Source organism: Nonomuraea sp. NBC_00507, from assembly GCF_036013525.1.
In the GTDB taxonomy this organism is placed as follows: domain Bacteria; phylum Actinomycetota; class Actinomycetes; order Streptosporangiales; family Streptosporangiaceae; genus Nonomuraea.
Map to the genome: position 1 here is coordinate 3880975 of NZ_CP107853.1, position 57671 is coordinate 3938645.

Below are 57671 nucleotides of genomic sequence, written 5' to 3' on the forward strand. Positions count from 1 at the left end.
GACCGGTTGCGTGAAGACGCCCGCCAGGGCCGCTTGCTACCATGATCGCTGGGAAGCGGAAACCGGCATCGACCAGCTGAAGACGCACCTGCGCGGGCCGGGCCGGGCTCTACGGTCCCGCACTCCCGACCTGGCGCGCCAGGAGACCTGGGCCTACCTCCTCACCCACTGGGCCTTAGCCACCCTGATCTGCGTCGCGGCCACCACCGCAGGGGTCGTACCCCGACGGGATCAAGTTCCTGGCCACCCTGCGCATCGTGCGCCGCTCAGTCACCGACCGGGCGGTCTTTCCGCCTGCACCCCACGGCACCCTCTGGACGCGCACCGTCCACCAGGCCGGCCGGCCTCGCAATCGCAACCCCTCCCGCCGGCACCGCAGCTACCCCCTAGCCGTCAAAGGCACCCGGCGAAGCAGCTACAGAGAACGCCGGCCCCTCCGACAAGGGCATCCGACACGCAGGACCGCCCACCGTCGCGCTCTTGCCGCGGCAACCTCGGACCAGAGCATGATCGTTAACTAAACGGCATTGGACCCGGTCGAGCACTCATTATGGCGTGATTAGTTGAAGTAAGGCACAGCCATACGACTATCGACATTCCAGTGCCGGGGGGCGCAATAATTTCCCGCAGCCCTTGTCCATCATGACCCAGGAACAATCCAGACAATTCGTCCCATTTCACCTGCAAGCCTCGAGAAGGGGCAATAAAGCGCTAGGGTAGAGTAAACTACTACAAAGTTTGTTTACGTGACAATCGTCCTGGCAATAAACCGTACGGATGGTGCATTAGCCATCATGTGCGATGTTTTCCAACCAGTCCGGAAAATATCGAGAAACTGGAGCAACTGAACCCTGGGGGAAACTCAATGCCCACGTTCAAGAGTGTCATCGCGGCTCTCGCCGCTAGCACCGCTATGACCGGCGCCGTCGTTGCGCTGGCCGACTCCACTGCCCACGCCGCGCCCAGCAGCGGTTACACCATGGGCAAGAACCAGTTCCTGAACCAGTTCCCGAACCGGCCCCTGATCGAGCCACCGGAGAACGGAGGCGACGGCAACGCGGCCGCAGCCGCCGCCGCGTGCGGAGGTTCAGCCGCAGCCGCAGCCGCCGCGAGCTCCGCGTGCGAAGGCGACGACGACGGCGACGCGGCCGCGGCCGCCGCCGCGGGCAACGCGGCCGCAGCCGCCGCCGCGTGCGGAGATTCGGCCGCAGCCGCCGCCGCGTGCGGAGATTCGGACGCAGCCGCCGCCGCCGCCGCGGGCAGAGGTTCGGACGCAGCCGCCGCGAGCGGAGACGACGAGTAGCCCAGTCCATCCTGTCTGCGTCGATCCACCGCGGAGCGGCAGCGGGCCGGCGACGGAGGTGCAAGCCCGGCTTGATGTGTCCCTGCGCCTCGGCAGGCTCCACGATGATTGGACGCCGAGGGTCACAGCCGGGCTCTCCTGGATCGATGATCATCTGCACTTTGTATGCGTGCAGGACCGGAGAGAAAGACGGACGCCCATCCTGGAGAGATCCCGCACGCCGACCACGCAGAAAGGCCGCCCCTGGTGAGCGGGGCGGCCTTTCAAGATCTCTCATCACGGAGATGGGGGAGATGGTACCCCGGGCTCCTGAGGTTCCTTCGGCCGAGGGATTCCTAAGTCGTCGAAGTAGTCGTTCAGTGCATCCGAGATGAACGGCCGGCCGCCCAGGTCCTCCCGCAGGCATCCCTCGACGAGACGCGCTCGTGTGTTCCGAGTCAGCCGCACCATGGTCAGCTTGCCACCGCCCATGTTGTTCTTCTTCGGCGCGGGGATCTTCAGTTCGGCGTCCTCGGGCATCTCCTTCGGGATGCCGAGCTTGTCGCAGTAGGAGTTGATGGCGTCTTCCCGGATGTCCCTGACGCCCTTGCCGGTGCGGTCGTGTGCCTTCGTCATGCGGTTATCGGTGGCTTGATCCACGCGGGTGCCCGTGCGACGCGCCCCCGGACGGGAGTGGCGGTGCGTCGAGGCGTTGGCGGTTCCGCTGACGTTCCTTCGTCTGGCTCAGTGGAAGCGGCGTTGCGAGGGTCGGGCCTCTTGCGGGGCGGCATGATTGCGTGCTCCGTGGCGTGTGGCTGAATGGTGTTGACCCCAATGCCGTTTAGTTAACGATCATGCTCTGGTTCGAGGTTGCCGCGGCAAGAGCGTCCCAGCAGCCCGACACATCCGCCGCGACGATCGCGTGACGGCTCTGCACGCGGCGCGAAGTCGCTGGTGGCCGAGTCCATTCCCACCGCCCGGCAAGCAGGCTGCACCGGCACCCTGATCCTGCGCGGCGACTCGGCGTTCTACAGCGCTGAGGTCGCCGCCGCCTGCCGCGCCCAGGAGACGCGGTTCTCATGTCCAGAACGGAGGAACTTCCTCAGCAGCTCCTGCTTTGCCGGTGCTGTTCCGGATCAGCGGCCCCCTGACCAACTGCACTCCATGGGCGGCTGCCCAACCATGAGGCACTATCAGGGCGGGCGGTTCTCGTATCGTCGATATCGAGAACCGCCCGCCCTTGTTGAGCTGGATTCCCATCACGGGATCGTATGGTCGCCCACATCAGATAACCAGCTCGCATAATCAACGACGGCGCCGACCAGGTGCATGACCGGCCCTGGCGCATGATAAAGCCGAGGTACCTGTGTTTCGTTCCGGTATCGCCTCGCCGGAGCGTGTGGCATGTCTGCCGACACAGGCACCTCGGCCGCGGTTCATGCCGACCGGGATCCGGTGGCATGATCCGCCCTGCAGTCGCTCAGCACGCTACTGCTGAGCGTTGCTGGATTACTTCTCCACCTCAGTCATTGAAGAAGGAGTCGAGGAAGGACGACTGGCCTTCGCTCTGGTGGTGCTTCTGCTTCTGGTACGCGTGCTGCTTCTGGTTCTGCTGGTTGTTGTTGTGGATCCAGATGCGTACCTTCTGCCTGTTGTGGTGGCGGTTATGGTCGCCCCAGCCGTGGCCCGTGACGAAGCCGCCCGCCGCCGAGGTGACTGCGGAGCCCGTGGCGGCGTTGGCGGTCGAGGAGCCGGTCAGCGCGGCAATGGCGCCGGACACTGCGGTGACGACGGCGAGAGTCGCGGCGGTCTTGAACTTGGGCATTTTTTCCCCCCAAAGGTTCTGTTGCCCCTGTTCTCCGTATTTTCCGGACTACATGGAAAATATCGGTGGATGATGGCTAATGTGCCATCTGTCCAATTTGTTTCCCGGGCGGCCTGCGCTAAACGGACCTCGCGGCAATTTACCGTTCTTCAACGCTCTCATCGCCTTCTTTGGGCGTTTCGCGGAGTTGGATGACTGGTCCGTATCGCTTTCCCCTTGTGAAGTGAAACGGAGACCTGTAAACACACAAAAGCGCTCTCGACAGTGAAATGTCGAGAGCGCGGGTGTGTGATATGGCTGCTTGTGGAGAAGCGTCCTCTAGCGTCTAGGTGGCGGCGTAAAAAAGGAGTGCCTGCGTTCCACATCGGGTCATCGCTTCGGTGAAGCGGATGACGCCACTGCGGGACGCAGGCACTCTGGTGCGGCTCCGGCGGACCAGGATGCGGTCGCCTGACCGCCACTCGACGGTTCAATGCGCTCATGCAGGGCGCTTCTTGCTAGGGGATTATCGCGTCAGGCTTCCCCTCAGAGGCTACGGCGCCGGCGGGTAAGCTGCGGCTGCGGCCGCGGCCGCAGCGTCGGCGTCGGCGTCGGCCTTGTTCTTGGCCTTCTGCAGCTGGGCCTGGAGCTCAGCCTGCTTCTGGTCCTGCCTTTCGGCCTGGTTCTGGGTCTGGTGGTTGTTGTTATGGATCCAGATGCGGACCTTCTGCTTGTTCCTGTGGCGGTGCTTGCCGTGGCCGCCGCCCCAGCCCCAGCCCCCGCCGCCGGCGACGAAGCCCTCGCCCGGCGTGGCGTTGGCAGGTGAGGAGGTGGTCAGCGCGGCAGCGCCGGTCATGGCTGCGCTGGCTGCGAAAAGAGCCGCGATGGCAGTCTTGAACTTGGGCATTGAATTTCCCCCCAAAGGTTCTGTTGCCCCTGTTCTAAATATTTTCCGGACTGCGTGGAAAATATCGCGGATAGTGGCGATTGCACCATCCGTTGCATTTCATATTTCCCGGGCGACTGTCAGGTAAACGGGCTTCGTGGCGTTTTGCTCTACTCTGACGTTCTCATTGCTCTCATTAAGCATTTATGAAATGAGTTGATGCGATTTGTCCGAATTGCTCTTAATGTGGCGAAGCGATCTGCCGTTGATGCGGGTAAATGCGCTCTCGCTGGCCAATGCGGCGAGGGTGCGCCTCGCTGGGTCCCGCGATTGGTTGTATTGCTGGCAAGCTGGACTTATCGATCTTGGACTGCTGTTGCGGGTGCGTCCGGTTAGGGGTGGCTTGGCCGGAGTTGTTGCCGGCGGGCCCAGGCGTCCAGTCGTTTGATTGCTTCGTGATCGGGGCTGCCGTATGGGGCGGTGAGCAGCACGATGGCTTGTTCCTGATCGTCGATGCTGGTCAGGGCCTGCCAGTCCAGGCTGAACTCCCCGACGACGGGATGGCGGAGGAGGCTGCGGCCGGAGGTATGAACGGTCACCAGGTGGTCGGCCCACCAGGTGCGGAAGTCCTCGTCCCGTACCGACAGCTCGCCCACGAGTTCTTGCAGCCGGGGCTGATCGGGGTAGGCTCCCGCGGCCATGCGCAAGCTCGAGACCGCCTCTTGCGCGCGGGCGCGCCAATCGGCTTGCAGAGACCGGACGTGATCGTCGAGGAAGATCAGGCGCACGTAGTTGCGGTGGGCCGGATTCATGGCGGTCAGGTCGCCCAGCAGAGCGGTGCCCAGCAGGTTCCAGGCCAGGATGTCCAGGTAGCGGCCGAGTACGAGGGCGGGGGTGTCGACGAGGTTGGCCAGTAGCCGGGCCGTTTGCGGGGTGATGCGCTGCTCGGCCTCACCGGACTGCTCCTGCGCCTCGGGGTAGGCCAGCTGGAACAGATGCCGTTGTTGATCGTCGTTGAGACGCAGCGCGCGGCCGATGGCGTTCAGGACCGACCGGGAGGCGGTGCGTACCCGGCCCTGCTCGATGCGGGTGTAGTAGTCGGTGCTGATCCCGGCCAGTTGGGCCACCTCTTCCCGGCGCAGGCCTGGAACCCGTCGGGGGTATGGCGGTTCGGGTAGGCCATGCTCGGCTGCGGTGACGGCGGCGCGTCGGGCGGTGAGGAAATCGGCCAGCGGTCCCCTGGAGGAGGCAACCTCAATGCTGTCCATATCCATCGATGATTGCACCGGTGCGGAGAAATTTCCTTGGAAGAGTCTTCCTAGGAATAACCGATCCCTGCAGCTCAGCGGCGTGATATGTGAGGGTGGATTCTGGAGGGAAGAGTCGGCCTTGCGGTGCCGGAGGGGGGTTGTGAGGCCGCCTTCCCTCTCTTGCGCCTGGAGCCGGAGCGGCTGTGAACGGCGGTCGGCCTCGCAAGCGGCCCCAGGCTCTCGTCGAGAGCCTGGGGATCCGGATGACGGCGAATGTGTGCTGCCTGATCGCAGTAAGTGAAGCAGAGTGCCAACGTCGCTCATGGGTGACACGGGCACTCGGTTACGGGCTTCACGTCACTCGGGACACGGTCGCGAGAGCCCCGCTTGGACCGTTCGGCGCACTGTGCGCTCGCCTCAAGGGCTGCCGGTCGCCGTGTTGTCGGCCGTGCTGTCCGCGGTGCTGTCCGCAGTGTCGCTGGCCGTGCTGTCCGCCGTGTTGTCGGCTGTATTGTCCGCCGTGTTGTGCAGGGACTGATTCTGATTCTGGGTTTCGTCCTCGCGGGGCTTCTGGCTCTGGCTCTGCTGGTTCTTGTTGTGGATATGGATGTAGATCTTCAGCCGGTAGCGGCCGTGGCGAATCCATCCGCTCCATCCACAGCGCTTGCGGCAGCCGGCCAAATAGCCGGCCGCGGTGGTGGTGGCGGCGGAGGCGGTGATCGCGCCGGCAGAAGTGGTGGTGGTCAGCGCGTCCAGGCCTGCGACGGTGCCGGCCATGGCGGCGCTGAGGCCGAGGCCTGCGACGACACTCTTGAACTTGGGCATTGGAATCCCCCCAAAGGTTCGGTTGCCCTGTTCTTGACGTTTCCCGATTGATCGACAAACACCGTGGATGGCTGGCTAATGCGTCATCCGTGTTCATTCTTGTTTCCGGGTACTAATGTCGCGTAACGGGCCTCATGATGTTTTGCTCCTCACTAACGCTCTCGTTGCTATTATTCGGCAACTTTCGCGTAAATTGAGATGCTTTGTCCTTTTTGGTGCGATGGCCATCCGTTCGGCTCCGTGGAGCGCGGGAACGCATGAATGCGCCCTCGGCAGTGAATTGCCGAGGGCGCATGTGGTGCGATCCGGTGGCCTGAGCGTTCGGTGGGCCTCTTTCCTGGTCTGGCTCTTGAGTCAGTGCCGGTGCTCCGTGTCGGCTCGTCGCTTCGATGCTGCGCGATCACGCTTACGGACTTCGGTCACGGCTCACGTCGACCGGGATGCCTTCGCAGGGCCGCTTTCCGATCGCTCAGGACCTTCCCGTCGATCGCTCCAGGGTCACTGCCTGGAGCTGTCAGTCATCCTCGAGGAAGCTGAACGGGAACTGGTTCTGGCCCTGCTCGTGCTTCTGGGCCTGTCGCGAGCCCTGGTTCTGGCTCTGCTGGTTGTTGTTGTGGATGTGGATCTTGATCTTCTGCTTGTGGCGGTTGTGGTGGCGGCCCCATCCGCCGCCGCCCCATCCGCCGCCGCCCCAGCCCCAGCCGCAGCGCTTGCGGCAGCCGGCGAGGAAGCCGGTCGTGGTGGTGGCGCCGGAGGCGGCGGAGGCGGTCGTCGCGCTGGCGGCCGAGGCTGTGGTCACCGAGCCCATGCTGATGGCGCCGCCGGTCGCTGCTGTGCTGATCGCCAGCCCTGCGACGATTGTCTTGAACGTGGGCATTGAGTTCCCCCCCAAAGGATCGATTGCCCTGGTTCCCGACATTTTCTAGTTGATCGGAAAATGTCGTGGATGGCGACAATGCGTCATCTGTCCCTTTGATGTCCGATGCGAAGGTTCCACAAACGAGCATCGAACGGTTTTGCTATACACGAACACTCTCATTGCCCCCATTAAACTTAAATCAAATGAATTGAGATGATTTGTCCGACTTCCTCGACGGGCGGCGGCGATGCGGCACTCTCCATGCCCTAATAAATGGCGATAAGTACGAAATGTCCGATATTGGGCTGTCTGGTGCTGCGGCATGGTTATCGTGGGGGTTAACGACAAGCAGCGTGGGAGTGACGACGAGGAGGAGGCATGGCAACCAAGCCGATCCCGCACTGGCCAGGACGCATGCTGGGCTCAGTGCACGTCAGGTCCACCCCCGGGGGGCCCGCCGAGCAAGCGGTGTTCGTGCACGGATTGGCCGGCTCGGCCACCAACTGGACGGACCTCATGGACGAGCTCAAGGACACGGTCACCGGCCACGCGCTCGACCTGCCCGGCGCCGGATACTCGCCTGAGCCCGACGACGGCGACTACACAGTCGCCGGGCAGTCCAGGGCCGTGATCGGCCTCATGGAGGAGACCGGCCCCGCCCACCTGTTCGGCAACTCCATGGGCGGCGCGATCGCCGTCAGGGTCGCCGCCACCCGCCCCGACCTGGTCCGCTCGCTCACGCTCATCTCGCCGGCCCTCCCGGACCTGCTCCCCAGATACGGCCCCATCCGCGTGGCCGCCGCCGCGATCCCCATGCTGGGTGAGTGGGTGGCGGGCATGATGCGCATGGTCCCGGCCGAGCAGCGGGTCCACGCCACCGTGTCCATGGTCTGGGCCGACGCGAACGCCGTCCACCCGGTACGCCTGAGCGACGCGATCAACGAGCTCCGCAGGCGCGACGACGTCCCGTACGCCGGAGCGGCGATGATCGGCGCGGCCCGGGGCATCGTGGCCGAATACTTCCGCCGCGGTGAGGACAACCTCTGGCGCCAGGCGGCCAGGGTCCAGGCGCCGACCCTGATCATGCACGGCCGGCGCGACCGCCTCGTCCGCCCGGCCATGGCCGCGAAGGCGCTGCGTACGTTCGCGAGCGCCAGGATCGTGTTGCTGCCGACCGCGGGTCATGTGGCGATGATGGAGCTGCCGCAGGTCGTGGCGGCCGAAGCACGCCGTCTGATCGGTGAGACTCGATTGGGGAATGCCCCACTCGCCAGCTAGGTTTCAAGGTGAGGACAGGGATCCCCTGGATAACGGGAGCGTAGAAAGTGTCGTTGCCACCGCTGGTCGAGCCGGCCGCAGAGCTGACCGTCGACGAAGTGCGCCGCTACTCGCGTCACCTGATCATTCCCGACGTGGGCATGGCGGGGCAGAAGCGGCTGAAGAATGCCAAGGTGCTGTGTGTGGGCGCCGGGGGCCTGGGCTCGCCCGCGCTGATGTACCTCGCGGCGGCGGGAGTCGGCACCCTCGGCGTCATCGACTTCGACGTGGTCGATGAGTCCAACCTGCAGCGGCAGATCATCCACGGCCAGTCCGACGTGGGCCGGCCGAAGGCCGAGAGCGCCGCGGCGTCGGTCCGCGAGATCAACCCGCTGGTCGACGTCGTCATTCACAACACGGCGCTGACCACGGAAAACGTCATGGAGATCTTCTCCGGCTACGACCTCATCGTCGACGGCACCGACAACTTCGCCACCCGCTACATGGTGAACGACGCCGCGGTGCTGCTCGGCAAGCCGTACGTCTGGGGCTCGATCTACCGCTTCGACGGCCAGGCCAGCGTGTTCTGGGCCGAGCACGGCCCCTGCTACCGCTGCCTCTACCCGGAGCCCCCGCCTCCCGGCATGGTGCCCTCGTGCGCCGAGGGCGGCGTGCTCGGAGTGCTCTGCGCGTCGATCGGCTCCATCCAGGTCAACGAGGCCATCAAGCTGCTGACCGGCATCGGCGACCCGCTGGTCGGGCGGCTGATGATCTACGACGCCCTGGAGATGAAGTACCGCGACGTCAAGGTCCGCAAGGACCCGGAGTGCGTCCTGTGCGGCAAGAACCCGACGGTCACCGAGCTGCTCGAGGACTACGAGGCCTTCTGCGGCGCGATCTCCGACGAGGCCGCCGAGGCCGCCAGCGGCTCCACGATCACCGCGCTGGAGCTCAAGGACATGCAGGAACGCGGCGACAACATCTTCCTCGTGGACGTGCGTGAGCCGAACGAGTACGAGATCGTCTCGATCCCCGGCGCCACGCTGATCCCCAAGGGCGAGTTCCTCAACGGCTCGGCCCTGGAGAAGCTGCCGCAGGACAAGCGCATCGTCCTGCACTGCAAGTCGGGCGCGCGCTCGGCGGAGGCCCTGGCGGTCGTGAAGAGCGCCGGGTTCTCCGACGCCGTCCACGTGGGCGGCGGCGTGCTCAGCTGGGTCAAGACCGTCGACCCCAGCCTGCCCAGCTATTAAGCATCTTCTGGCGGTGCCCTGCCGGACGCCCCGGTTAAGGTCGATGGCGTGAACCCAGCCCGCCCCTGGCCGACCCTGGTGGTGGCCTCCGCGCTGACCCTGGTCTGCGCGGTGGCCGCCGGGGTCGCGGGCAGCACGGCGGGCACCGAGCTCACCCGCGGCCCGAGCACCGCCGAGCTGCACGCGGCGGCCAAGCGGGAGGTCGCCGAGCGCTGGCGCACCTGGCCCGCGGGACGTATCTTCCCCGCCACATTGCCGTACTCCGCCGAGCAGGGCGGGCAGGAGCGGGCCAGCAGGGTCGGCATCTCCCCGCACACCGCGTGCGACTCCGTGGACGCCAAGGCGGCCAAGGCCCTGCGTAAGGCGGGTTGCCGCGGCCTGCTGCGCGCCACCTACATCGACGCGCTGCGCGGCGTGCTCGTCACCGTCGGCGTGGCGGCCCTGCGGGACGAGCTGGGTGCCGTGCGGGCCAAGTCCGCGTTCGCCGACAGCGGCAAACCCGTGCCCGGGCTGAGCCCGCTGGCCTTCGGCAACACGATCGCCCACCGCTTCACCCCTGCCGTGCGCCAGGCAGGGTCGGTCCGGCAGGCGGGACCCTACCTGGTGCTGACCACGGCCGGTGAGGTGGACGGCCGGCCGGGGAGCGCCGTCGGCGAGTCGCGCCCGGACATCTTCGCCTTCGCCACCGAGATCTCCGAGCATGTGCTGGCCGATCTCAGCACGCCCAGGATGCCCGATTGCACCGCAGAGGAATGGCAGTGCTGAGCCAGGGCACTCGAGCACCTGTGCTGAGACGGGTGGTGTCGGTGGCGGCGGCCGGGATGCTGCTGTTCGTGGCCCCGCCCGCGCGCGCCGACGATGTGCGCGGCGGGCAGCGGCAGGTGATCAAGACGCTGGAGCTGACCCAGGCATGGCGCGTCAGCAAGGGCGTCGGGGTCACCGTGGCGGTGCTCGACTCCGGCGTCGATCCACGCCATCGCGACCTCATCGGCTCGGTCCGGGTGGGCAGAGATTTCACCGCGGGCGCGAATCCGCCCGGGGTGGGTCCGCGCAGGTTGCACGGCACGTACATGGCCTCGCTGATCGCCGGGCACGGTCACGGCCGCCAAGGAAAGCTGGGGATCATCGGCGTCGCGCCCGAAGCGGACGTACTGTCAGTAAGGGTCATTCTCGAGGACGAGGAGCCGGGTTTCCGGGAGTTCAACTCGGCGGAGCGCTTCGAGAACGTCGTGGCCCGAGGCATCAGGTACGCGGTCGACGAGGGGGCGGACGTGATCAACATGTCGATCTCCAAGGAGCTGGCGACCCGGGAGGAGCGGGCGGCCATCCGCTACGCCATCTCCAGGGGCGTCGTGCTCGTCGCGGCCGCGGGCAACGACGGCGACCGGAAGATCGACCGCGATTTCGCGCCGTACTCCTACCCGGCGGCGTTCCCAGGGGTGGTCTCCGTGGGGGCGACGGACCGGCGGTTGCGGCGGGCCACGTTCTCCAACTGGAACTCCTCGGTGCAGGTGGCCGCGCCCGGCGTGGACATCATGGGCGCCGGACCAGGCGACGAGTATTGGGTCGGCAGGGGGACCTCGCAGGCGACGGCGCTCGTCTCCGGCGTCGCCGCCCTCATTAAGGCGAAATATCCGGATATGTCGCCGCCGCTCGTCGCGCAGGCCCTCACCGCCAGCGCCACCGACCGCCCGCCCGGCGGCTACGACACGGCCACCGGCTTCGGCGTCGTCAACGCCGCCCGCGCCCTGGCCGAGGCCGGCCGGCTGGCGGGGCACACCGAGACCGCGACAGGCGCCGGGGTGCAGGACCCCGCCAAGCCCGTGGCCGGCGGCGGGCAGACCGGCCCGATCAAGGTCATCGTCAGGGACGACGAGCGCGTCAGGGTCTACGCGGCCATCGCCGTCGCGGCGGCCGCAGGCGCGATCGCGTCGCTGACCGTCATATTCATCCTGGTCAGACGCGTACGCCGGGCGCACGGCTCGCAAGACGCATGATCTCTCCACTAAAGGGGACGAAATAGACAGGCCATGAACGCAGGAAGAGGCGGTGGTGAAGGCACGTAGGTCGATCTCAGGGCTGCCGCGCACCGGAGGCGAATCCGCCCCGGGACGCAGGAACCCACTCGGCGCCACCACCGGCCGCCGGTCACGCGTGCGTGCCTGGCCGGCCGCGAGCTCCCGCAGGAGCGTGGACGCCAAGCAGCGCGCCGAACTCGACGCGCTCCAGCAGGGCGTCCGCTACCGGCGCATCTTCGTGGCGCTGCTCGGCGTCATCATCACCATGTCGGCGGCCGTCGTGCTGCTCGGCACGATCGGGCTGCTCGACGAGACGCGGGCGCGCCCGCTGACCGCCTCGGAGCAAAACCAGTACAAGCAGGAGGAGATCGCCAGACGCTGGCAGGCGTGGCCGGCGACAGGCGTCTTCCCCGAAGAGGTGAAGTACCTCGGGCTCGACCGCGCCCAGCAGTACGCCAGGCGGGTCGGCATCGCCCCCGAGACCGAGTGCGGCAAGGGCGTGGACGCCTCCGTGGCCGGTGTGCTGGACAGCCACGGCTGCGTCACCATGCTGCGGGCCACCTACATCGACCAGACGGCGTCGTTCGTCTTCACGGTGGGCGTGGCCGTGCTCAAGGACGAGGCGTCCAGGGTCTCGGCCACCGAGGAGCTCACCCAGGACGACCGCGTCGGCGTGCTGCCCGTCGCCTTCCCCGGCACCGTGAGTGAGCGGTTCGGGCCCGACCAGCGGCAGCGTACGAGCTGGGTCGGCGCGGGACCGTACATCGTGTTCTCCACCGCGGGCTACGCGGACGGGCGGACCCGGGCCTCGATCCCGCCCGAGGAGATCCTGCACCCCGAGCTGTGGCCGGCGGCCAAGTCGATCGGTCACCAGATCGCCTACTTCCTCGCGGATCCCCCGAAGGTGCCGCCCTGCACGCAGGGGAACGTGTGCTGACCGCCATACGCGCGATCGCGGCCACCCTGCTGGTCTTCGCGGGACCGAGCGCCGACCCGGTCAGGGAGCAGCAGCAGTGGGTGCTCGACGCCCTCAACGTCCAGCAGGCGTGGACCGTCACCAAGGGGGCGGGCGTCACCGTCGCCGTCGTGGATAGCGGCGTGGACGCCGAGGTCAAGGAGCTGAAGGGACGTGTCAGCGCCGGCCCCGACATGACCTCGGGCTCGATCGTCCGCAACATCCCGCCCGGCAGGCACGGCACCGCCATGGCCGGCCTGATCGCCGGCTCCGGCGAGGACGACGGGCTGGTCGGCGTCGCGCCTGAGGCCCGCATCCTGTCGTTGCCCATGGTCACGGACGACGAACCGGATATGGAGTTCGGCGTCCCGCCCATGGAGGACCAGGAGATGGCCGCCGAGAGCCCGCTCGCCCGCGCCCTGCGGTACGCGGCCAACCACGGCGCCAAGGTCGTCAGCATGTCGATCGGGTCCTACGGGCCGAACAAGTCCGAGCGCGAGGCCGTCTCGTACGCGCTGAGCAAGGGCGTCGTGCTGGTCGCCGCCGTGGGCAACGACGGCCAGACCGGCTACGCCAGGGACAAGGGCACCTCCTACTGGAGTTTCCCGGCCGGCTACCCCGGCGTGATCGGCGTGGCGGCCACCGACAAGCAGGGCAGGAAGGCCACGTTCAGCAGCGACAATCTGTCGGTGCTCGTGGCCGCGCCCGGCGTGGAGGTGCCCGTGGTCAAGCGCAAGAGCGGCTACGAGCTGTCGGAGGGCACCAGCTCGGCCGCCGCGCTCGTGGCCGGGGTGGCCGCGCTCATCAAGTCCCGCTACCCGAGCCTGCCGCCCGAGCAGGTCGCCCAGGCGCTGTCCATGAGCGCGCGAGGCCGGCCCGCCGCCGGATACGACGACCAGACCGGGTTCGGCGTGGTCGACGCCGCCGCCGCGCTCAACGCCGCCGAGCGGCTGACCGGCGTGCAACGCAGCGCGGGGGAGTCCGGCAAGGAACACTTCGGCCAGGGCGAGGACTCGCCCGTGCCGACCCGGCCGGGACCCGACCCCTGGCACCTGTGGGTGTACGGGGGCGGGGTGCTGCTGGCGCTCATCACGTTCTGCGGCGCGATCATCGTGCTCAACCAGCGAAAGGAACCGTGAGAAGGGCCTGGACCAGGCACTACGGCGGGTTTCTCGTTGGCAAAGAGATCCGCTAGGGTCCCCCGTCATGGGATACGAGCTGCGAGTGGTGCGCGAGTCGCCGCTCGCCTTCGCGGAGTTGGCGAGGGCCATCGCGCCGGCCGGTTTCGAGCTGCGCGGGTCTGACGAGATCGTGATCGGCCACGCGGGCGGCAGGCACCCGGTGGCGCGCTGGGCGGGCCAGGTGGTCGGCGAGCCCGATTCCGACTGGCAGGTGGCACAACTCCTGAGGTTGTCGACCGCGCTCGGCGCCCGGCTCGTGGGCGAGGACGGCGAGGTCTACAAGCTCCGCGACGGTGTCATCGAGGTCGAGACGGGCGGCGGCGTCGTGGAGGTCGGCAAGCTCGAGCAGATCATCGACGCCGGCCCGGCGGCATGGAGCCCCTGACTCCCTTCGCCGAGCGGGTGCTCGACCTCGTCGAGCGCATCCCGCCCGGCAAGGTCATGGCGTACGGGGACATCGCCGAATATCTGGGTGAAGGCGGCCCGCGACAGGTCGGCAAGGTGATGTCCACGTGGGGTGGTGGCGTGCCCTGGTGGCGCGTCGTCCACGCCGACGGCAGCGGCGCCGCCCCTGACCACCTGCAACGCTGCCTGGCCCACTGGCGCGAGGAAGGCACTCCGCTGCGAGGCGAACGCGTCGACATGCGCCTGGCGCGCTGGGACGGGCGTTCAGGGGATTTTCAGTAAGCGCATTGACCTGCGGTTTTGCCGAACGGGCGATTCTGTGACATGTGACTCGCATTACCATGGGCAAAACACTGATGGCGGCCCGAAAGGCGGTGCCTCCCCAATGGCCACCGGCGTCACAGCCCAGAGCCAGGGCGGTAATTCGCTTGCCGACCGCCTGAAGGCTGTCCAGGATCTCTGCGATCGTGGCGAGCCTCTCGAAGCGGTCATGCGAGCGGTCGGCCCCGGCGGACGCGACGCGGCGTTCGACACCGAGGTGCTCAGCGGTCCCCTCGGGGGCCGCATCGACCTCGCGGTCAAACGCGGCGCCGCGCGGCGCCGCGAGATGCTCGCGCTCGTGCGCCCCTACCTCGCGGGCGTGGAGGCGGGGGTCAAACGTGACCTGCCGGTCGCCAGACGGGTCATCGTGCACCTGATCGAGCACCGCCCCGACGAGGAGCTCATCGACGGCGACACCCTCACCAAGGTTGTGACCGCGGCGGCCGAGCCGTCCAAGCGCATCCGCAAGGGCCTCAGCTGGTATGCCGATCTGCCCTTCCGTGACGAGCTGCCGCCCGGCCTCTACCGGCTGCGCAGGGCCGACATGGTGCCGGTGACCCACATCGACGACATCAACTGGGTCGACGGCAAGCTGCGCGTCACCGGCTTCGCCTACCTGGCCGGACTGTCGGTCCGCAGCCGCAGGTTCAACTGGGCGACCGTGGTGCTGCGCGGGCCGCGCTGGTTGCCGCCCATCCGCATGCGCACCCGCCGCGTGCTGGAGCCCGAGGCCACGCATGGGGCCCGCGAGCCCGGCTGCAACTACGACTGGTCCGGCTTCAGCGCGGAGCTGAGCCCGTGGCCGCTGCGCTGGCGCGGCGCCGTGCGCGCTGTGGTCTCCGCCGTGCGCCGCCGCATGCGGCACCGGCCGTCGGTGCCCGACACCACGACGTGGCGGGCCGAGATCGTGTTCTGGAGCCGTGGCGCGCGGGCCACCGGCCTGCTGCGCGGCTCCGCGCTCGGCCGGCCCGAGCGCCCCGCCGGGCTCAAGCTCAAGCCCGGCTGGTGGATCAGGCCGGTCTGGACGTCCGACCGGGCGCTGCAGGTCGTGCTCCAGCCCAACCGGGCCGAGCTGGCCGGGGTGTCCGTGGACGACGACCGCCTCGAGCTGAAGATCTCCCTGCCCGGCCGCACGGTCACCAAGGGCCACGCCAGGCTGGGCGGTCACCGCATCGCCGCCGACTTCACCCCGTCGGACGACGGCACGCAGGTGGTGGTCTCGCTGGCCGTGCCCTCCTTGCTGCAGGAGAAGGACGGGCGGCGGCTCTGGGTCGAGCCCAAGGGCGACCCGGCGGCCTCGGTCATGCTCGCCGACCTCGTCGAGACCCGCACGGTCGTGGGGGACCGCGAGATCACCGTGCTCGGCGACCGCCGCGACCGCGTCGTGGTCTCCGCCCACCGCGTCCGCCCCGTGATCACCTCCGCGGTCTGGGAAGACTCCGTGCTCGTGCTGCGCGGCCACTACCCGGACGCGTCCGGGCCCCGCACGCTCACGCTGCGGCACCGGTCCGGGTTGTCCTACCAGCTGCCCATGGAGCGCTCCGGCGAGGACTTCTCGGTCCGCGTCGAGCCTGCCGCCATGGACCGTTTCGGCGAGCCGGTGCCGCTGGCGTCGGGCACCTGGAACATGTCCGTACGCCATCCGTCCGGCGAGATCGTCCCGCTGCGCATGGACCACGCCGCCCTGGCGGGGCTCGATGAGAAACCGCGCACGGTCGGCGGGCGCACGTACCGGATGATCTCGACGCGCTTCGACGTGCCCGTCGTCGCCGTGGAGGAGGCCCGTCCGGCCGACGAGCGCGGCGTCGCGGGCACCCACGTGCTGCGGCGCGTCTTCTATCCCGCGCAGCGCACGGAGCCGCTGACGGAGGCGACCGTCTACGTCGTCAACGACGGGCGGCTCTATGCCGACAGCGTCCGCGCGATCTACGAGGAGCGGCTGCGGCGGGGCGACGACCGCGAGCACATCTGGATCGTCAAGGACGGGGCGTTCGTGCCGCCGGGCGGCGCGACCGTCGCGCGCGCCGGCAGCCGCGAGCACCACGCCGCTCTGGCCAGGTCCCGTCACATCGTGACCAACTCGTTCCTGCCCGCCTGGTTCCGCGCCCGCGAGGACCAGGTGGTGGTGCAGACCTGGCACGGCACCCCAGCCAAGATCATCGGTAACGACCAGCCCCACATGAACCGCGACCCCAAGCCGCCGATCTGGCATCGCCAGGCGGCGGAGGTGCGCGGCTGGGACCTGCTGCTGTCGCAGTCGCCGTGGGCGACGCCCGTGCTCCGCAAGGCCTTCGGCTACAAGGGCGAGATCCTGGAGAGCGGCCTGCCCCGCAACGACGTGCTCAACTCGCCGGACCGCGACGCCCTGGCGGCCGCGGTGCGCGAGCGGCTCGGGCTGGTGGAGGGCAAGCGGGTGGTCCTGTACGCGCCGACGTGGCGGGACTACGACCGCAAGAACGCCATGGTGAAGCTGGACCTGGCCAAGGCCCGCGAGGCGCTGGGCGCCGACCACGAGATCCTGGTCCGCGCCCATCCCATGCAGGCCATCCCGGCCGTCCCCGACATCGCCCATGACGTCACCACTTATCCGGACATGGCCGATCTGCTGCTGGTGGCCGACGTTCTGGTGACGGACTATTCGTCGGTGATGTTCGACTTCGCCTGCACCGGCCGCCCGATCGTGCTCTATGGCTACGACCTGGCGAAGTATTCGTCCAAGCGGGGTCTCTACCTCGACCTGGCCGAGCAGGCGCCCGGCCCGGTGCTGTCGACGTCGGCAGAGGTGATCGATGCCCTGCGGTCGATCGACTCGGTGGGGGCGTCGCACGCCGACCGCTATGACGCGTTCCGCGCGACGTTCGCTCCCCGCGACGACGGCAAAGCCACTGCTCGGGTGGTCGATCGTCTGTTTTCGTGATCTTCCGCGGTCGCCCAGCGTCACCGCGCGCCCTTAACAACCATCCTTTACGGTCGCCCAGCGTCACCGCGCGCCTTTGACAACCATCCTTTACGGTCGCCCAGCGTCACCGCACGCGCCGTAACTCCTTGCCGTCTGTCATGGCCGGTCGTGAAGGCTCACGGGTTGCTCGCCGTGACGGAGCGTCTAGTTGACCGGCTCCGTGGTCAGAGCTGGAGGCCCGGGATGTCGCGAAGGAGGATCTGGCGGGTGGGGTCGAACGTCGGCTCGCGGTCCCCGGGCAGGTGGTCGAGCAGGAGATAGAGCAGCGAGGACAACGTGGTGCCGCAGACGATGTCGCCGTTGTCGATCAGCTTGCGGATCCCCGGCAAGGGGAGCCAGTCGATGCGGCCGGCCTGCGAAGGATCCGCCGGCGGGCCGATGCGCGTGGCCGATTCGGCGCAGTAGACGTGATGCAGGGCGTCGATGAAGCCGTTGGCGGGTTGGACGGCGAGCAGCGGGCGCAGGAGGCCCGGACGCCAGCCGGTCTTCTGCTCGACCTCCCGCGCCGCGGCTGCCTGCGGCATCTCACCCTCGTCGACCTCCCCCAGCGGGATCTCCCACCCCCAGCTGTCGGTGATGAACCGGTGTCGCCAGATCAGCAGGACCCGGTCCTGCTCGTCGGTGACGACCGCTCCGGCCGCGGGTGCGGTGCGGACGAGATGGTGATCGAGATGCCGCCCGTCGGGCAGCTCCACGTCCGCGACCCGGACGTCCACCCGCGCGGCGGAGTAGAGCGTCTTCTCGGAGTGGACCTGCCAGACCATGACCCTACGTTACAAGGACGCACGCTCCGTGCGCACGTCACTTGCGCAGGTCCACCTCCAGGGCGAGTGGCGAGAGCCGGATCTCGTGGCTGGGGAAACCGCTCTGCCCGATGAACGCCTCGAACTCGCTCTTCGTGTAGGCGCGTCGGGGCAGGAGCGAGCGCAGGGTGAAGCGCGTGACCATCTTGGCGAGCCCGCCCACCCCCATGCGTGCCACGTCCTCGTCCACTGCCTCCTTGGATACGTCCCGCCGCAGGTCGATGATGAGGGCGGCGCCGCCGGGCCGCAGCACCCTGTGCATTTCCCGCAGGGCCCCGAGCGGATCGGAGAAGTTCTTGAAGGCGGCGCAGCAGACGGCGAAGTCGAAGCTCTCGTCCTCGAACGGCATCGAGGAGGCGTTGCCCAGCCGGAAGTCGACGGCGGCCCCGGCCTCGGCGGCCTTGGTGCGGGCGATCTCGACGAAGGTCTCGCTGACGTCGAGTCCGGTGACGGTGTAGTCGCCGGTCCTGGCCAGCGCGATCGACAGGTAGCCCGGTCCGGGAGCGACCTCCAATATCGAGCTCCCTTGGCCGGCCCGTTGTCGTACGGCCTCCACCTGCTGCTCGTAGCGCTCGGGCGACTTGCCGTTGGCGGTGGTGTACCAGCGAGCGATCGGGCCTTCCATGCCGATGCCCTTGTATCCCTTGTCGGTTCTGGTCATGACGCACACGATATATCGCGTCTGGTCCAAGTCAAGATATATCGCGCCATGTTCTGGAAAGGCAGGAGCGGCGTGTCGTCGGAAAAGCCGGGATTTGCCCCGGTACGGTGGGCGGATCGCGTGGGGAGACCGGGCAAGTCGGCACGATCTACCCCTGTGGTCTGGTGGAATTTAGAGCTGTGAGTGGTCAGACCTGGCGGTTGGTACGGCGCGGCAGCGGCAGCCCTGTTGTGTCCCCTGTGCTCGACGAGCACCAACGTGCCGTGGTCGAACACCAGAGCGGACCCCTTCTCGTCCTCGCCGGCCCGGGCACCGGCAAGACCACCACGATCGTGGAGAGCGTGGTGGACAGGATCGAGCGTCGCGGCCTGGACCCCGAGCGGGTGCTCATCCTCACCTTCAGCCGCAAGGCCGCCGAGGAGCTGCGCCAGCGCGTCACCGCACGCCTGCGCCGCACCACCCGCACCCCGCTCGCCCTGACCTTCCACTCCTACGCCTACGCGCTCCTGCGCCGCGAGTCGATCCTCGAGGGCAAGGCCCCGCCCCGCCTGCTGACCGGACCCGAGCAGCTGCTGGAGATCAGGCGGCTGCTGCACGGCGAGCTGGAGAGCGGCGGGCTCGACTGGCCGGTGTCGCTGCGCGAGCCGCTCAAGACCCGCGGGTTCGCCGAAGAGCTGCGGGACTTCCTGTCGCGGGCCAACGAACGCGGGCTCGACGGCGACCGGCTGATCGAGCTCGGCCGGCGGCACGGGAGGGGCGACTGGGTGGCGGCCGGCCGGTTCGCCGAGCGTTACCAGGACAGGTTCGACCTCGACCCGGAGGAGACCTACGACTACGCGGAGCTGATCGGCGCCGCCTCCGCGCTGCTGGCCAGGCCGGACGTGCGCGAGCGGGAGCGATCGGCGCACGACGTGGTGTTCGTGGACGAATACCAGGACACCGACCCGGCCCAAGAGCTGATGCTGGCCCAGCTCGCGGGCGACGGGCGCGACCTGGTGGCGGTGGGCGACCCCGACCAGTCGATCTACGGGTTCAGGGGCGCGGACGTCCAGGGGATCATGAAGTTCCCCGAGCGGTTCAGGACCCGCGACGGCCAGGACGCGCCGGTGCTGACGCTGCGCGTGTGCCGCAGGAGCGGGGCCGGTCTGCTGGAGGCCTCACGCAGGGTCGCCACCCGCCTTCCCGCCGGGCCGGGAGGCGGCCACCGCGATCTGGTCCCGCTGCCGGACACGCCGGACGGCGACGTCCGTGTGCTGCTGGCCGACAGCACCAGCCAGGAGGCCGCGATCGTCGCGGACACGCTGCGGCGGGCCCACCTGATCGACGGCGTGCCCTGGCACCGGATGGCGGTGCTGGTGCGCTCGGCCAGGCGGCAGGTGCCCCTGCTGCGCCGGGCGTTGACCAACGCCGGGGTGCCGACGATGATCGCGGGCGACGAGGTGCCGATCGCCCATGAGCCCGGAGTGCGCCCGCTGCTCACCCTGATGAAGGTGGTGCTCGACCCCGCCCATCTCGATGAGGGGGTGGCCGAGGAGCTGCTGACGGGCCCGCTCGGCGGCACCGACATGATCGGCGTGCGCCGCCTCCGCCGGGCACTCAAGATCGCCGAGAACGAGGCGTCCGACGCCGGTGAGGCACGTTCGTCCGGAGAGCTGCTCGTCGCGGCCGTGCAGGACGTCCGCGAGCTCACCAGGATCGAGCCCCACATCGCCGTCCCGGCCGAGCGGGTGGCCAAGCTGCTGGCGGTGGCCAGGGAGGCGGTAGGCGAGCAGGGCACGGCGGAGGACCTCCTGTGGGCCGTGTGGCACGCCAGCGGGCTGGCCCAGCGCTGGACCGAGCTGAGCATGTCCGGCGGCTCCAGGGGAGCGCAGGCGGACCGTGACCTGGACGCGGTCGTGGCGTTGTTCGACCATGCGGCCAGGTTCGTGGACCGGATGCCGAAGGCGGGTCCCGAGGTGTTCATCGACGACCTGGCCGCCCAGGAGATCCCCGGTGACACGCTGGCCGACCGGGCCCCCGACGGCGACGCCGTACGCGTGCTCACCGCCCACCGCTCCAAGGGCCTGGAATGGGACGTCGTGGTGGTCGCGGGCGTCCAGGAGGCGGTCTGGCCGGACCTGCGGCTCCGCGGCTCGATGCTGGGCGTCGAGGACCTCGTCGAGGTGCTCGAGGGGGCTCGGCCGAACGCCGCCTCGCTGGCCTCCAAGCTGCTCGCCGAGGAGCGCCGGCTGTTCTACGTGGCTGTCACCAGGGCCAGGCACAGGCTGGTGGTGACGGCCGTGGGCGGCGAGGACACCGACGAGCGCGCGTCCAGGTTCCTGTCGGAGCTGCTGCCGGGCGCGGTGGAGACGGCCACGATGGACGACCGGGCCCGCTGGCTGAACATGCCCGCCCTGGTGGCGGACCTCCGCAGTGCGGTGACCGACCCCACCAAACCCCGAAAACTCCGGCAGAAAGCGGCGCAGCAGCTCGCCCGCCTTGCCGCCGCCGGCGTCCAGGGCGCCCACCCCAACGACTGGTACGCCCTCACGCCCATCTCCGACGACCGCCCTCTGATCTGGCCTGACGGCATCGTGAGCATCTCGCCCTCGGCGGTCGAGAGCTTCACCAAGTGCGGCCTGCGCTGGCTCCTGGAGACCGCAGTCGGCGCCGCGGGCACCAGCACCGCGCAGGGCCTGGGCAACGTCATCCACGCCCTGGCCGTGCTGGCCAACACCGACCTGCCCAGCGAGGACCTCCTGGGCGAGCGGCTCGACCAGGTCTGGCACGAGCTCGACTTCGGCGGTACCTGGTACAACCGCAAGCAGCGCAAGGTCGCCGAGCAGATGATCGGCAAGTTCCTGCGCTGGCAGAAGGACAACCCGCGCGAGCTGAAGGCCATGGAGGAGTCGTTCACCGCCATGGTCTCGGAAGGCGTGCAGATCAAGGGGCGGGTGGACCGCGTGGAGAGCGACGACCACGGGCGTGCCGTGATCATCGACCTCAAGACCGGCGGCTCCAAACCGAAGGCCGGTGAGATCGACCGCCACCCGCAGCTCGGCGTCTACCAGCTGGCCGCGCTGCTGGGGGCGTTCGCCCGGCACGGCATGACCGAGCCGGGCGGCGCCGCGCTCGTCCAGCTGGGGAAGGCCGGCGGCAAGAACGATGCCCTGGAGCAGGGTCAGCAACCGCTGAGCGAGGACGACAACCCGGGCTGGGCCGGCGATCTGGTGGACACCGTGGCCACCGGCATGTCGGGGCCGTTCTTCCAGGCCAAGGTCAACGACGGCTGCCGCACCTGCGCGGCCAGGGCGAGCTGCCCGGTCAACGACAACGGGGGCCAGGTGTGCTGACCCCCGTCGAACTCGCCGGAAAGCTCGGCATTCTTCCCCCCACGAGCGAGCAGGCCGTGGTCATCGAGGCCCCGCTGGAGCCGATGGTGGTCATGGCCGGCGCGGGCTCGGGCAAGAGCGAGACCATGGCCGGGCGCGTGGTCTGGCTGGTGGCCAACGGCCTGGTCAAGCCGGAGAACGTGCTGGGCCTGACTTTCACCCGCAAGGCGGCCGCCGAGCTGGCCACTCGGGTCAGGGAACGCCTCACCGGACTGGCGGAGGCGGGCCTGGTCGAGCCGGGCGCGCTCGACAACGAGCCGACGGTCTCCACCTACCACGCCTACGCCGCCCGCCTGGTGACCGACCACGCCCTGCGCGAGGGTCTGGAGCCGACCATGCGGCTGGTCACGCCGGCCGTGTCCTGGCAGCTCGCCTCGCGGGTGGTGGCGATGTACGACGGGCCGATGGACAAGATCGAGCTGGGCCCGCCGTCGGTCACCGCCGCCGTGCTGGAGCTGGCCGGCGAGTTGTCGGAGCACCTGCGTACGCCGGCCGACGTCCGGCGGGTGGGGGAGTGGCTGCGCGAACGGCATGACGTGCTGCCGGGCAGGAAGACGCTCGCCCAGCGCAAGCCGGTGGACGTGCATGCCGCGCGGGAGCAGCTGCTGCCGCTGGTGGAGGCGTACGAGCGGCTGAAGCGAAGCCGGGAGGTCATCGACTACGGCGACCAGATGGCGCTGGCCGCCAGGATTGCCGCCAACCACAAAGAAGTGGGACAGATCGAGCGCGAGCGTTATGCGGTGGTCCTGCTGGATGAGTACCAGGACACCAGCCACGCCCAGCTCGTCCTGCTGCGCTCGCTGTTCAGTGGCGGCCACGCGGTGACGGCCGTCGGCGACCCCTGCCAGTCGATTTACGGCTGGCGCGGCGCCTCCGCAGGCAACCTTCGCCGTTTTTCCCGAGATTTCCGGACAAGTTCGGGGGACCCGGCCCCCGTCCGCCAGCTCAGCGTCAGCTTCCGCAACGGCGACCGCGTCCTGGACGTGGCCGCCCGCGTCCAGCTCCCGCTCCGCATGGAGGCCCGCGAGGTCCCCGTCCTCGTCCCCGGCCCCAACCGGGTCGACCGGGGCCGCGTGACCTGCGCTTTCCATGAGACCGCCGAGGACGAGGCCAGGTGGGTCGCCGACGGCATCGCCAAGATCCTCGGCCAGCAGGTCGCCCCCGACGGGCTGCCGTGGGGCGAGAAGGAACGCAAGAAGACCCTCGCCATCCAGCCCCAGGACGTCGCGATTCTGGCCAGGAAACGCTCGCAGTTCCCGGCGCTGCGCCGGGCCCTGGAGGAACGCGACATCCCGGTCGAGGTGGTCGGCCTCGGCGGCCTGCTGACCGTGCCCGAGGTGAGCGACATCGTCGCCACCCTCCGCGTCCTCTACGACGCGACCGCCGGTGACGCGCTGGCCAGGCTGATGGCCGGGCCGCGCTGGCGGATCGGGCCTGCTGACCTGCGGGTGCTGGGGGAGCACGCCAGGCAGCTGGCCCGCGAGCTGAGCGAGAGCAACCGGGCGGAGGACCCGCTCGACCAGGTGGTGGCCGACCTGGCCGAAGAGCGCGGGAGCCTGGTGGACGCCCTGGACGAGCTGCCGGACCGGGACGAGTGGCTGGAGGCGTTGTCGCCGCTGGCCCGTACCAGGCTCATCGCCCTCGCCCACGAGCTCCGGCAGCTCAGGGCGCACACCGCGCAGCCGCTGCCCGATCTGATCAGTGAGGTGGAGCGCAAGCTCGGCCTGGACGTCGAGGTGGCCGCGCGCAGCGGCACGGTGAGCGCGTTCGCCGCGCGGGCGGACCTGGACGCGTTCCTCGACGCGGCGTCCAGGTTCGCGGGCGACGCCGAGGATCCGACGCTCGGGGCGTTCCTGGCCTACCTGCAGGCGGCCGAGAGCGAGGAGTTCGGGCTGGAGGCCGGCCGGGTCGGGGAGAGCAACAGCGTCAAGCTGATGACCGTGCACGCCTCCAAGGGCCTGGAATGGCCGATCGTGGTCGTGCCGGGGCTGTCGCAGCTGGTCAGCTCGAAGGGAACGATCACGACGGGCAGCATCTTCCCCGCCACGCCCGTCATGAACAGCCGGTGGACGGAGAATCCCCGCAAGCTCCCCTACCCGCTGCGCGGCGACGCCGCCGACCTGCCCAGGCTGGGCGGGCTCAGCAAGGAGGAGTTGGCCGGCTTCGACGAGCAGGGTCGCGAGCGCGACCTGATGGAGGAACGCAGGCTGGCGTACGTGGCCGTGACCCGCGCCCACTACCACCTGATCGCCTCCGGTTACCGCTGGGGCACCGCCACCAAGCCGCTGGCGCCGTCGGACTTCCTGCTGGAGATCCGCGACACCGCCGATCGCGTCGCGTTCTGGGCCGGGGACGTGGCGGAGGGCGCGACGAACCCGCTGCTCGCCGAGCCCGCCGAGGCCGTCTGGCCGGTCACGCCCGAGGGCCTGCGGTACGAGTCCGTGCTCGACGGCGCCCGGCTGGTCGAGGACGCGCTGGCCGGCACGATGGCCGAGCCTGAGCCCGAAGACGACGAGCCGCTGCGGGCGTATGAGGAGGAGCGGCTGCGGGCCTGGGAACGCGACACGGAGCTGCTGCTGCGCGAGCGGGAGCTGCACGTGCGCCGGCCCGCCACGATCGTCGAGCTGCCGGCGAAGCTGACCGTGTCGTCGCTGGTCACGCTGGCCACCGATCCGCGCGAGCTGGCCCGCAGGATCCGCCGTCCTGTCCCGGTCAAGCCGGCGCCGCTGGCCCGGCGCGGCACGTCGTTCCACAAGTGGCTGGAGACGCGGTGGGATCAGCAGCGGCTGATCGACGACCTCGAGTTGTACGACGAGCTGGAGGAGGCGGACGTGCGCCTGGCCGAGCTGCAGGAGCGGTTCGAGCAGAGCGAATGGGCCGATCGGCGGCCGGTCGACATGGAGGTGCCGTTCGAGACCATGATCGGCGACCGGCTGGTGCGCGGGCGGATGGACGCCGTGTTCGAGCTGTCCGACGGGGGTTACGAGGTCGTGGACTGGAAGACCGGGCAGCCGCCCAGGGGCAAGGCGGCCAAGGGGGCGTCGGTGCAGCTGGCGGCGTACCGGCTGGCCTGGTCGCATCTGGCCGGGGTGCCGCTGGAGAAGGTGGCCGCGGCCTTCCACTATGTCCGCGCCAACCGCACCGTGCGGCCCGTGAACCTGCTCGACGAGGCCGGGCTGGTCGCGCTCATCGAGAGCGTCAAGCTCGTCGATGGTGAAAAGCCGGCTTCGGGTGCATGAGGAAGTCGTGGTGTGAGATGTTCCACGCATAGGCCCCGGCCATCTCGAACACCACCGTGTCCCCCACTCGTGCGGTAGTCACGATTTTTCGGGCAAAAACGTCCTTCGGGGTGCACAGCTGGCCGACGAACGTGATCGGCTCGTCGGCGACTCCCGGCCCCTTGCCCGTCCGCAGGATCGTGAAGGGCTGGTCGTGGCCCTTGGTCACCGGAGTGCGCAGGTGGTGGGTGCCGCCGAGGAGGATGGCGTACGCCTCGCCGCGCACACGTTTCACGTCCACGATCCTGGTCACGTAGTAGCCGCAGTACGCGGTCAGCGCCCGCCCCGGCTCGATCCGCAGCCGCCGCCCGCGGCCGAGCTCGGCCAGCCCGCTGCCGTAGGCGGCCCAGTCGAACCTGTCGTCCGGGGCCGCATAGGACACCGCCATGCCGCCGCCGAGGTTGACCTCTTCGTAGGAGTTGTCCAGCAGCGTCCGCGCCAGGTCCAGCAGCTGCGGCGCCTGGAGGCCGCTGGCAAGGTGGGTGTGCAGGCCGCGAAGCCGTACGCGCGGGCCGAACAGCGGCAGGCACTCCGCCACGCCGGCCTCGTCCATCCCGAACGGCCCGCTCATCGTGAGCGCCGCGCCCTCGACCGGCAGGTCGGGGTTGACCCGGAGCAGCACGTCGGCCTCCAGCCCGGTGGCGAGGAGACGGCGGAGCTCGTTCGGCGACTCCACGTGGATGCGGTGGTGCGGCAGGCCCAGCTCGGCGTCGGTCTTGCCGGGACCGCCGAGCGCCACCTTGGCGCCCGGGAAGAGGTTCGTGATGTGCGCGTGCTCGCCCGCCGACGACACCTCGAATCCGTCCACGTGTCCCGCCAGCACACGCAGCAGCTCGGCGTCCGGATTGGCCTTGACGGCGTAGTACAGCTCGATGCCTGGGAGCGCCTGCCGCACGGCCGCGACGTGCGCCTCCAGCGCCGGGAGGTCGTAGAGGTAGGCGGGGGCGTCGTCGAGGCTCAGGGCGGCGTCCTGGACGCGGGCGGGGATCATGCGAGCGGGTTCGCGATCGGGACGTAACCGGCGGTGCGGTCGGCCGCCCTGGCCCAGCGCACGCCCAGGTTGGCCTTGGCGGGCAGCGGGGCGCCGGCCAGCAGGTCCGACAGCGGCAGCGGCCAGCCGAGGTCGGCGGCGAGCTTGGCGAGCAGGTCACGGGCGATGCGCCACAACTCGCGCAGCACCCCGTCGTCGTGCCCGGCCACGGCGGCGGCGATCTCGGTGAGGTGGTTGACGAGCAGGCAGTAGACGACGCGGGCCCAGCCGCGCTCGGCGTCGTAGGTGAAGGCCCGGGCCACCTCGTGGTGCAGCCCGCCGAGGTCGTGGCGGCCGGCGACGAGCTTGGTGCCCTCCAGGTCGCGGAAGACGGCCTGCGCGGGCATCCCGGCCGCGTCCAGGCCGACCAGGACGTTCTGCAGATGGGGCTCCAGTACGACGCCGTGCGCGAAGTACAGCTCCACCACGGGCAGCGCCACCGCGGACACGTACGCCGACCACCACGCGAGCGGCTCCCGCGCGGGGGCGTCCAGGGCGAGTGCGCCGGCCAGGATCGGGGTCACGCCGGGGTCGCAGGCGGCCCACGGGCTCTTCCGGATGATCACGCCCAGGCCCTCGTGGAGCCGGGTGCCGAGGGCGGCCGAGCGGTAGCCGGGCTCGGGGAGCCAGCGGGTGGCGGGGTGCTTGGCCGATATTTCGTCAAATATGGGCTTGAGTCGTGACGAGAGCTCCACGGCTCCGGCCAGCTCATACCAGGCGTTCTTGCGTACGCAGTTCGTGATCCGCACGTTCAGGGAGAACTTCAGGCAGACCTCCGCTTCCGGGGCGTACACGGTCCGCACCGACGAAGTAGGCGCCACGACCGGCCCGGGTCCCAGATCGATCAGCTCGGCTCCGAACGCGGGCCGAAGGAGGTCGAGCTGCCATGGATGCGCGGGAAGCAGCCGATAGCCGTCCGGCGCCCTGCCCATGCCGCCCATGCCCTCCAACGCCGACACGTCGCCCGCCTCGGCCAGCACGTCCTCGCGCACCCCGAGCAGCCGGACGGGGAACGCGGCGTGCGCCTCAGGCGCGTAGCGCAGCCAGCCGTCCCCGCCACGCGCCTTGGGGCTCGGGTGGAACGGGTGCCCGTACACCAGGGCCTGCTCCGAGGCCAGCCACGGATCGGCCGGTGGCTCGGACCCGGCCCTGGCCCGCAGGATCGCGGCGACCGCCTGCCTGCTGGCCGCCACCTGCCCGGCGAACTCGGCGTTGTGCCCCTGCAAATCGGCCTCGACCAGCCCGACCAGCTCGTCGGTCGACAGCGGCCGCCAGGCGCCGTTCTCCAGACGCTCGGGCCGGCCGTCGAAGCGCAGCGCGGCGCCGCCGTACGTGCGGGCCCGCAGCAGTGTGCCCGCCACCCGCAGCAGCAGGTACGGTGGCGCCGGCCACACCAGGCCGCGCGGCCCGGCCACCTCCCGCGCGCAGCAGCGCAGCAGGGCCGCCAGCGTCGCCTCCTCGGCCAGAGCGGAGGGCGCGTCGATGACCAGTCCGTCCGAGCTCGGCATTCAAGCTCTCCTCAGGTAGTTGGGGCCGCTGGTGCCGTAGTACTTGTTGATGTCGCGCGCGCCGGAACGTTCCTTGGCCATCAGCGTCCCGGCCGTGATCATGGACTTGCCGGTCAGCCGGGCCGCGTCGAGGGTCCTGGCGCGCAGGAGCCTGGCCATGGGGTCGTCGCCGTACTCGTCGAGGGCCTCGGCGAGCGTGTCACGCAGCAGCGCCGCGGCTCGCGCGTGCGGCAACGCCGCGAACGCCACGGCCGCGGCGGCCAGGTGCAGCGTGATGGTCACGAACACGTCGGCGAGCGCGTGCGGGTCGTCGTTCAGCATGCGCTCGTCGGCGAACGCCGGCGCCTCGACCCCCGCGGCCCGCAGCCTCGCCGGGGACGCCAGCAGCCCGTCGTTGTCCTTGACCAGCAGCTTCATGCGGTCTCCCTGGAAGACCAGGGCGAGGTTCTGCTGGTGGGCCTCCAGCGCGACGCCGTACCGCACGAAGAGCCGGACGTTCCAGCGCAGGAGGAGCCGCAGATATGCGGGGATGACGTCGCCGACCTCGGCGAGCACACCAGGCGCGCCGAGCGCCGCCACCGGCACGATCTTCCCCTCCGGCAGCCGCCTGACCATCCACGCGAGATACTCGTGACCCGTGTGCGCATAGGTCTGCTCGTCGGCCAGGAGCACATCGGGGCCGGTCAGCTCCCGCAGCAACAGCTCGGCCTTGGCCCCGTCGCCCAGCGTCGCCGGCTTGATCGAGCGCCGATTGCGCGCCCCGAGCGTGCTGATCGGCAGCGGCAGCTTGAGGTGCGTGCGGGGGCCGAGCTCCACGGTCCGCATCGAGAGCGTGGGCCGCACCGTGACCCGCGCCTCGTCCAGCACCCGTACCCCGTCGACCTTCCGCACCTCGCCGACGGTCAGCGGATGCACGGGAAAGAGCACCTCGTCAGGACCGACGTCCCACGAGGTCGCCGCGTCGGCGGGAAGGTGCGCGGCGGAGCCCGGCACGAGCGCACGGCGGGGTACGACCGCCCACCGCAGCTCGAACGAAGGCGCAAACTCCGGCGCGTAAGCCAGCAAATCACCCTCCGCCAACCCCGGCCGCGCCCGCGACGTCGGGTAAACCGGATGATCCACGAAAGCCGCCAGAGCCTCATAGGACGGCCCTCGCCGAAGGACCTCAATGGCATGCGCATCGTGCAGCTCAAGCGCCGACAACGCCGCCAGGCACTCCTCGAAGAAGGCCGCGACCCCTTCGGAGTCCGCCGGATCGGCGACCTCCACCAGCGTCTCCAAGACCTGCTCCAGCCCCAGCCGCTCGTCCCGCGCCACCACGAAGTCCTGGAACAGCACCCCCGGCTCCAGCCGCACCCACCGGCCGTCCGCCAGCAGCAACCCCACGCCGTCCTTGGTCCTGGTGACGCGCGAGGCCAGCCCGCCGTAGTCCTCGCGGAGCAGGGCATCCAGCACCCGGGCGGCCAAATAAGCCTCCCGATCGCTCATTCGACCACCCAAGGCCGCGCGACCCGGTAGTTCTCCACAGCCGCGTCCACCCGCGCCCGATCCGGCCCGACGGCCCGGATGACGCCCAGGTAGTCCCGGTTCGTGTGGGTGAGGCGGACAACGTCGCCCACCTCCCGCAACGGCCGATGCCACAGCCGCACGTCACGGCGCTCGACGACTTCGAGCTCCGGTGCGGATTTGATCGTCCCCGCCCGGTCGGCCACGACACTGACCGCACACCCGTGCCGGGCCGCGGAGGGCACGGCAGGCATGGTCGGCAACCGCTCGCCGAGATGCACGCGCAGGATCCACTCGAACAACGGCACCGCGAGCACGTCCCCCATCAGGAAGTCGCAGTGATCCCCGATCACCCGATAGTTCACTTCGATGACGCGGGGTCCGCCGGCGGTGAGCACGTACTCGGTGTGACACGCCCCGAATCCCACCCCCAGAGCCCGCAGTGCCGCCAGCACGTGCTCGTGCCCGTGGCCGGGCGGCGGCGCCCAGTCGAGCCGCTCCTCGATGAAGTACGGCAGCGGCCCCAGGGTCGTCTCGAATCCCCCGAGCACCCGCACCTCGTCTCCGTCACCGAGCGTTTCGAGCGTCCGCACCGGCCCTTCGAGGTATTCCTCCACGACCAGTGCCTCACCCGGCCGCCGCCTCCTGATCGCGGCCACAGCAGCGGCCAGGTCGCGTTCGACGAGCATGACGTCCTCGCTGGCCACACCCTCCCGGGGTTTCAGCACGACCGGGTAGGGCAGGCCGTCAGGCACCGGGTCGCCGGGCGTGAGCCGTACCGACCTGACCTGTTCGACCCCCGCCTCAAGGAGCTTGCGACGCATCAGGAATTTGTTCTTGGCGGCCACGCACGCCCGCCAGTCCTTGCCCGGCAGCCCGAAGTAGGCGGCCGCCAGCGCGGTCTCGGCCTGCAGGTGGTCGGAGTTCGAGAAGATCGCGTCCGGCCTGCCGAGCTGCTCGATCGTGTCGATCAGCGCACGTGGGTCGCGCACGTCGCACGCCACCGCGTCCGGATGCCGCTCCGGCCGATCCGTCAGGATCGTCACCTCGCAACCCAGCGCGCGGGCCGCGGGCAGGAAGCCGTCCGTCACGGAGTCGGTCGGCTTGAGCGCGGTCAGGTAGAGCCGCAACGCGAAGGCACCCCCGGGGATCAGGTAAGGCTAACCTAACTGCTCGATCTTAGCCGTAGGGAGATCGTTCCGGGGCCTGGATTCCCTAATCAGGGGCTAACCGCGAGGTCATAGGATGACATGGAATGTGAGAGGGGGCGGTCAGTGGAGACGACCGCGGAAGAGCAACTCATCGGGCCCTTGCTTCTGGCGCGCGGCACCATTGACCGCTCCTCGGCGTTGCGTGCCGACGAGCGGTGGCTGGAGCAGGCATGGGCCGACCCCACGACCAGGGTGCTGGTGATCGACGACGGTCACACGCTGGTGCGGCGGATCGGCGACGAGGTGGGCGCGGTGCTCTACGGTCCCGCTGACGCGCCGCCCGGGCAGCGTTATCTGCTGGGAGTCGAGGACGGCGTCGCCTATTTCGCGGTCGCCGCGCCGCTGCCCGGCGTGCCGAAGGGCGAGGTCAACGGCCGCGTGACGTTCGCGATGACGCTGGGCGACACCCCCGAGGGCCGGCCGGTGGCGGCCGGGCTGCGCCAGGTCGGCGGCCTGCTCGGCGACCGCGACGCGGGCCTGCTGGTCTACGCCGTGGCGCTGGAGGCCTGGCACGCGACCCACGAATACTGCCCGCGCTGCGGGACCCGCACCGACGTCCGGGCGGGCGGCCACATCCGCCTCTGCCCGCAGGACGGCAGCCAGCACTTCCCGCGCGTCGACCCCGCCGTGATCATGCTGGTCCGCGACGAGGCGGACCGCTGCCTGCTCGCCCGCGGTCCGCAATGGCCGAAGGGGCGGCTGTCGATCCTGGCGGGGTTCGTCGAGCCGGGGGAATCGCTGGAGCACGCCGTCGTACGCGAGGTCGCGGAGGAGGTCGGCATCACCGTCGTCAATCCCCGCTATCTCGGCAGCCAGCCCTGGCCGTTCCCGCGCAGCCTCATGCTCGGCTTCTTCGCCGAGGCCACCTCGACCACGCTCACGCCCGACGCGGAGGAGATCGCCGAGGCGGGCTGGTATTCGCGTGAGGAGCTCGTGGCGGCGCTGGAGTCAGGCGAGCTGCGGCTGCCGCCGCCCGTGTCGATCGCCCGCCGCCTCATCGAGACCTGGTATGGCGGCCCTCTGTCGGGTGACTGGTAGCAAGATTTCGCTTAGCGTGATTCCATGAACACGAGACGTTAGGGGGAGGGTAAAGTCATGCCCATGAATGAAACACACATGCGAGAGCTCGTGGAGCTCGAGCGCCAGAAGCTTGCCATCCAGTTCGCGGCCGTGGAGGTCGCGATCGATGACAAGATCCAGCTTCAGACGAAGAAGATCGTCGATGTGGTGAGCGGGGCGATCTCCGCGGCCGTGGGCCAGCTCAAAGAGGACAACCTCATGCGTGACATCGGGCTCAAGACACACCTCGGCGTCATGAAGGGAGAGCTCACAGCGGAGATCGGACACGTCCGGACAGAGCTCAAGGCGGACATCGCGGACGTTCGGACGGAGCTCAAGGCCGACATCGCAGACGTCAAGGGCGAGATCCAGCGGCTGGAGGAGAAGCTCGACAACCACAGCCACTGATACGAGGACCTGAGTGACCAAACCACCCAGGTCCTCACGGCCATGCTAGGTCACGAGCCCCCTGCCCTCCCGGCCGGGGGCTCGTGCCGTATCCAAGAACGTCAGGCCGCGCTCTCCAGGAGCAGCTTGACCTCCCTGGCCGACGGATTGGTCCGCACGACCCGCCCCTCCGCCGTCTCGATCACCACAGTCGGCACGGTCTGGTTGCCGTTGTTGACGCTCATCACGAATTCGGCCGCCGACGGGTCACGCTCGATGTCGACCTCGTTGAAGCTGATGCCCTCACGGGTCAGCTGGGCCTTGAGCCGCTTGCATGGGCCGCACCAGGTGGTGCTGTAGACGGTGAGCGCCATGTTGGGTGATCCCTCCAAGGGTCAGGAAAACAGACGCTCGGTGCAACAACGCGCAGTGCCCGGTTAATCCTGGAGCTAGCCGATGCGCTCAGTGATCCAGGCCTGCACCCGCTCGGCCACACCCGGCTCGCGGTAGAGGGGCGCGCTGTGGTTGGCCCCCGGCTGGGTGAGCACCGTCACCGGCACGCCCACCTGGCCGAGCATCTGCTTGAGCAGCATGCTCTGCACCGGCGGCACGAACTCGTCCTGCGCGTGCACGCTCAGCATCGGCGCGTCGTGGCGGCTGGCGTGCCAGGCCACCTCCATGCTGGCCCAGACCCGCGAGCACTTGCCCTTGGGCGCGCAGCCGCCGGCCAGGCGGATCGCGGACTCGCGGAGCTTGCGCTTGCTGGGGTCCGTGGTGTCCTCGCCGTCGGAGTAGGCCCGCAGCGGCGAGATGATCGGCGACAGGCCCACCACGCCCTTGAGACCGCCGATGCCGTCGCCGTACGTGCCGACGGCCGCGGCGATGTGGCCGCCCGCGGAGAAGCCGAAGAGCACGTAGTTGTTCGGGTCGAACGCCCACCGGTCGGCGTGCTTGCGTGCCGCGGCGATCGCGGCCAGCGCGTCGGTGCGCTGCGCCGGCCAGGGCGCGTCGCCGGACAGGCGGTAGTTGAGGTTGAAGACCGTGTAGCCGAGTTCGGCGTAGGTGCGGGTGACTTCCTTCATGTACCTCTTGTCGCCGCTCGACCACCAGCCGCCGTGGATGAGGAAGACGCCGGGCCGCTGCATGCCGTCAGGGGTCCACCAGACGTCCATCTGCTGGCGCCGGTGGCTGCCGTACGCAACCGTCTCCGTGCTCAGGCCGCCGATCCCGTCGGCGTTCACGGGGTTGCTCACGGTTGGGGCGGGTGTGGGCTCCTTTATCGTCGCGGTCGCGGCGACGGGTGTGAGCACAACGGCAGCGAGCGCGAGAGCGCCCACGTAAACCGCAGTTCGCACGGCCTTCCTTTCCCCCATGCTGATGGTCGGCCCCATTCTGGGGGAAGAGACCAGTTCTTTGCATCTCGTTGACCGAGAACATAACCCGGCCCGCATGTTGCCAGAATAAGGTCCTAGGCCGCCAGTACTGGGATGATGAACGGGTGACGAATGTGGACGACGTCCTGACGGGCCTGGATCCCGAGCAACGCGCGGTCGCCGAGGCCGTGCGCGGGCCCGTGTGCGTGCTCGCGGGTGCGGGCACGGGCAAGACCAGGGCGATCACCCACCGGATCGCGCACGCCGTACGCAGCGGGGTGGTCGACGCGCAGAGCGTGCTGGCTGTGACGTTCACCACGCGGGCGGCGGGGGAGTTGCGCCAGCGGCTGCGTGCGCTGGGGGCGCCCGGCGTGCAGGCTCGCACCTTCCACGCGGCCGCGCTGCGGCAGCTCACCTATTTCTGGCCGCGGGTGATCGGCGGCTCGGCGCCCTCGATCATCGAGTCGAAGCTGCCGGTGCTGGTGGAAGCCTGCCGCCAGATCCGGAAAAATCCCGACCGGTCCGAGTTGCGGGACATCGCCGCCGAGATCGAGTGGGCCAAGGTCACCCAGGTCGGCCCTGAGGACTACGTCGCCGCGGCAGCCAAATACCACCGCACGCCACCCGCGCCTGCCGAGGAGATCGCCCGGCTCTACGAGGCATACGAGCATCTCCGGCGCGAGCGCCATCTGGTGGACTTCGAGACCATCCTGGAGCTGACCGCGGCCGTGATGACCGAGCACCAGGAGGTGGCGGCGCAGATCCGCCAGCAATACCGCTATTTCGTGGTCGACGAATATCAGGACGTCAACCCGTTGCAGAAGCTCCTGCTCGACACCTGGCTCGGCGGGCGCGACGACATCTGCGTGGTCGGCGACCCCAACCAGACGATCTACTCTTTCACCGGCGCCAGCCCGCGCTATCTGACGGGGTTCGCGGTGGAGCACCCGCAGGCCGCCGTGATCAAGCTGGTCCGCGACTACCGCTCCACCCCCCAGGTGGTCGACCTGGCCAACCTGGTCATCGCCAAGAGCAAGTCGCCGCACCGCCTCGAGCTGCTCGCTCAGCGCCCGGACGGGCCCAAGCCGGTGTTCGCCGACTACGACGACGAGCCGGCCGAGGCCGCCGGGGTGGCCAGGTCCATCAGGAAACTGCTCGACAAGGGTGTGCCGGCGCGCGAGATCGCGGTCCTGTTCCGGGTCAACTCCCAGTCGGAGGCGTACGAGGAGGCTCTGGCCAAGGCCGAGATCCCGTACATGCTGCGTGGCGCCGAGCGCTTCTTCGAACGCCCCGAGGTCCGCCAGGCGGTCGTCCTGCTGCGCGGCGCCGCGCGCTCGGCCACCGGCGAGCCGCTGGCCTCCGAGGTGCACCACATCCTCGCCGGCGTCGGCCTGACCCCGTCACCGCCCGGCGGTGGGAAGGCCAGGGAGCGGTGGGAGTCGCTGAAGGCCCTGGCCGACCTGGCGGAGGACGTGGCCGCGGAGGGCGGCGACCTGCCCGCGTTCGTCGCCGAGCTGGAACGCCGCGCCTCCGAGCAGCACGCTCCGCCGGTGGAAGGCGTCACCCTAGCCTCGCTGCACTCCGCCAAAGGCCTGGAATGGGATGCCGTGTTCCTCGTCGGCCTCACCGACGGGATGCTCCCGATCATCTACGCCGAGACCCCGGAGCAGATCGAGGAAGAGCGCCGCCTCCTCTACGTCGGCATCACCAGGGCTCGCGAGCACCTGTCACTGTCGTGGGCGCTGGCCCGCGCTCCCGGCGGGCGTAAGAGCCGCCGCCCGTCCCGGTTCCTTGACGGCCTCACCGGCCGTACCTCCAGCCCGCCTCGCCTGGCACCGCCGAGCCGCGAGCGCCGTACGGTGGCCGCGCCCGTCAGCTGCCGGGTCTGCGCCAAGACGCTGGTGACGGCGGCCGAGCAGAAGCTGGGCCGGTGCACGACCTGCCCGGCGGACTACGACGAGGCGCTCCTGGAGCGGCTGAAGGCGTGGCGCACGGCCACGGCCAAGGAGTCCAAGGTCCCGCCCTTCGTCATCTTCACCGACGTGACGCTGCAGGCGATCGCGGAGCGGGCGCCGGCGACGGAGCAGGAGCTGCTGTCGATCGCCGGCATCGGCCGCGTCAAGGTCGAGCGGTATGGTGCGGCGGTCCTGTCCCTCTGCCGCTCGTAACGAACCCGAAATCCCAGCACGGAATCATCGGACACAGCTGGGCTGCATTTGGGAGGAAATGGGCGGCACGTCAGACTTGTCCAAGTATCGGAACGCATGAGGGGGACGGAGACGTGAACGAGGCGCTCAAGGAGCTGCTCGACCTGCTCGACCTGGAGCAGATCGAGCTGGACATCTTCCGGGGGAGGAGCCCCGAGGAGCGCATCCAACGCGTCTTCGGCGGCCAGGTGGCGGCGCAGGCCCTGGTCGCGGCCGGCCGCACGGTCACCGGCGACCGCAACGTGCATTCGCTCCACGCGTATTTCATCCGCCCTGGCGACCCGTCGATCCCGATCGTCTACAACGTGGATCGGGTGCGCGACGGGCGTTCGTTCAGCACCCGCAGGGTCGTCGCGGTCCAGCATGGCAAGGCGATCTTCACGATGTCGGCGTCGTTCCACGTCCTCGAGGAGGGCGTGGAGCACCAAGCGTCCGTGATGCCCGCCGTGCCAGGTCCCGAGACGCTGCCGACGTTCCAGGAGCGCATGTTCGAGCTGGTCGGAGACCACCCGGAATTCCGCGACTGGCTGTCGCGGCCCCGGCCGGTGGACTCCCGGCACGCCTCGCCGCTGACCTGGGAGGCCTACAACAAGCCCGAGTTGCGCAGCGCCCAGACCAATGTGTGGTTCCGCTACGACGCCGAGCTGCCCGACGATCCGCTCCTGCACGTGGTGCTGGCCGCGTACGCCTCCGACTTCACGCTGGTCGACACGATCCTGCTGGCGCACGGCATGGCCTGGGGCGTCTCGAACATCATGGGCGCTTCGCTGGATCACGCCATGTGGTTCCACCGCCCCTTCCGCGCCGACGACTGGCTGCTCTACGCCCAGGAGGCGCCGTGGTCGGCTGGCGCGAGGGGGCTGGCTCGTGGTGAGATGTTCACCGCGTCGGGCGATCTCGTGGTCTCCGTCGTCCAGGAGGCCATGATCAGGCCACTGAAATAGGGCGACGAAGTTACGAAATCGCAGGTCGAAAATATGTTGCCCCTTCCCGGGTTCCCGGTTTAGGGTCATGGTCAAGCGAGTCGGACACTCCTGTTCCGACGATCTCAGAGAGTGGAGGTGAGCCCCGGTGATCAGCATTCAGATGTCGGCCACGAAGTGGCTCGCTTCCGCATGCCGTGACGCGGTGAGGCTCGTCGATGGGCCGGCCAAGTTGCGGCACGAGAAGTCTGTCCGTAGCCAGGCCGCCGCCTTCTCCGCGCGCGCCCACGTCAGTGGGGCCGTGCAAGGCGCTCCCGTCTACGCAGGACGTATCGAACTGCCGGCCAACCAGCTCACCAAGGGTGGACTGTGCGGTCCGCAACCCTGGAGGGATACACCGGTCATAACCTGACCGGCGAAAGTAGCCCCCAGGCCGCGGATCCACAGACGGATCCGCGGCCTATTTGTTTGTCCGTGATCCCGACCCACCTACGAGGTGTCCCGACCAAGATCAAAAAAGATCGACAAAAGGAGAAGAAGATGGGGGCCAAGACGATCATGGACCTGATCGACGAAGCCAAGATCCCCTGTCGTACCGACCCTGACCTGTGGTTCGCCGAGTCGCCGGAGGACGTGGAGTTCGCGAAGGCGCTCTGCGGCGGCTGCCCGATCCAGAAGTCCTGCCTCGACCGCGCGCTCGAGCGCGAGGAGCCGTGGGGCGTCTGGGGCGGCGAGCTGATCCTCAGGGGGACCATCGTTCCCCGCAAGCGTCCGCGCGGGCGTCCCCGCAAGCACCCGGTCGCTGCCTGAACCACCGCGCACCTTCTAGCCAGAAAGAGAAAAACCAATGAGAGCTCAGCCGACGAGGAGCAGCGGAATGTCTTATCTCATCCATGACCTGGTCAATGACCGAATACAAACCCTCCACCGGGAGGCGGAGGAGCAACGCCTCGCCCTGCGCGTGAGTCGTGTGCAGCGGGCGCGGCGAGAGGTCAAGAAGGCCAACGACCGCCTCCGCAAGGCCCTGGACCGGGAGTTCTGACCGGGGAGATCCTGCCGCCGGCGCAGGATCTCCCCGTGAGACCCCAGATCAGTGAAGAGCCGGGCGCAACCCAGCGCCCGGCTCTTCCCCTTTCCACGACAGACGCCCTCACCGCGGGCGGCCGAGGGCGTCTGCCTCCTCGGTCTAGGCGGTGGGCCGTACCTCCCTCCGCACACTGCGGGCGGGTGCGACGGGCTCCTCCTGCGCGGACCAGAGTCGCGCCGCCATCCACGCCACCCCGATCGCCGCCAGCACCAGCCCGCCCAGATACACCGGCAGCGGCATCAAGTTCCGCAGCGACCCGGGAATCATCCCCACGGCGTACAGGCTCACGGCCACGACCGGCATCGCCCCGCTCCGGATCGCTGCCACGCCGAACGTCAGCACCCCCATCACCAGCACGACCGACGTGACCAGGAAGGCCCGCCCCGTGCCGCCCGCCAGCAGAGCGCTCACCGTGCCGCCGCCCAAGTACGGGAAGACGAAATGAAGGATGTACTCGATGGCGAACGCCCCAGCCAGCCCGGCTGAGTTGAGCACGTAGCCGACGAGCCCAAGACTGCCCGCCGTACCCCGAATGTGCAGATAGATCCCGGTGATCGCGAGTAAGCCGGTGAGCGCCGCGAACGGTGCGATGGCGTGCGTGAGCGCCGTCTCCGGCAGGAACCCCGCCCGCCTGGCGGAATTGATGACGAGCAGCAGGGCGCAGACGAACCCCGCCGCTCCGGTGACCCGATAGACCCGCATCTCGAAGTGCCCCTTCTCTCGGTGATAACGCTCGTTATGATGCTCGTTATCGCCAGATATGGTGAGGGTGTGCCGAGAGACGTAAGCATCCCGAAAGAACTCGGCGCCCTGCGCCAGGACCTGCTCGACGCGGCCATGCGCGTCCTTCGCGAACATGGCGCGCTCCACCTCACCCTCCGCCGCGTGGCAGACGCCGCCGGGACCTCCACCATGGGCATCTACACCTGCTTCGGCGGCCGCGCCGGCCTCCTGGAGGCGATCTACCGGTACGGTTTCAGCATCCTCCACGAGGCGATGACCAGGTCGCTGAACGGCTCCACGGACCCGATCGCCCGGATCATGGCGGTGGCGTACGGCTACAGGCGGTTCGCGCTGTCCGATCCCGCCCTCTACGCCCTGATGTTCGAGCGTCCGCTCCCCAACTTCGACCCCTCGCCCGAACAGCGCAACGACGCCCTCAGCCTGACCTTCTCCGTGCTCACCGAGGCCACCTCCGCCGCCGCCGAGGCCCATCTCATCCGCTCGATGGACCCCGTGCGCGCGGCGTACCTGGTGTGGACCACGATCCACGGCATCGTCAGCATCGAGCTCACGTGCTCGCTCCGCAGCCCGCTCCCCGGTTGGTTCCTGGATTCGCGCGAGGAAGGCGAGCGCGTCCTCACCGACGGCGTCAACGCCCTCCTCTCGGGCCTCGCCTAACGCATTCGCGCTCTATTGCGCGGCGTGCAGATGAGCACGTTGCCGGAGGTGCGCCACTGGCCGGATTGCAGCTGGGCGCAGGCGACGCCAGGGTCGCAGGTGAGCGCAGGGCACGCGAGGGTCGCAGGTGAGCGTAGGAGACGCGAGGGTCGCAGGTGAGCATAGGTGACGCGAGGGTCGCAGGCGGCCGCAAGCGACGGCCGGGGTTGTGAGGCGAGCACAGGCGATGGTCGGGGTTGCACGTGGGCGCAGGCGACGGCTGGGGTTGTAGGTGGGCAGGCGATGGCCGGGGTTGTAGGTGGGTGGGCGCAGGCGACGGCCGGGTTGAAGCCTGGCGCAGGCGGGGACGCCCGTTAGCCGATTGCCAAGGGCTGGTCGTCGGGGTCGTCGGCGAAGCCGGGGACCCAGCGGATCACCTCGTCGCGGAACCGGGCCGTGGTGCCCAGTTGGCAGAGCACGCCCACGCCTGCCGCATGCACCCGATGGATGAGCACGTACGACGTCGGCAGGTTGAGTTGGCGCACCACGTTGCCGGGGCGTAGGTCCGTGACGCCGGCCGCCTGAGCCTGGAGCCACTCCCGGCTGAACGAAAACTCCTCCACCGCCGTCGGCTCGACATACGGCGCGAGGAAGGCACGCAACGCGTCGGGGTCGATCTCGATGTCACTGCGGATGAAGCCCTCCTGGCGCAGCCCCATCACGACGGTTTCCATGTCGCCCTGGTTGAAGATGCGCATTAACTGCCCGAAGACCCTGGGGTAGCCATCAGGCATGCGGTTGACCGCGCCGAAGTCCAGGACACCGAGCTTGCCGTTGGCCAGCATGCGGAAATTGCCCGGGTGCGGGTCGGCGTGGAGCATCCCCACCCGAGCCGGCGAACAGAACAGGAAACGGACGAAGAGCAGGCCGGCGTGGTCGCGCTCTTCTTGGGTGCCCTCGGTGATGACGCGCGACAGCGGAGTGCCGTCCATCCACTCGGTGACCAGCACCATTTCGTTGGCTGCGATCACGTCAGGGACGTGGAAGTCGGGATCGCCGTCGAACTCGAGGGCGAAGGCATGTTGGGCCTCGGCCTCGCGGAGATAGTCGAGCTCCTCCGCGACCCGCTCACGCAGCTCCGACAGCACGGCCTTCATGTCGAGGCCAGGCAGTAAGACGCCGAACAGCTTGCCCAGCCGGGCCAGCTGGGCGAAGTCGCCGAGCAGGGCCTTGCCCGCCCCCGGGTACTGGATCTTGACAGCCACCTCCCGGCCGTCGCGCCACACGGCCTTGTGCACCTGGCCGATGGAGGCGGCGGCGGTCGGCTGGTCGTCGAACGAGCGGAAATGGTCCCGCCAGTCGTCGCCCAACTGCTCCGTGAGCACCTTGTGGACGGTGGAGACGGGGAGCGGGGGAGCGGCGTCCTGCAGCTTGGTCAAGGTGGCGCGGTAGGGGCCGACGATCTCCGGCGGAAGCGCCGCCTCGAAAATCGACAGCGCCTGGCCGAGCTTCATCGCACCGCCCTTGAGCTCGCCGAGCACCTTGAAGACCTGCTCGGCCGTACGCTGCTGGACTTCCTGCGCCACGATCTCAGCGGACTTGCCGCCGAGACGTTTGCCCAGTCCGAGGGCGGCGCGACCGGCGAATCCCAGGGGAAGCGTGGCCAGCTTGGCAGAACGCGTGACAGCACGGCGCGGAAGATCGCTCACACTGATGCGCGGAACCTCGGCAGAGATGCCGCTTCCCCCCTTCGTGGTCGTCCCCGGGAACAGGTCAGTCGCGTTTGGGCGACATGACCATTCTTAGCGAATAAGGATCGTTTCGCATACAACGACATTGCGGGTGTACGCGCCACGCCTGCCTTTTCCAGTGCCAATCAGGGGAGACGTCCATTGTGCCGTTCGTCACAGCGGGCTCCTGGCCGTCGAGATGAGCAAGCGCATGCCCGGTCGCCTGTGCCGCGACCAGGGTCGCGAGAGTCGTGTCGCAGGCGATCTCGCCGGGCGGATAACCGCCCAGCCGAGCGGTGACGATCGGCCAGGCCGGGTCGTGGTCGCGGCGGGTCAGGTCCAGACAGTGCAGGCATGCCGTCTCGCCGGGCAACACGAGCGGGCCGACCGTGCCGTGACCTTCGAAGGCGGATGCCAGCAGGTGGGGGATGCCGAGGCAGGTCAGCTCGTTGACCAGCACGCCGTCCAGCGGGCCGACGGGCGCGAGGATGACCAGGTCGGGACGGTCTGACCGGTCTCCCAGGTACGTTCCTCCGGCCAGCACCTCGACAGCCGGCCTGACGCGCTCCTGCCCGTCGATCCGCTGGTCCTTTCGCCTCCTGCGGGTGACCGGCTGAGCTCCATCTCCTCCCCGCCCGGTGCCCGCCTGTGCCTGAGTCCCCGGAGCCTGCGCTGTGGAAGCCTGCGTCCTTTGAGCCTGCCCCGTGGAAGCCCGCGCCCTGTGAGCCTGCACCATGGGAACCTGCGCCCTTTGAGCCGGTGTCCCCTGGGGCGGCGCGCTACGTCCCTGGCCGGCCTGCAACCCAGACGCCGACGAAGCCGAGCCGGGGGCGCCGGGCGGTGGGACGCGGGAGCCGGTGGCGCTGGACGGTGGGACGCGGGAGCCGGTGGCGCTGGACGGTGGGACGCGGGAGCCGGTGGCGCTGGACGGTGGGACGCGGGAGCCGGTGGTGCCGGGCGGTGGGACGCGGGAGGCGGTGGTGCCGCGCCAGCCCGAGATCAGCCTACGGGCCGCCGCCACCGCGCCCTCCTCCCGCGTCAGACCCAGCTCCGACCACGTCAGCCCGCCGGGCGTGATGTCGCTCGCCCGGACGGCGCCCGAGTCGATCACTCGGATGTGCCCCACACCGGCGGCCGCCAGCAGGACCACGATCTGAGCACCCACCCGCCCGGCCCCATAGACCCGCACCCGGGCGGTCCGCCGCCGCATCAGGAGCCCGATTCCGCCCTCGGGCGCGGTCGAGGCCAGGTCCAGGGCATCGAGGTCGGGTCTCAAACGGTCGCGCTCGGCCAGTGTGAGGTCGCGAAGGGGCGCGGGGCTGGTGGCGGCGTCGTGGAGCGCGCCTTGCGCGGTGAGCTGGTCAAGCAGGGAACGCGCGCCGCACTCGTCGAGCCCGGCGGCGTTGGCCGCGTCCAGCACGCGCGCCAGGTCACGGGTGCCGTCGAGGCCCTCGAGCCACTGCTGGACTGATCGGGCCAGACCGGACAGCTTGATGGCGCGCAGCGGGTGCACGCCGTATTGCAGGGTCTGCTCGTCGCGGACGATGCGCCGGAGGGCGGGCTTCACACGTGGCCTCATGGCGGGAAAGGTTCGCACGGCGCAGCAAGATCCCGAGTGGGTTCCGGCCCGCCTGTGGATAACTTCCGGCCCTCGTCTGCGTCCGGCCCGCGCGCGATGAGGTCCCGCCGGTTGCGAGGCGAAGGATAAAGATCCGGTAAATCAATCTTTCCTGAAGAATGACCTACGCTTCCCCGGCCGGTCATCGCCTCGAAGATCGCCCAGTAACCCGTATCGATTGCCGCAAGTCCGCCCAAAGCTGCCCAGAACCAAGACCATCAAGGCCCTGAAACCCGCGCTGTGCTGGGAATTCCTGTCCCGCCCCGCCACCAGGACCCCGTCAGGCCTGCTGGAGTGCCTGGCCGCGCATCGGGAAACGCGTCTGCCCAAATTCACCGGGTCTTAATCATCTGACCAGCAGAAACAACGTCCACCCTCTGTGGAATTTCGCCAGTCTCGGCTACCGTGCATATGTGCCCCCCGAGACAGTCGAGGTTCGTCGCAGTTCTCGTCGCCGGCGTACGGTTTCCGCCTACCGCGACGGCGACAAGACGATCGTGCTCCTGCCCGCCTGGCTGAGCGGTGAAGACGCGGATGAATGGGTGAGCCGGATGCTGGATCGGCTGGCCGCGAAGGAAAGCCGGCGGAGGCCGACCGAAGAGGGCCTGCTGGAGCGGGCCAGGGAGCTGTCGGCGAAATATCTCGACGGCAAGGCCGAGCCCGTGAGCGTGCGCTGGGTCGACAACCAGCAACACCGCTGGGGCTCCTGCACCCCGGAGAACGGAACGATCCGGATCTCCACCCGCCTCAAGGGCCTGCCCGAATGGGTCATCAACTACGTGATCATCCACGAGCTCGTGCACCTGCTCGTGCCCAGCCACGGCCCCCAGTTCTGGGCGCTGGTGGAACAGTATCCGAAAGCGGAGCGGGCGCGCGGGTTCTTGGAGGGGTTCTCCGCCGCGGCCCATACGGCGCCGGAGGAGTGTTGACGCGGCTCGCCGCGGTCCTCGTACGTCAGCACATGGCGCAGGCGGCGCCGCCGGGCGTCGACCCGCGAGAGTTCCTCGAGGCGATGGCCGAGGACACCTACGAGATGGTCGCGGGACTCGAGCTCGTCACCCCCGTCCTGATCACCAGTGTGCCCGGCCTGGAGGAGATCGTCTGGCCCGGCACCGAGATCGTCACGATAGCGGAGGACGAGCCGTTGCAGGCCGTGCTCGGCCGGCTCAAGGCCGATCAGGCCGCCGTGATCTGCGGTGACGCGCCAGACCTGCCGCCCCTGCTGGTCGGCAAACTGTTCAGGGAGCTCGGCAGGGCGGAGATCGCCGTCTGCCCGGCGGAGAACGGCGGCGCCGTGGCTCTGGCCTGCGCACTTCCCGCCCCCGCCTGGGCCGCCCCGGACCTGGACGACGAGAACGTGGTGGGCGCGCTGCGCGCCCAGGCCCCGGGACCCCGGAGGGTCGCCACCACCCCGGGCTGGCACCGCCTGCGCACACCGCAAGACGTCGAACGCCTGGACCCCGGCCTCGAGGGTTGGGACAACACCAGAGCGCTGATCAGCGCACGGTGAGCGACCCGGCTCAGGTCCACGGTGAGCGACCCGGCTCAGGTCCACGGTGAGCGACCCGGCTCAGGGCGCGAGGCGTGACCTGGCTCAGGGCACGGTGAGCGCGGCCAGCACGGCGCGATGGTCGGTTCCCGGGACGTCACGCACGCTGACTTCCCGTACGCCCACCCGCTGGTCCACCAGCACATGGTCGATCGTGATGATCGGCGGCACCCGCTTGTTGGCCGGCCACGTCGGGATCAACCCCGCCCCCACCTGAGCCGCAGCGTCCTTGTAACCCCTGGCCAGCAGCTTACGCAGGGCCGCGTGGTCGAGGGAGGCGTTGAAGTCGCCCGCCAGGATCCGCACCCGGTCGGGAGAGGTGGACGGCAGGGCGGCCAGCGCGTCGTTCCACTGGGTGACGTTCGGGCCGAGCGGCGGGTAGGGGTGCACGTCGACGAACTCGATCGGGTTCCCGCCAGGCAACGACACCAGCGCGGCGGGCATCTTGTGCCCCACCGGCGGCGCCACGTCGGGCAGCTGCTCCATGGCGTGCTTGGAGTAGAGCCCGCTGCCGCCGGCGCTCCACTCGTCCTCCAGCACGCGATGCGGCATCAGCTCTTTGAGCCCGGCCGCGTCCAAGTCGGCGACCGCCCCGGGCGTCAGCTCCTGCGTGCTGAGCACGTCAGGCTCGAACTCCCGGACCAGCTTCATGATCGCGTCGATGTCGGCCCTGCCGTACAGCATGTTGATCGTCATGACCTTGAGCGGCCGGCCGGCCGTCGCCTCGGCCGTGCCCAGTGCCCTGGGCAGCACGCTGAAACCGAGTGCGGTCGTGGTGAGTAACGCCACGGCGGTGGCCGCGCGTTTGCGCCCGACCGCGGCGATCAGGAGGGGAACCAGCGAGCCCGCCGCCGCGTACGGGGTCGCGGTCATGAGCTGCGTGGGCAACGACCCCCGCTCCAGCCCCGCCACCCTGGCGACCGCCCACGCCGCGAACGGGCTCACGGCCACCCACGTCAGCGCCGACCCGGTGAACCTCCGGCGTCTGCGAGCGGGCGTCACGATCGTGCCGCCGATGGGCGACTCAGCCGAAGTGCTCACCAAATCCCCCTCTGGAGAACGACGCAAAGGACTCTAGCCAAGTGCGCGCGAACCAGAGCCGAGCACGGCCTGTCCACGTTTGGCCAATCGCCGCGTCGCGTCGTCCGACGGGTCGGGGATCTCGTCGACGGGGAACCAGCGCAGGTCCAGCGACTCCTCGCTGATCACCGCCTCGGCGCCGGGCGGCGCCACGGCCGCGTACTCGACGTCGAGGTGCCAGCTGTTCGGCGGGTGGCACCACACGACGTGCTTGTCCACCGCCAGCGGGCCAGGAAGCAGCTCAAGTCCGGAAATGCCGGACTCCTCCCAGGCTTCCCGCAGCGCCGCGGCCGCGAGCGAGGTGTCGGAGACCTCGCAGTGCCCGCCCATCGGCAACCACATCCCGGCCTTCGGATGCAGCGTGAGCAGCACCTGCGTGCCGTCGTGCGACAGCACCGCCGTCGTCGCCGTCAAGTGCCCGGGCACACACGCGCGCGACATCGCGTCGTCGTGCGCCCGCAGGTGGTCGAGGAACTCCTTGCGCAGCGCCTCTTCCTCGGGCGTGGGCGCGGTCCAGGCGGACAGCACCGCCACCGCGTCGCGGTGCAGGCTCAACTCTTGTCGCCCTCGCCGTCGCCCGGCTCGCGCTGGTCGCCCTGCTCGCCTTCAGCCTCGGTGCCGCTCGGCTTGCCCTCGAACTGGGAGATGTCCCAGGCGGCCTCGCCGCGGACGAACGCGTCGGGGTCGTCGAGGTCGTCGGCCGTCGGCATGAGGTCCGGGTGGCCCCACAGCGCGTCGCGGCCGTCGATCCCGCGCTCGATCTCCAGAGCCCGCCACAGCGCCGCCGCCTCGCGCAGCCGCCGGGGCCGCAGCTCCAGCCCCACCAGCGTCCCGAACGTGACCTCGGCGGGACCGCCGGTGGCCCGGCGCCTGCGTACGGTCTCGGCCAGGGCGACGGCGGAGGGCAGCTTGCCTTCGGCGGCCCGGTCGACCACGGTGGCGACCCAGCCCTCGACCAGGGCGAGCATCGTCTCCAGCCGCGCCAGGGCGGCCTTCTGCCGCTCGGTCTCCTCAGGCTTGAGCAGCTTGCCGCCGCTCAGCGCCTCCTGGATCGCCTCGGGGTTGTTGATGTCGAGCCCGCGGATCTGCTCTTCGAGCGCGGAAGTGTCGAGCGTGATGCCCTTGGCGTATTCCTCGACCGCGCCCAGCAGGTGCGAGCGCAGCCACGGCACGTGCTGGAACAGCCGGTGGTGCGCGGCCTCGCGCAGCGCCAGATAGATCCTGATCTCCTCGGAGGGCATCTCCAGGCCCTCGCTGAAGGAGGCGATCCCGCCGGGCAGCAGCGCGGCCGTGTCGGACAGTGGCAGGCCGATGTCGGTCGTGCCGATCACCTCGCGGGCGAGCGAGCCGATGGCCTGGCCGATCTGCTGGCCGACCATCATGCCGCCCATTTGCTTGAGCATGCCCATGAGAGGGCCGGCCATCTGCTGGGCCTCGGGCGGCAGGCCCGAGCCGCCGAGAGCGCCGCCCATGGTCTCGACCATGCGCTCGGCGATCGGCTCGCAAAGTTTGCGCCAAATCGGGATGGTGTTTTCGATCCACTCGGACCGGCTCCAGGCCTGCGGGTTGGCCACGCCGCTGGGCAGCGCGGTCGCCTCGTTCAGCCACAGGTCGGCCAGGCTCAGCGCCTCCACGATCTGGCGGCGCTCGCCTTCCATGACGCTCGGATCGCCCTCGGCCACCACGGCATGCCGGGCGATGTTCTTCGCCATGTCCCAGTTGACAGGGCCTGAACCCTGAGGCGCCGACAACATATCGGCGAACTGGCGCATCGCCTGAGCCATCTGCTCAGGGTTGCCGAACATGGCGAACGGGTTTTCGTTAGGGTCGTTTTCGCGACCTGGCAGGTCAGTCACCGCTCTACCTCGTGCAGGATGGAGGAGTCCACATCCGCCACGTTAGTCGTCCTACGGCGGATCAGTGCAAAGTGAGGACCTGGTGCCTACCTCGAAACGCCCGCGCCATCCCGTCGTCGCCGTGACCGGCGCGGCCTCCGGCATCGGCCGCGAGCTGCTCGCAAGGCTCGTATCCTCCGCGGGTTTCCGCAGGGTGGTGGCCATCGACGAGCAGCGCGGTGACGTTCAGGAAGCCACGTGGAGAGTGATCGACGTACGGGATCCGCTCTTGGCGAACCGCATCGCTGACATCGACGTGCTGGTCCATCTGGCCGGCGACTACGCGGTGGACTCCGACCCGGTGGCCCGGCGGGCCTACAACCTGCGCGCCGCCCAGACGGTGCTGACGGCGTGCGCCGCGGCACGCGTGCGCCGTGTGGTGTTGGTCACGAGCGCGATGGTCTACGGCGCCGCGCCGGACAACGAGGTGCCCCTGCCCGAGGACGCCCCGGTGGCGGCCGAGCCCGACACCGGCGTCGTGGGCGACTACCTGGAGATCGAGTCCCTGGTGCGCAGATCGCTGCGCAGCCATCCCGGGCTCGAGGTGACCGTGCTGCGCCCGGCGGCGGTCGTCGGCCCGGGCGTCGACACCGTGATCACCCGGCACTTCGAGTCGCCCAGGCTCCTGACCGTCAAGGGCTGCACCCCGCACTGGCAGTTCTGTCACGTCGAGGACCTGATCTCGGCGCTGGAGCTGGCCGCCCGCGGAGTCGTCACCGGTGTGGTGGCGGTCGGCTCCGACGGGTGGCTGGAGCAGGAGCAGGTCGAGGAGCTGTCCGGCATCCGCAGGTTCGAGCTGCCCGCGGGGCTGACGTTCGGCACGGCGCAGCGGCTCCATAGGCTCGGCATCACCCCGGCGCCCGCGACCGACCTGCACTACGTGGTCTACCCGTGGGTCGTGGACTGCACGGCGCTGCGGGAGGCGGGCTGGAAGCCGTCGTGGACCAACGAGGCCGCGCTCGAGCAGCAGCTGGAGCTGCTGGAGAAGAGGACGACCGTGGTCGGCAGGCGGCTGCCCGTCAAGGAGGCCACGCTCACCGCGGCCGGCGCCACCGTGGCCGTCATCGGCACCGCCGCGATCGTCCGCCAGGTACGCAAAAAGAGGCGTCAGTAAAGGTTAGGCTCTTTCCCGTGGACGTCATCCGATTGCTTGGCATTCGCGACACCCCGCTGTCCGTGGACGAGGTGCTGGCCGCCGTGGGCGACCACGCCGCGGGCGGCACCACGATCTTCGTCGGCACCGTGCGGGAGCAGGACCACGGCAAGCCCGTGACCAGGCTCTCCTACTCCGCGCACCCCACGGCGGAAGCCGAGCTGCGCGCGGTGGCGGAGAAGGTCGCCGCCGACTTCCCCGTGACGGCGCTGGCCGCCGTGCACCGGGTGGGCGACCTGGAGCTGGGCGACGCGGCCGTCATCGTGGCGGTGGCCGCCCCGCACAGGGACGAGGCGTTCCAGGCCTCCCGCAGGCTGATCGACGACCTCAAGGCGCAGGTCCCCATCTGGAAACACCAGGTCTTCGCCGACGGCGAGACCGAGTGGGTCGGCGCCTGCGAATAAGCTCATCATCATGTCACGACGCGCCCTGACCCTGCTGCTCGCGGGATTCCTCGTGCTCGCGCTGGGGGTGGTGGGAGCGTTCCGCCCGGTCCCGTACGTCGTGCTGAGCCCCGGCCCGACCGAGAACACCATCGGCGAGGTCGACAAGAAGCCCGTGATCGCGATCAAGGGCCGGCAGACCTATCCCACCACCGGTGCGCTGAGCCTGGTGACGGTGGCCTACCAGGGCGGCCCGGCCGCGCAGATCGACCTGCTGACGGCGTTGCGCGGCTGGATCGACCCCACCGTGGCCGTGGTCCCGCAGGAGACCATCTTCGCTCCCGACCGCGACCCCAAGGACGTCGAGGAGGAGAACACGGTCGAGATGACCAACTCCCAAGACTCCGCCACCGCCGCCGCGCTCACCGAGCTCAAGATTCCCTTCAGCATGGTCGTGACCGTCCTGTCCACGGAAAAGGGCAAGCCCGCCGACGGCAAGTTGCAAAAGGGCGACGAGATCAACTCGGTCGACGGCAAGGCGGCCACGGACGTCGACGTGGTGAGCGACGGGGTCAAGGCACACAAGCCCGGCGAGAGCGTGACCTTCAACGTCACCCGGGGCAAGGAGAAACTCGACGTCACCGTGCAGACGGTGGACGCCAAGGGGCAGCCCCAAGTGGGCGTGGTCATGCAGGCGAAATACAAGTTCCCGTTCGACGTCGACATCAATGTGGGCGACGTCGGCGGGCCCAGTGCGGGGCTGATGTTCTCGCTCGGCATATTGGACAAGCTCACGCCCGGTGAGCTCACGGGCGGCAAGAAGATCGCCGGCACCGGCACCATCCAGCCGACGGGCGAGGTCGGCGCGATCGGCGGCATCCAGCAGAAAATGGTGGGCGCCAAGGAATCCGGCGCGACCATATTCCTGACCCCCGCCGACAACTGCGCCGAGGCCATGAAGGCGGTTCCCGGGGGCCTTCGGCTGGTCAGAGCGGATACCCTGCATGACACAGTGCTGGCGCTCGACGCGCTGCGCACGGGCAACGGAAACGTGCCCGCGTGCGAGGCCGGATGAAACTTCTGGCGACCGCCGTGCGTTAGCCGTATGGCTGGCCTAGCGGTGTAGGTTGCCAGAACATCGACCGTTTCTTCATCACGACGAGGGGTTGGCCTTGAGCTTCCGGACCCCAGGAGCCGGCAGGGCGATGCGCTTGCCCCGTCGGCCACGACTGCTTCTGCCTGTGGCGATCGCTCTCGTGGCGATCGTGGCATTGTTCTTCCTGTTTTCCGGTATCTATACCGACTATTTGTGGTTTGACGCTGTCGACTACTCGTCGGTGTTCACCGGCGTAGTGCTGACCCAGATCGCGCTTTTCGTGGTCGGGGCGCTGCTCATGGTCGCCATCGCCGGCGGCAACATGCTGCTGGCGTTCCGCACGCGGCCGATGTTCGGGCCCGCGATGTTCGGTGGCGCCAGCGGCGCCGATCGCTATCGCATGGCGCTCGATCCCCACCGTAAGCTGATCTTCATCGTCGGCATGGGACTGCTCGCGCTCTTCTCCGGCTCCTCGTTCGCGGGGCAGTGGGAGACGTGGCTGAAGTTCATCAACGGTGTGCCGGTCGGCAAGCAGGACAGGCTGCACGGGTGGGACATCTCGTTCTACATGTTCGACCTGCCGTTCATCCGGATGACGCTGAACTTCCTGTTCACCGCCGTGATCATCTCGGCCATCCTGGCGGCCATCACGCACTACCTCTACGGCGGGTTCCGCCTGCAGTCGCCGGGCGTGCACGCCTCCAGGGCGGCGCGGGTGCACCTGTCCGTGCTCCTCGGCATCTTCGTGCTGCTCAAGGCCGTCGCCTACTGGGTCGACCGCTACAGCCTGGTCTTCTCCGACCGCGGCTTCGTGCACGGCGCGTCCTACACCGACGTCAACGCCGTCCTGCCGGCCAAGACCATTCTCGCGATCATCGCGCTGATCTGCGCCGTGCTGTTCTTCGCCGGCGTGGTGCGGCCCGGCGGCATGCTGCCCGGGGTCTCCTTCGGCCTGCTGGTGCTCTCGGCCATCCTGATCGGCGGCGTCTATCCGGCGCTGGTCGAGCAGTTCCAGGTCAAGCCCAACCAGCAGGGCAAGGAGGCGGCCTACATCCAGCGCAACATCGAGGCCACGCGGGAGGCCTACAACGTCGACAAGACCGAGGTCGAGACCTACAACGCCCAGGCCGACCCGACCAAGGTCCAGCCTCGCGGCGACACCTCGGTCTCCGGTGTGCGACTGCTGGACCCGGCGCTGGTTTCGTCCACCTACGAGCAGACCCAGCGCATCCGCGGCTTCTACAACTTCGCCGAGCCGCTCGACGTCGACCGCTACCCCGACAGCACCGGCAAGATGATCGACCATATCGTCGGCGTCCGGGAGCTGACAGGTCCGGACGCGGGCCAGAACAACTGGATCAACCGGCACCTGGTCTACACCCACGGCTACGGCTTCGTCGCGGCGCCTGGCAACAAGGTCGACTCCCAGGGCCTGCCCGACTACGACGCCAAGGACATGCCGGTCACCGGCTCGCTCGTCGACAGCACCAAGCTCAAGGAGCCGCGGGTCTACTACGGCGAGGACCAGACCTCCGGCGACTACGTCATCGCCGGCGGCAACCCGAAGAACCCGCAGGAGCTCGACTACCCGAAGACGGGTGGCACGGGCCAGGAGAACACGACCTACACCGGCGGCGGCGTGCCCGTCGGATCGTTCTTCAACAGGCTTCTCTACGCCGCCAAGTACGGCGAGGCGAACATCCTGCTCTCGGGCGACGTCAACGACAACTCCAAGATCCTCTACGAGCGCAACCCGCGTGACAGGGTCCAGAAGGTCGCCCCGTTCCTCACGCTCGACGGCAACCCCTACCCGACGATCGTCGACGGGCGCATCGTCTGGATCGTCGACGGCTACACGACGTCCAACGACTACCCGTACTCGCAGAGCGAGAGCCTCGACGACATGACGCGCGACACGTCGACCGACCGCCGCGTGATCGCGCAGCAGCCGAGCGACAAGATCAACTACATGCGCAACTCGGTCAAGGCCACGGTCGACGCCTACGACGGCACGGTCAAGCTCTACGGCTGGGACACCAACGACCCGGTGCTCAAGACCTGGAGCGCGGCCTTCCCCGGCATCATCCGCCCGGCCTCGGAGATGAGCGCCGAGCTGCGCAGCCACGTGCGCTACCCGGAGGACCTGTTCAAGGTGCAGCGCTACACCCTGTCGCGCTACCACATCACCGACCCGGCCGCCTTCTACAGCGGCCAGGACTTCTGGAACGTCCCCGGCGACCCCACCCAGGGCGACAAGAACATCAAGCAGCCGCCCTACTACCTGACCACCACGATGCCGGGCGGCACGCCGGCGTTCTCGCTGACGACGACGTTCGTGCCGCGTCAGGGGCCCAACCTGGCGGCGTTCATGGCGGTCGACTCGTCGGCCGGCTCCGGCTACGGGCGCATCCGCATCCTGCGGATGCCGTCGAGCACCCCCATCCCCGGTCCTGGACAGGCGCAAAACTCCTTCCAGAGCCGGTTCGCGGGTGAGCTCAACCTGCTGGGCGTCGGCGCCTCGTCGGTCCGCTACGGCAACCTGCTGACGCTCCCGTACGCGGGCGGCCTGGTCTACATCGAACCGGTGTACATCCAGGTGGCCGCCGGCGGCGGGCAGGAGCCGTACCCGATCCTGCAGCGGGTGCTGGTGTCGTACGGCGCCAAGATCGGTGTGGGCCGCACGCTGGACGAGGCTCTGAAAGAGGTCTTCGGCGACCAGGAACAGCAACAGCAGCAGCCCCAGCAGCAGCAACAACAGCCCAGCCAGACCAGCACGGCGCTCAACACGGCGATCTCCAACGCCAGGAAGGCCTACGAGGACGCCCAGAAGGCGCTGCAGGCCAGCCCGCCGGACTGGGACGCCTATGGCGAGGCGCAGAAGCGGCTGGAGGAGGCGCTGAAGGCACTGCAGAGCGCCAACACGCAGCAGCCGGCGCCCACGGCCAGCCCGACGGCCTCGCCGACCGCCACGCCCACCACCTCGCCGACGGGATCGCCCTCGCCGACAGGATCACCACAGGCGCAGGGCACGTCTTAGCCGTTCGGTTTGCGCCATCCCCGCGTTGCCGTCTAGTCTTAAGGCACAACGCGACGCGGGGTGGAGCAGTTCGGTAGCTCGCTGGGCTCATAACCCAGAGGTCGCAGGTTCAAATCCTGCCCCCGCTACCATGTCGAAAGGCCCGGGAAACCGGGCCTTTCGTGCGTTCTGCGGCGGGTTTCCTTTAACTGGCGCGAGCACTCGCTCGGGGCTGTATAGTTATAGACGTAAGACAGCAACGCGGGGTGGAGCAGTTCGGTAGCTCGCTGGGCTCATAACCCAGAGGTCGTAGGTTCAAATCCTGCCCCCGCTACTAAACACAAAGTCCCCGGCCGAACGGCCGGGGACTTTGTCATTTCCAGCGGGTATAGTGCCCTTCTCGCCGCAGGCGGGCGTTGCTCCCCGACCGCGCGAGTGATTACATCATTACATGACTGATGAGACAGCGCCGACGCTGTACGAGTGGGCGGGTGGCACCGAGGCGTTCGAGCGGCTGACCGAGGCGTTCTACCGCACCGTGGTGAAGGATGACGTGATCGGGCCGTTGTTCGCGCACATGGACCCGGATCATCCCCAACACGTGGCCATGTGGTTGAGCGAGGTGTTCGGCGGCCCTGACCGCTACACCAAAGAACGCGGCGGCTACTCCAACATGCTCCGCCACCACCTCGGCAAGGCGATCACCGAGCAGCAGCGCCGCAGGTGGGTGAATCTCCTCATGGACGCCGCCGACGAGGTCGGGCTGCCCGACGACCCAGAGTTCAGGGCGGCATTCGCCGGCTACATCGAATGGGGCACCCGATTGGCCAAGCACAACTCCCAGCCCGGGGCGACGCCTCCGCCGCAGGCGCCGGTGCCGCACTGGGGTTGGGGGGTCGCTCCGCCGTACCAGCCTTAACCTGGAGGAATGGGAGGCACGGCCCGCGGGCGGTTGCGCGTCTACCTGGGCGCGGCGCCAGGGGTGGGCAAGACGTTCGCCATGCTGAGCGAGGCGCGCCGGGGCCGTGAACGCGGCAAGGACGTGGTCGTGGGTTTCGTCGAGACCTACGGCCGCGCCCGCACCGCCCGCCTGCTCGAGGGCCTGGAGATCCTCCCGAGGAAGACCATGGCCTACCGGGGCGCGACGTTCACCGAGCTCGACCCCGACGCCGTCATCGCCCGCGCTCCCACCGTGGCGCTGATCGACGAGCTCGCCCACACGAACGTCCCCGGCTCCCGCAACCCCAAGCGCTGGCAGGATGTCGAGGAGATCCTCGACGCCGGCATCGATGTCATCTCCACCGTCAACATCCAGCACCTCGAATCGCTGAACGACGTGGTCGAGCAGATCACCGGCGTGCGACAGCGCGAGACCGTGCCGGACGAGGTGGTGCGGCGGGCCGACCAGATCGAGCTGGTCGACATGGCGCCTGAGGCACTGCGCCGCCGCATGGCGCACGGCAACGTCTACGCCCCCGAGAAGCTGGACGCGGCGCTGGCCAACTACTTCCGCGTCGGCAACCTGACCGCTCTGCGTGAGCTGGCGCTGCTCTGGGTGGCGGGCAAGGTCGAGGAACAACTCGACCGCTACCGTACGGAACACTCCATCCACGGCACCTGGGAGACCCGCGAGCGCGTCGTCGTGGCGCTCACCGGCGGCCCCGAAGGGGACACGCTCGTCCGCCGGGCCGCGCGCATCGCGGCGCGCACCAAGGGCGCGGATCTGCTGGCCGTGCACGTCACCAGGGCCGACGGTCTGGCTTCCGGCGGCGACCCGGCGCACCTGGCCCGCCAGCGCACGCTGGTCGAGGACCTGGGCGGCACGTACCACCAGGTGATCGGTGACGACGTGCCCCGGACGCTGCTCGAGTTCGCGCGCGGCGTGAACGCCACCCAGCTCGTCCTCGGCGCGTCGAAGAGAGGGCGGCTGGCGCAGATCGTCTCGCGAGGGGTCGGGGTGACGACGACGGCCCTGTCAGGAACCATCGACGTGCACATGGTCACGCACGAGGCGACCAGGAAGGTGCGCGATCGGGCGCGGTCGAGGGCGGCGCTGACCCGCACCCGGCGTGCGTACGGCTGGGGGCTGACCTTGGTCGGGATGCCGCTGCTCACGGCCGCACTGCGGCCGCTGCACCTGTCGCTGCCCAGTGAGATCCTGCTCTTCTTGCTGCTCGTGGTGGGCGTGGCGCTGGTGGGCGGCATGTGGCCGGCGCTGGCGGCGGCGGTGCTCGGGTTCGGGCTGCTCAACTGGTTCTTCACACCGCCGCTGCACACGTTGACGATCGCCGAGCCGGAGAACGTGCTCGCGCTGGCCATCTTCGTGCTCGTCGCGGTCATGGTGAGCACGGTCGTCGACCTGGCGGCCAGACGGAGCAGAGAGGCGGCGCGATCGCGGGCCGACGCGGAGGTGCTCGCCACGCTGGCCGGCCATGTGCTGCGGGGCGAGGCGGCGCTGCCGTCGCTGCTGGCGAGGATGCGTGAGACGTTCGGCCTGACCTCGGTGACCCTGCTCGAACGCACGGACAATGCTCAGACCGGGCCGATCCCGGAGCGGATCAGCCACACCCGCCGGGACGACGGCTGGCGGATCGTCTCCACCTCAGGCGGTCCGCCCGCCACCTCGCCTGGGACGGCGGACATCGACATCATGATCGACGACCGGCTGGCGTTGGCCGCCCACGGGCGGCTGCTCGACGCCAGCGATCGGCGGGTGCTTGAGGCGTTCGCGGCCGAGGCGGCGGTCGCGCTGCGGCAGCAACGACTGCGGGAGGCGGCCGAACGGGCCCGGCCACTGGCCGAGGCCGACAAGATGCGCACCGCCCTGCTCGCCGCCGTCAGCCACGACCTCCGTACGCCCCTCGCCTCGGCCATGGCCGCGATCGAGAGCCTGCGCGTTTCCGAGATCATGTGGTCGGAGGAGGACCGCGCCGAGTTGCTCGCCACCGCGAATGAGTCGCTGATCAAGCTCAACCGCCTGATCTCGAACCTGCTCGACATGAGCCGGCTGCAAGCCGGCGCCCTCGGCGTGACCCTCCAGCCCGTGGCGATCGAGGACATCCTTCCGCGCGCACTCGACGACCTCGCCCCCGCGCCCGGCCTGATCAAGAGCGACATCCCAGCAGACCTCCCCGAGATCCTGGCCGATGCAGCGCTGCTGGAACGAATCCTCGTCAACCTCATGGCGAACGCCGCCCGCTACACCTCCGAGGGGGAGCACGTGCTCGTCACGGCGAGCCGGCTCGGCGAGAACGTCGAAATCCGCATCATCGACCGGGGCCCGGGCATTCCGCAGGAAGCGCATGAAAGGGTGTTCATGCCCTTCCAACGGCTCGGCGACCGCGACAACCACACGGGAGTAGGGCTGGGCCTGGCGCTCTCGCGCGGCCTCACCGAGGCGATGGGAGGCACGCTCGTCCTGGAGGACACACCCGGAGGGGGACTCACCATGGCCGTCTCGCTGCGGAGGGCCGCATGACCCGCGTGCTCGTCGTGGACGACGAACCGCAGATCCTGCGCGCCCTGCGGGTCAATCTCGCCGCCAGGCAGTACGAGGTCGCGGTCGCGCCCGACGGCGGCACGGCGCTGCGCCATGCCGCCGACTGGCATCCCGACCTGGTCATCCTCGACCTGGGACTGCCCGATCTCGACGGTGTCGAGGTCATCCAGGGGCTGCGGGGCTGGACGTCCGTGCCGATCATCGTCCTTTCCGGGCGGTCGGACAGCTCGGACAAGGTGGACGCGCTCGACGCGGGCGCCGACGACTACGTGACGAAGCCGTTCGGCATCGACGAACTGCTCGCCCGCATCCGCGCGGTGACCCGCCGTACGAGCCAGCAAGAGGAGGTCTCCTCGGTACAACTGGGCGACCACGTCATCGACCTGTCCAGCAAGACGATTTCGGGAGGGGTACGGCTGACGCCCACGGAATGGCACTTCCTGGAGATCCTGCTGCGGAACCCGGGCAAGCTCATCAGCCAGCGCCACCTCCTGACCGAGGTCTGGGGCGCCTCCTATCTCAAGGAGACGCACTACCTGCGCCAGTACATGGCGCAGCTGCGCCGCAAGCTCGAACGCGACCCGGCCCACCCGGCGCATCTGCTGACGGAGCCCGGTATGGGGTACCGGTTCCAGCCGTGACCTTCACGCCTTCCCGGCGATCATGGCGATGGCTTTCTGCACGGACCAGCCGAGCAGCAGCAGGGCGAAGGCGGCCTGCGCGATGCGCATCCATGGAGGAGAGAGCTCGTCCGCATAAATCACGACACCAACCCACATCAGGCTGAAAGTCCCGACCAGGATGATTGCCGCCCAGTTCAGCCCCCGCTGCCACATATGCGCAGTCTTGCAGTCGGGGGTGAAAGAGCCGGTATGTCCGGAGTCGTCATCCAGTCACCGGTGGGGCAACATGTGCCGGTGTTGGCTGGGTCTACTTGCGTAGGGTGCGGTGCACGCCGATGCAACGGCGCAGGCGCATGCCGCGGGGACGCTTCGGAGCGCTGTCCTCCATCGCGGTGGCCAGCGCGGCCCCCGCACGAGCATCGGACAGGATGCGCTGCATGGCCTCGCCGTCCTCGGGGAGCTGACCCTGCTCGGCCAGCTCGCGCCTGAGGAACATCAAGGGATCGGGCGCGTCCACGGCCCCGGCTGCCACCGAAGCCCGCGCGGCCGTGAGAAGGTGCAGGTGGTGGGACCGCAGTACGGCCTCACGCATGCGGGCGTGCTCCAGGTCGTCGACCAGTGTCCTGGCGATTCTCAGCAGGTCCCCGGCATGGGTGGTCTCGTCGGCGAGGAAGGCGCGGATGTCGTCAAACTCCGAGCGGGTCATGGCGGGCACCTCCAAGAGCGCAGTCTGCTCGTGAGTACTTCGTACCTGAGGGCGATTGCGGATGACTTGCTGACGGCTTGACCTGGCGTCTCCGGCGCGTCGACATGACAGAGGTTTGAGGGTCAGGTGGTGAGGGAAGGACCTCATGATTACCTAAGTTGCGCGAAGTGGGTGCCGCGGGCTGCTAGAGTTGCCTAGCGCAGGGCGGCCGAGGGGTTCACAGAGCTCCGGAGATGCCCCGGCAAACCTCACTTCCTCCTTGGCCATCCGGGACGATTCGCATCACT

At 69.1% G+C, this 57671-nt stretch carries 51 protein-coding genes and 2 tRNA genes (1 of these 53 running past the window's edge); 31 read left to right on the forward strand and 22 right to left on the reverse strand.

What is annotated here, in order from left to right; translation table 11 throughout:
• Together OHA25_RS19470 and OHA25_RS19475 are read left to right on the forward strand one after the other, a co-directional pair.
• Positions 1-45, forward strand: partial view of a hypothetical protein gene (locus OHA25_RS19470; RefSeq protein ID WP_327588961.1) — the final stretch only. Its footprint begins 195 nt before the window's first position; 45 of the gene's 240 nt are visible here — the last part of the coding sequence; its start codon lies beyond the left edge, outside the window; its stop codon occupies positions 43-45.
• Between the two features lie 820 nt (positions 46-865).
• Positions 866-1303: a hypothetical protein gene (locus OHA25_RS19475; protein WP_327588962.1), complete on the forward strand. Its 438-nt coding sequence runs from the start codon at positions 866-868 to the stop codon at positions 1301-1303.
• A gap of 276 nt (positions 1304-1579) precedes the next feature.
• Here OHA25_RS19475 and OHA25_RS19480 read toward each other — a convergent pair whose 3' ends face one another.
• From OHA25_RS19480 to OHA25_RS19505, 6 genes are all read right to left on the reverse strand, one after another.
• Positions 1580-1918, reverse strand: a complete 339-nt coding sequence (locus OHA25_RS19480) for a hypothetical protein (RefSeq protein WP_327588963.1) — start codon at positions 1916-1918, stop codon at positions 1580-1582.
• 886 nt (positions 1919-2804) lie between these two features.
• Positions 2805-3107: a hypothetical protein gene (locus tag OHA25_RS19485; protein ID WP_327588964.1), complete on the reverse strand. Its 303-nt coding sequence runs from the start codon at positions 3105-3107 to the stop codon at positions 2805-2807.
• Positions 3108-3639: 532 nt separating this feature from the next.
• Positions 3640-3993, reverse strand: a complete 354-nt coding sequence (locus OHA25_RS19490) for a hypothetical protein (protein ID WP_305924192.1) — start codon at positions 3991-3993, stop codon at positions 3640-3642.
• A 371-nt stretch (positions 3994-4364) separates the two neighbouring features.
• Positions 4365-5240, reverse strand: coding sequence for a helix-turn-helix domain-containing protein (locus OHA25_RS19495; protein ID WP_327588965.1), 876 nt, complete (start codon positions 5238-5240; stop codon positions 4365-4367).
• A gap of 399 nt (positions 5241-5639) precedes the next feature.
• On the reverse strand, positions 5640-6047 hold the full coding sequence (locus tag OHA25_RS19500) for a hypothetical protein (protein ID WP_327588966.1): 408 nt from the start codon (positions 6045-6047) through the stop codon (positions 5640-5642).
• Between the two features lie 514 nt (positions 6048-6561).
• Positions 6562-6924: a hypothetical protein gene (locus OHA25_RS19505; RefSeq protein WP_327588967.1), complete on the reverse strand. Its 363-nt coding sequence runs from the start codon at positions 6922-6924 to the stop codon at positions 6562-6564.
• Positions 6925-7284: 360 nt separating this feature from the next.
• Between OHA25_RS19505 and OHA25_RS19510 the strand changes: the two genes are divergently transcribed.
• The 9 genes from OHA25_RS19510 to OHA25_RS19550 all read left to right on the forward strand — a co-directional run bounded on the left by OHA25_RS19510 (position 7285) and on the right by OHA25_RS19550 (position 17210).
• A complete protein-coding gene (locus OHA25_RS19510) occupies positions 7285-8184 on the forward strand; it encodes an alpha/beta fold hydrolase (protein WP_327588968.1) in 900 nt (299 codons plus the stop codon).
• Positions 8185-8231: 47 nt separating this feature from the next.
• A complete protein-coding gene (gene moeZ, locus OHA25_RS19515) occupies positions 8232-9413 on the forward strand; it encodes an adenylyltransferase/sulfurtransferase MoeZ (RefSeq protein ID WP_327588969.1) in 1182 nt (393 codons plus the stop codon).
• Positions 9414-9461: 48 nt separating this feature from the next.
• Positions 9462-10178: a hypothetical protein gene (locus tag OHA25_RS19520; RefSeq protein WP_327588970.1), complete on the forward strand. Its 717-nt coding sequence runs from the start codon at positions 9462-9464 to the stop codon at positions 10176-10178.
• A 20-nt stretch (positions 10179-10198) separates the two neighbouring features.
• The gene (locus OHA25_RS19525; protein WP_327588971.1) at positions 10199-11410 is read left to right on the forward strand and encodes a S8 family serine peptidase; all 1212 of its coding nucleotides are present in this window, start codon (positions 10199-10201) and stop codon (positions 11408-11410) included.
• A 55-nt stretch (positions 11411-11465) separates the two neighbouring features.
• Positions 11466-12368, forward strand: a complete 903-nt coding sequence (locus tag OHA25_RS19530; protein ID WP_327588972.1) for a hypothetical protein — start codon at positions 11466-11468, stop codon at positions 12366-12368.
• A complete protein-coding gene (locus tag OHA25_RS19535; protein WP_327588973.1) occupies positions 12362-13525 on the forward strand; it encodes a S8 family serine peptidase in 1164 nt (387 codons plus the stop codon). The genes OHA25_RS19530 and OHA25_RS19535 overlap by 7 nt, the downstream gene beginning before the upstream one ends.
• 67 nt (positions 13526-13592) lie before the next feature.
• Positions 13593-13952, forward strand: a complete 360-nt coding sequence (locus OHA25_RS19540; protein ID WP_327588974.1) for a hypothetical protein — start codon at positions 13593-13595, stop codon at positions 13950-13952.
• Complete coding sequence (locus tag OHA25_RS19545) at positions 13940-14254, forward strand: MGMT family protein (protein WP_327588975.1); 315 nt, start codon at positions 13940-13942, stop codon at positions 14252-14254. The genes OHA25_RS19540 and OHA25_RS19545 overlap by 13 nt, the downstream gene beginning before the upstream one ends.
• A 208-nt stretch (positions 14255-14462) precedes the next feature.
• A complete protein-coding gene (locus OHA25_RS19550) occupies positions 14463-17210 on the forward strand; it encodes a CDP-glycerol glycerophosphotransferase family protein (protein ID WP_327588976.1) in 2748 nt (915 codons plus the stop codon).
• Positions 17211-17416: 206 nt separating this feature from the next.
• On the opposite strand, the gene OHA25_RS19555 is transcribed toward OHA25_RS19550, so the two are convergent.
• Together OHA25_RS19555 and OHA25_RS19560 are read right to left on the reverse strand one after the other, a co-directional pair.
• Complete coding sequence (locus OHA25_RS19555) at positions 17417-18016, reverse strand: NUDIX hydrolase (RefSeq protein ID WP_327588977.1); 600 nt, start codon at positions 18014-18016, stop codon at positions 17417-17419.
• Positions 18017-18053: 37 nt separating this feature from the next.
• Positions 18054-18716 (reverse strand): class I SAM-dependent methyltransferase, encoded by a 663-nt coding sequence (locus OHA25_RS19560; RefSeq protein ID WP_327588978.1) that lies wholly within the window; start codon positions 18714-18716, stop codon positions 18054-18056.
• A gap of 179 nt (positions 18717-18895) precedes the next feature.
• On the opposite strand from OHA25_RS19560, the gene OHA25_RS19565 reads away from it, so the two are divergent.
• Both OHA25_RS19565 and OHA25_RS19570 read left to right on the forward strand, forming a co-directional pair.
• A complete protein-coding gene (locus tag OHA25_RS19565; protein ID WP_327588979.1) occupies positions 18896-22048 on the forward strand; it encodes an ATP-dependent helicase in 3153 nt (1050 codons plus the stop codon).
• Entirely contained in the window at positions 22042-25326 is a 3285-nt protein-coding gene (locus tag OHA25_RS19570) for an ATP-dependent helicase (RefSeq protein ID WP_327588980.1), read from the forward strand. The genes OHA25_RS19565 and OHA25_RS19570 overlap by 7 nt, the downstream gene beginning before the upstream one ends.
• Here OHA25_RS19570 and OHA25_RS19575 read toward each other — a convergent pair.
• Genes OHA25_RS19575 through OHA25_RS19590 form a run of 4 tightly spaced genes read right to left on the reverse strand, consistent with a single transcriptional unit; the run spans position 25286 to position 30539 of the window.
• On the reverse strand, positions 25286-26356 hold the full coding sequence (locus OHA25_RS19575; RefSeq protein WP_327588981.1) for a type III PLP-dependent enzyme: 1071 nt from the start codon (positions 26354-26356) through the stop codon (positions 25286-25288). The genes OHA25_RS19570 and OHA25_RS19575 overlap by 41 nt on opposite strands.
• The gene (locus tag OHA25_RS19580) at positions 26353-27903 is read right to left on the reverse strand and encodes an IucA/IucC family protein (protein ID WP_327588982.1); all 1551 of its coding nucleotides are present in this window, start codon (positions 27901-27903) and stop codon (positions 26353-26355) included. Before OHA25_RS19580 ends, OHA25_RS19575 begins: the two co-directional genes overlap by 4 nt.
• A complete protein-coding gene (locus tag OHA25_RS19585; protein WP_327588983.1) occupies positions 27904-29391 on the reverse strand; it encodes an IucA/IucC family protein in 1488 nt (495 codons plus the stop codon).
• On the reverse strand, positions 29388-30539 hold the full coding sequence (locus OHA25_RS19590) for a siderophore biosynthesis protein (RefSeq protein WP_327588984.1): 1152 nt from the start codon (positions 30537-30539) through the stop codon (positions 29388-29390). Before OHA25_RS19590 ends, OHA25_RS19585 begins: the two co-directional genes overlap by 4 nt.
• Positions 30540-30683: 144 nt before the next feature.
• On the opposite strand from OHA25_RS19590, the gene nudC reads away from it, so the two are divergent.
• Both nudC and OHA25_RS19600 read left to right on the forward strand, forming a co-directional pair.
• Positions 30684-31658 (forward strand): NAD(+) diphosphatase, encoded by a 975-nt coding sequence (gene nudC, locus OHA25_RS19595; RefSeq protein ID WP_327588985.1) that lies wholly within the window; start codon positions 30684-30686, stop codon positions 31656-31658.
• Positions 31659-31748: 90 nt separating this feature from the next.
• Complete coding sequence (locus OHA25_RS19600; protein WP_327588986.1) at positions 31749-32087, forward strand: hypothetical protein; 339 nt, start codon at positions 31749-31751, stop codon at positions 32085-32087.
• A 101-nt stretch (positions 32088-32188) separates the two neighbouring features.
• Here OHA25_RS19600 and OHA25_RS19605 read toward each other — a convergent pair whose 3' ends face one another.
• Both OHA25_RS19605 and OHA25_RS19610 read right to left on the reverse strand, forming a co-directional pair.
• Entirely contained in the window at positions 32189-32440 is a 252-nt protein-coding gene (locus OHA25_RS19605; protein WP_327588987.1) for a mycoredoxin, read from the reverse strand.
• Between the two features lie 75 nt (positions 32441-32515).
• The gene (locus tag OHA25_RS19610) at positions 32516-33421 is read right to left on the reverse strand and encodes an alpha/beta hydrolase (RefSeq protein WP_327588988.1); all 906 of its coding nucleotides are present in this window, start codon (positions 33419-33421) and stop codon (positions 32516-32518) included.
• A 152-nt stretch (positions 33422-33573) separates the two neighbouring features.
• Between OHA25_RS19610 and OHA25_RS19615 the strand changes: the two genes are divergently transcribed.
• The 4 genes from OHA25_RS19615 (at position 33574) to OHA25_RS19630 (ending at position 37611) form a co-directional block, all read left to right on the forward strand.
• Complete coding sequence (locus OHA25_RS19615; RefSeq protein ID WP_327591009.1) at positions 33574-35607, forward strand: ATP-dependent DNA helicase UvrD2; 2034 nt, start codon at positions 33574-33576, stop codon at positions 35605-35607.
• 113 nt (positions 35608-35720) lie between these two features.
• Positions 35721-36590: an acyl-CoA thioesterase gene (locus tag OHA25_RS19620; RefSeq protein WP_327588989.1), complete on the forward strand. Its 870-nt coding sequence runs from the start codon at positions 35721-35723 to the stop codon at positions 36588-36590.
• A gap of 519 nt (positions 36591-37109) precedes the next feature.
• Positions 37110-37379 carry a WhiB family transcriptional regulator gene (locus OHA25_RS19625; protein ID WP_327588990.1) on the forward strand — a complete coding sequence of 90 codons (270 nt, stop codon included), beginning with the start codon at positions 37110-37112 and terminating at the stop codon, positions 37377-37379.
• A gap of 67 nt (positions 37380-37446) precedes the next feature.
• Positions 37447-37611: a hypothetical protein gene (locus OHA25_RS19630; RefSeq protein ID WP_305924159.1), complete on the forward strand. Its 165-nt coding sequence runs from the start codon at positions 37447-37449 to the stop codon at positions 37609-37611.
• A gap of 144 nt (positions 37612-37755) precedes the next feature.
• Here the strand turns inward: OHA25_RS19630 and OHA25_RS19635 are convergent, their stop codons facing one another.
• Positions 37756-38358, reverse strand: a complete 603-nt coding sequence (locus OHA25_RS19635) for a hypothetical protein (RefSeq protein WP_327588991.1) — start codon at positions 38356-38358, stop codon at positions 37756-37758.
• 69 nt (positions 38359-38427) lie between these two features.
• On the opposite strand from OHA25_RS19635, the gene OHA25_RS19640 reads away from it, so the two are divergent.
• The gene (locus OHA25_RS19640) at positions 38428-39057 is read left to right on the forward strand and encodes a TetR/AcrR family transcriptional regulator (RefSeq protein WP_327588992.1); all 630 of its coding nucleotides are present in this window, start codon (positions 38428-38430) and stop codon (positions 39055-39057) included.
• A 353-nt stretch (positions 39058-39410) separates the two neighbouring features.
• On the opposite strand, the gene OHA25_RS19645 is transcribed toward OHA25_RS19640, so the two are convergent.
• Together OHA25_RS19645 and OHA25_RS19650 are read right to left on the reverse strand one after the other, a co-directional pair.
• Positions 39411-40745, reverse strand: coding sequence for an ABC1 kinase family protein (locus OHA25_RS19645; RefSeq protein ID WP_327588993.1), 1335 nt, complete (start codon positions 40743-40745; stop codon positions 39411-39413).
• A gap of 64 nt (positions 40746-40809) precedes the next feature.
• Positions 40810-42333, reverse strand: coding sequence for a ThiF family adenylyltransferase (locus tag OHA25_RS19650; protein WP_327588994.1), 1524 nt, complete (start codon positions 42331-42333; stop codon positions 40810-40812).
• Positions 42334-42797: 464 nt separating this feature from the next.
• Here OHA25_RS19650 and OHA25_RS19655 point away from each other — a divergent pair, with 464 nt between their 5' ends.
• The gene (locus OHA25_RS19655; protein ID WP_327588995.1) at positions 42798-43313 is read left to right on the forward strand and encodes a M48 metallopeptidase family protein; all 516 of its coding nucleotides are present in this window, start codon (positions 42798-42800) and stop codon (positions 43311-43313) included.
• Complete coding sequence (locus tag OHA25_RS19660; RefSeq protein WP_327588996.1) at positions 43310-43894, forward strand: hypothetical protein; 585 nt, start codon at positions 43310-43312, stop codon at positions 43892-43894. Before OHA25_RS19655 ends, OHA25_RS19660 begins: the two co-directional genes overlap by 4 nt.
• An 84-nt stretch (positions 43895-43978) precedes the next feature.
• On the opposite strand, the gene OHA25_RS19665 is transcribed toward OHA25_RS19660, so the two are convergent.
• Genes OHA25_RS19665 through OHA25_RS19675 form a run of 3 tightly spaced genes read right to left on the reverse strand, consistent with a single transcriptional unit; the run spans position 43979 to position 46818 of the window.
• Complete coding sequence (locus tag OHA25_RS19665; protein ID WP_327588997.1) at positions 43979-44974, reverse strand: endonuclease/exonuclease/phosphatase family protein; 996 nt, start codon at positions 44972-44974, stop codon at positions 43979-43981.
• A 33-nt stretch (positions 44975-45007) separates the two neighbouring features.
• A complete protein-coding gene (locus tag OHA25_RS19670) occupies positions 45008-45568 on the reverse strand; it encodes an NUDIX hydrolase (protein ID WP_327588998.1) in 561 nt (186 codons plus the stop codon).
• Positions 45565-46818: a zinc-dependent metalloprotease gene (locus tag OHA25_RS19675; RefSeq protein WP_327591010.1), complete on the reverse strand. Its 1254-nt coding sequence runs from the start codon at positions 46816-46818 to the stop codon at positions 45565-45567. Before OHA25_RS19675 ends, OHA25_RS19670 begins: the two co-directional genes overlap by 4 nt.
• A 130-nt stretch (positions 46819-46948) precedes the next feature.
• Here OHA25_RS19675 and OHA25_RS19680 point away from each other — a divergent pair, with 130 nt between their 5' ends.
• The 9 genes from OHA25_RS19680 (at position 46949) to OHA25_RS19720 (ending at position 56696) form a co-directional block, all read left to right on the forward strand.
• A complete protein-coding gene (locus tag OHA25_RS19680) occupies positions 46949-48022 on the forward strand; it encodes an NAD-dependent epimerase/dehydratase family protein (protein WP_305924220.1) in 1074 nt (357 codons plus the stop codon).
• 17 nt (positions 48023-48039) lie between these two features.
• Positions 48040-48465 (forward strand): molybdenum cofactor biosynthesis protein MoaE, encoded by a 426-nt coding sequence (locus tag OHA25_RS19685; protein ID WP_327588999.1) that lies wholly within the window; start codon positions 48040-48042, stop codon positions 48463-48465.
• A 10-nt stretch (positions 48466-48475) separates the two neighbouring features.
• Entirely contained in the window at positions 48476-49519 is a 1044-nt protein-coding gene (locus tag OHA25_RS19690; RefSeq protein WP_327589000.1) for a YlbL family protein, read from the forward strand.
• A gap of 130 nt (positions 49520-49649) precedes the next feature.
• Complete coding sequence (locus OHA25_RS19695) at positions 49650-52577, forward strand: UPF0182 family membrane protein (protein WP_327589001.1); 2928 nt, start codon at positions 49650-49652, stop codon at positions 52575-52577.
• A 54-nt stretch (positions 52578-52631) separates the two neighbouring features.
• Positions 52632-52708: transfer RNA gene (locus OHA25_RS19700), tRNA-Met, on the forward strand.
• A 108-nt stretch (positions 52709-52816) separates the two neighbouring features.
• Positions 52817-52890: transfer RNA gene (locus OHA25_RS19705), tRNA-Met, on the forward strand.
• Positions 52891-53007: 117 nt separating this feature from the next.
• Complete coding sequence (locus tag OHA25_RS19710) at positions 53008-53475, forward strand: group II truncated hemoglobin (RefSeq protein WP_327589002.1); 468 nt, start codon at positions 53008-53010, stop codon at positions 53473-53475.
• Between the two features lie 9 nt (positions 53476-53484).
• Positions 53485-56034, forward strand: coding sequence for a sensor histidine kinase (locus OHA25_RS19715; protein ID WP_327589003.1), 2550 nt, complete (start codon positions 53485-53487; stop codon positions 56032-56034).
• The gene (locus OHA25_RS19720) at positions 56031-56696 is read left to right on the forward strand and encodes a response regulator (RefSeq protein ID WP_327589004.1); all 666 of its coding nucleotides are present in this window, start codon (positions 56031-56033) and stop codon (positions 56694-56696) included. Before OHA25_RS19715 ends, OHA25_RS19720 begins: the two co-directional genes overlap by 4 nt.
• A gap of 3 nt (positions 56697-56699) precedes the next feature.
• Here the strand turns inward: OHA25_RS19720 and OHA25_RS19725 are convergent, their stop codons facing one another.
• Both OHA25_RS19725 and OHA25_RS19730 read right to left on the reverse strand, forming a co-directional pair.
• Positions 56700-56891: a hypothetical protein gene (locus OHA25_RS19725; RefSeq protein ID WP_305924142.1), complete on the reverse strand. Its 192-nt coding sequence runs from the start codon at positions 56889-56891 to the stop codon at positions 56700-56702.
• Positions 56892-56985: 94 nt separating this feature from the next.
• Entirely contained in the window at positions 56986-57384 is a 399-nt protein-coding gene (locus tag OHA25_RS19730) for a hypothetical protein (protein WP_327589005.1), read from the reverse strand.
• Between the last annotated feature and the right edge of the window lie 287 nt (positions 57385-57671).

What these genes read in the sequence shown, in the direction of transcription:
- OHA25_RS19480 (WP_327588963.1), bottom strand. Translation starts at nt 1,918, where the DNA reads ATGACGAAGGCACACGACCGCACCGGCAAGGGCGTCAGGGACATCCGG.
- OHA25_RS19725 (WP_305924142.1), bottom strand. Translation starts at nt 56,891, where the DNA reads ATGTGGCAGCGGGGGCTGAACTGGGCGGCAATCATCCTGGTCGGGACT.
- OHA25_RS19545 (WP_327588975.1), top strand. Translation starts at nt 13,940, where the DNA reads ATGGAGCCCCTGACTCCCTTCGCCGAGCGGGTGCTCGACCTCGTCGAG.
- OHA25_RS19605 (WP_327588987.1), bottom strand. Translation starts at nt 32,440, where the DNA reads ATGGCGCTCACCGTCTACAGCACCACCTGGTGCGGCCCATGCAAGCGG.
- OHA25_RS19485 (WP_327588964.1), bottom strand. Translation starts at nt 3,107, where the DNA reads ATGCCCAAGTTCAAGACCGCCGCGACTCTCGCCGTCGTCACCGCAGTG.
- OHA25_RS19580 (WP_327588982.1), bottom strand. Translation starts at nt 27,903, where the DNA reads ATGCCGAGCTCGGACGGACTGGTCATCGACGCGCCCTCCGCTCTGGCC.
- OHA25_RS19675 (WP_327591010.1), bottom strand. Translation starts at nt 46,818, where the DNA reads ATGTTCGGCAACCCTGAGCAGATGGCTCAGGCGATGCGCCAGTTCGCC.
- OHA25_RS19715 (WP_327589003.1), top strand. Translation starts at nt 53,485, where the DNA reads ATGGGAGGCACGGCCCGCGGGCGGTTGCGCGTCTACCTGGGCGCGGCG.
- OHA25_RS19475 (WP_327588962.1), top strand. Translation starts at nt 866, where the DNA reads ATGCCCACGTTCAAGAGTGTCATCGCGGCTCTCGCCGCTAGCACCGCT.
- OHA25_RS19635 (WP_327588991.1), bottom strand. Translation starts at nt 38,358, where the DNA reads ATGCGGGTCTATCGGGTCACCGGAGCGGCGGGGTTCGTCTGCGCCCTG.
- OHA25_RS19540 (WP_327588974.1), top strand. Translation starts at nt 13,593, where the DNA reads ATGGGATACGAGCTGCGAGTGGTGCGCGAGTCGCCGCTCGCCTTCGCG.
- OHA25_RS19710 (WP_327589002.1), top strand. Translation starts at nt 53,008, where the DNA reads ATGACTGATGAGACAGCGCCGACGCTGTACGAGTGGGCGGGTGGCACC.
- OHA25_RS19490 (WP_305924192.1), bottom strand. Translation starts at nt 3,993, where the DNA reads ATGCCCAAGTTCAAGACTGCCATCGCGGCTCTTTTCGCAGCCAGCGCA.
- OHA25_RS19575 (WP_327588981.1), bottom strand. Translation starts at nt 26,356, where the DNA reads ATGATCCCCGCCCGCGTCCAGGACGCCGCCCTGAGCCTCGACGACGCC.
- OHA25_RS19555 (WP_327588977.1), bottom strand. Translation starts at nt 18,016, where the DNA reads ATGGTCTGGCAGGTCCACTCCGAGAAGACGCTCTACTCCGCCGCGCGG.
- OHA25_RS19500 (WP_327588966.1), bottom strand. Translation starts at nt 6,047, where the DNA reads ATGCCCAAGTTCAAGAGTGTCGTCGCAGGCCTCGGCCTCAGCGCCGCC.
- OHA25_RS19625 (WP_327588990.1), top strand. Translation starts at nt 37,110, where the DNA reads ATGGGGGCCAAGACGATCATGGACCTGATCGACGAAGCCAAGATCCCC.
- OHA25_RS19495 (WP_327588965.1), bottom strand. Translation starts at nt 5,240, where the DNA reads ATGGACAGCATTGAGGTTGCCTCCTCCAGGGGACCGCTGGCCGATTTC.
- OHA25_RS19510 (WP_327588968.1), top strand. Translation starts at nt 7,285, where the DNA reads ATGGCAACCAAGCCGATCCCGCACTGGCCAGGACGCATGCTGGGCTCA.
- OHA25_RS19730 (WP_327589005.1), bottom strand. Translation starts at nt 57,384, where the DNA reads ATGACCCGCTCGGAGTTTGACGACATCCGCGCCTTCCTCGCCGACGAG.
- OHA25_RS19695 (WP_327589001.1), top strand. Translation starts at nt 49,650, where the DNA reads ATGCGCTTGCCCCGTCGGCCACGACTGCTTCTGCCTGTGGCGATCGCT.
- OHA25_RS19560 (WP_327588978.1), bottom strand. Translation starts at nt 18,716, where the DNA reads ATGACCAGAACCGACAAGGGATACAAGGGCATCGGCATGGAAGGCCCG.
- OHA25_RS19505 (WP_327588967.1), bottom strand. Translation starts at nt 6,924, where the DNA reads ATGCCCACGTTCAAGACAATCGTCGCAGGGCTGGCGATCAGCACAGCA.
- OHA25_RS19550 (WP_327588976.1), top strand. Translation starts at nt 14,463, where the DNA reads ATGCGAGCGGTCGGCCCCGGCGGACGCGACGCGGCGTTCGACACCGAG.
- OHA25_RS19585 (WP_327588983.1), bottom strand. Translation starts at nt 29,391, where the DNA reads ATGAGCGATCGGGAGGCTTATTTGGCCGCCCGGGTGCTGGATGCCCTG.
- OHA25_RS19630 (WP_305924159.1), top strand. Translation starts at nt 37,447, where the DNA reads ATGTCTTATCTCATCCATGACCTGGTCAATGACCGAATACAAACCCTC.
- OHA25_RS19720 (WP_327589004.1), top strand. Translation starts at nt 56,031, where the DNA reads ATGACCCGCGTGCTCGTCGTGGACGACGAACCGCAGATCCTGCGCGCC.
- OHA25_RS19690 (WP_327589000.1), top strand. Translation starts at nt 48,476, where the DNA reads ATGTCACGACGCGCCCTGACCCTGCTGCTCGCGGGATTCCTCGTGCTC.